At 45.4% G+C, this 57,671-nt stretch carries 49 protein-coding genes and 2 tRNA genes; 33 read left to right on the top strand and 18 right to left on the bottom strand.

Annotated features, from left to right (window positions below; all coding sequences use genetic code 11):
- The first annotated feature begins 37 nt into the window (after positions 1–37).
- The 5 genes from trmD to AC5ZC7_RS26425 all read left to right on the top strand — a co-directional run bounded on the left by trmD (position 38) and on the right by AC5ZC7_RS26425 (position 4,425).
- Positions 38–709, top strand: coding sequence for a tRNA (guanosine(37)-N1)-methyltransferase TrmD (gene trmD, locus AC5ZC7_RS26445; RefSeq protein ID WP_291928698.1), 672 nt, complete (start codon positions 38–40; stop codon positions 707–709).
- 119 nt (positions 710–828) lie between these two features.
- Positions 829–1,176, top strand: coding sequence for a 50S ribosomal protein L19 (gene rplS / locus AC5ZC7_RS26440; RefSeq protein ID WP_079473603.1), 348 nt, complete (start codon positions 829–831; stop codon positions 1,174–1,176).
- Positions 1,177–1,367: 191 nt separating this feature from the next.
- Positions 1,368–1,634, top strand: a complete 267-nt coding sequence (locus AC5ZC7_RS26435; RefSeq protein WP_496162932.1) for a twin-arginine translocase TatA/TatE family subunit — start codon at positions 1,368–1,370, stop codon at positions 1,632–1,634.
- 57 nt (positions 1,635–1,691) lie between these two features.
- The gene (gene gatA, locus AC5ZC7_RS26430) at positions 1,692–3,137 is read left to right on the top strand and encodes an Asp-tRNA(Asn)/Glu-tRNA(Gln) amidotransferase subunit GatA (protein ID WP_496162933.1); all 1,446 of its coding nucleotides are present in this window, start codon (positions 1,692–1,694) and stop codon (positions 3,135–3,137) included.
- Between the two features lie 10 nt (positions 3,138–3,147).
- Positions 3,148–4,425: a transglycosylase SLT domain-containing protein gene (locus AC5ZC7_RS26425; protein WP_496162934.1), complete on the top strand. Its 1,278-nt coding sequence runs from the start codon at positions 3,148–3,150 to the stop codon at positions 4,423–4,425.
- Positions 4,426–4,518: 93 nt separating this feature from the next.
- On the opposite strand, the gene AC5ZC7_RS26420 is transcribed toward AC5ZC7_RS26425, so the two are convergent.
- From AC5ZC7_RS26420 to gap, 3 genes are all read right to left on the bottom strand, one after another.
- Positions 4,519–5,928, bottom strand: a complete 1,410-nt coding sequence (locus AC5ZC7_RS26420) for a cation:proton antiporter domain-containing protein (protein WP_496162935.1) — start codon at positions 5,926–5,928, stop codon at positions 4,519–4,521.
- 162 nt (positions 5,929–6,090) lie between these two features.
- Positions 6,091–7,284 carry a phosphoglycerate kinase gene (locus tag AC5ZC7_RS26415; protein WP_496162936.1) on the bottom strand — a complete coding sequence of 398 codons (1,194 nt, stop codon included), beginning with the start codon at positions 7,282–7,284 and terminating at the stop codon, positions 6,091–6,093.
- A 166-nt stretch (positions 7,285–7,450) separates the two neighbouring features.
- The gene (gene gap / locus AC5ZC7_RS26410; RefSeq protein WP_496162937.1) at positions 7,451–8,467 is read right to left on the bottom strand and encodes a type I glyceraldehyde-3-phosphate dehydrogenase; all 1,017 of its coding nucleotides are present in this window, start codon (positions 8,465–8,467) and stop codon (positions 7,451–7,453) included.
- A 143-nt stretch (positions 8,468–8,610) separates the two neighbouring features.
- On the opposite strand from gap, the gene AC5ZC7_RS26405 reads away from it, so the two are divergent.
- The 6 genes from AC5ZC7_RS26405 (at position 8,611) to AC5ZC7_RS26380 (ending at position 11,937) form a co-directional block, all read left to right on the top strand.
- A tRNA-Glu gene (locus AC5ZC7_RS26405) sits at positions 8,611–8,682 on the top strand.
- Positions 8,683–8,763: 81 nt separating this feature from the next.
- Positions 8,764–9,084, top strand: a complete 321-nt coding sequence (locus AC5ZC7_RS26400; protein WP_496162938.1) for a hypothetical protein — start codon at positions 8,764–8,766, stop codon at positions 9,082–9,084.
- 2 nt (positions 9,085–9,086) lie between these two features.
- Positions 9,087–9,818 (top strand): WYL domain-containing protein, encoded by a 732-nt coding sequence (locus AC5ZC7_RS26395; RefSeq protein ID WP_496162939.1) that lies wholly within the window; start codon positions 9,087–9,089, stop codon positions 9,816–9,818.
- 50 nt (positions 9,819–9,868) lie between these two features.
- The gene (locus AC5ZC7_RS26390; protein WP_496162940.1) at positions 9,869–10,282 is read left to right on the top strand and encodes a VOC family protein; all 414 of its coding nucleotides are present in this window, start codon (positions 9,869–9,871) and stop codon (positions 10,280–10,282) included.
- A 77-nt stretch (positions 10,283–10,359) separates the two neighbouring features.
- On the top strand, positions 10,360–10,902 hold the full coding sequence (locus AC5ZC7_RS26385; protein ID WP_496162942.1) for a hypothetical protein: 543 nt from the start codon (positions 10,360–10,362) through the stop codon (positions 10,900–10,902).
- 45 nt (positions 10,903–10,947) lie between these two features.
- A complete protein-coding gene (locus AC5ZC7_RS26380) occupies positions 10,948–11,937 on the top strand; it encodes a hypothetical protein (RefSeq protein ID WP_496162944.1) in 990 nt (329 codons plus the stop codon).
- A 62-nt stretch (positions 11,938–11,999) separates the two neighbouring features.
- On the opposite strand, the gene AC5ZC7_RS26375 is transcribed toward AC5ZC7_RS26380, so the two are convergent.
- Positions 12,000–13,130: an FAD-dependent monooxygenase gene (locus AC5ZC7_RS26375; protein WP_496162946.1), complete on the bottom strand. Its 1,131-nt coding sequence runs from the start codon at positions 13,128–13,130 to the stop codon at positions 12,000–12,002.
- 66 nt (positions 13,131–13,196) lie between these two features.
- Positions 13,197–13,766 carry a cyclic nucleotide-binding domain-containing protein gene (locus AC5ZC7_RS26370; RefSeq protein WP_496162947.1) on the bottom strand — a complete coding sequence of 190 codons (570 nt, stop codon included), beginning with the start codon at positions 13,764–13,766 and terminating at the stop codon, positions 13,197–13,199.
- A gap of 139 nt (positions 13,767–13,905) precedes the next feature.
- On the opposite strand from AC5ZC7_RS26370, the gene AC5ZC7_RS26365 reads away from it, so the two are divergent.
- The 5 genes from AC5ZC7_RS26365 to AC5ZC7_RS26345 are packed head-to-tail and all read left to right on the top strand — an operon-like array spanning position 13,906 to position 17,658.
- On the top strand, positions 13,906–14,514 hold the full coding sequence (locus AC5ZC7_RS26365) for a helix-turn-helix domain-containing protein (RefSeq protein ID WP_496162948.1): 609 nt from the start codon (positions 13,906–13,908) through the stop codon (positions 14,512–14,514).
- A gap of 57 nt (positions 14,515–14,571) precedes the next feature.
- Positions 14,572–15,363 carry a TSUP family transporter gene (locus tag AC5ZC7_RS26360; RefSeq protein WP_496162949.1) on the top strand — a complete coding sequence of 264 codons (792 nt, stop codon included), beginning with the start codon at positions 14,572–14,574 and terminating at the stop codon, positions 15,361–15,363.
- A 2-nt stretch (positions 15,364–15,365) separates the two neighbouring features.
- A complete protein-coding gene (locus tag AC5ZC7_RS26355; protein WP_496162950.1) occupies positions 15,366–15,926 on the top strand; it encodes a YeeE/YedE thiosulfate transporter family protein in 561 nt (186 codons plus the stop codon).
- Positions 15,923–16,333 (top strand): DUF6691 family protein, encoded by a 411-nt coding sequence (locus tag AC5ZC7_RS26350; protein ID WP_496162952.1) that lies wholly within the window; start codon positions 15,923–15,925, stop codon positions 16,331–16,333. Before AC5ZC7_RS26355 ends, AC5ZC7_RS26350 begins: the two co-directional genes overlap by 4 nt.
- Positions 16,334–16,344: 11 nt before the next feature.
- Positions 16,345–17,658, top strand: coding sequence for an MBL fold metallo-hydrolase (locus AC5ZC7_RS26345; RefSeq protein ID WP_496162953.1), 1,314 nt, complete (start codon positions 16,345–16,347; stop codon positions 17,656–17,658).
- Positions 17,659–17,703: 45 nt separating this feature from the next.
- Here AC5ZC7_RS26345 and AC5ZC7_RS26340 read toward each other — a convergent pair whose 3' ends face one another.
- A complete protein-coding gene (locus tag AC5ZC7_RS26340) occupies positions 17,704–18,261 on the bottom strand; it encodes a hypothetical protein (RefSeq protein WP_496162954.1) in 558 nt (185 codons plus the stop codon).
- Positions 18,262–18,780: 519 nt separating this feature from the next.
- Between AC5ZC7_RS26340 and AC5ZC7_RS26335 the strand changes: the two genes are divergently transcribed.
- The 5 genes from AC5ZC7_RS26335 (at position 18,781) to AC5ZC7_RS26315 (ending at position 23,647) form a co-directional block, all read left to right on the top strand.
- Positions 18,781–20,088 carry an immunoglobulin domain-containing protein gene (locus AC5ZC7_RS26335; RefSeq protein ID WP_511911279.1) on the top strand — a complete coding sequence of 436 codons (1,308 nt, stop codon included), beginning with the start codon at positions 18,781–18,783 and terminating at the stop codon, positions 20,086–20,088.
- 12 nt (positions 20,089–20,100) lie between these two features.
- Positions 20,101–20,973 (top strand): hypothetical protein, encoded by an 873-nt coding sequence (locus AC5ZC7_RS26330; RefSeq protein WP_496162956.1) that lies wholly within the window; start codon positions 20,101–20,103, stop codon positions 20,971–20,973.
- A gap of 9 nt (positions 20,974–20,982) precedes the next feature.
- Positions 20,983–21,918, top strand: coding sequence for a T9SS type B sorting domain-containing protein (locus AC5ZC7_RS26325; protein ID WP_496162957.1), 936 nt, complete (start codon positions 20,983–20,985; stop codon positions 21,916–21,918).
- Positions 21,919–21,923: 5 nt separating this feature from the next.
- Positions 21,924–22,922 carry a PorP/SprF family type IX secretion system membrane protein gene (locus AC5ZC7_RS26320; protein ID WP_496162958.1) on the top strand — a complete coding sequence of 333 codons (999 nt, stop codon included), beginning with the start codon at positions 21,924–21,926 and terminating at the stop codon, positions 22,920–22,922.
- Between the two features lie 68 nt (positions 22,923–22,990).
- The gene (locus tag AC5ZC7_RS26315) at positions 22,991–23,647 is read left to right on the top strand and encodes a hypothetical protein (RefSeq protein WP_496162959.1); all 657 of its coding nucleotides are present in this window, start codon (positions 22,991–22,993) and stop codon (positions 23,645–23,647) included.
- Positions 23,648–23,690: 43 nt separating this feature from the next.
- Here the strand turns inward: AC5ZC7_RS26315 and AC5ZC7_RS26310 are convergent, their stop codons facing one another.
- Entirely contained in the window at positions 23,691–26,468 is a 2,778-nt protein-coding gene (locus tag AC5ZC7_RS26310) for a TonB-dependent receptor domain-containing protein (protein WP_496162961.1), read from the bottom strand.
- 295 nt (positions 26,469–26,763) lie between these two features.
- On the opposite strand from AC5ZC7_RS26310, the gene AC5ZC7_RS26305 reads away from it, so the two are divergent.
- The 3 genes from AC5ZC7_RS26305 (at position 26,764) to AC5ZC7_RS26295 (ending at position 31,137) form a co-directional block, all read left to right on the top strand.
- Entirely contained in the window at positions 26,764–27,447 is a 684-nt protein-coding gene (locus tag AC5ZC7_RS26305; protein ID WP_496162962.1) for a DUF1345 domain-containing protein, read from the top strand.
- Positions 27,448–27,702: 255 nt separating this feature from the next.
- Positions 27,703–27,774: transfer RNA gene (locus tag AC5ZC7_RS26300), tRNA-Glu, on the top strand.
- Positions 27,775–28,005: 231 nt separating this feature from the next.
- Positions 28,006–31,137: a two-component regulator propeller domain-containing protein gene (locus tag AC5ZC7_RS26295; RefSeq protein WP_511911278.1), complete on the top strand. Its 3,132-nt coding sequence runs from the start codon at positions 28,006–28,008 to the stop codon at positions 31,135–31,137.
- 98 nt (positions 31,138–31,235) lie between these two features.
- Here AC5ZC7_RS26295 and AC5ZC7_RS26290 read toward each other — a convergent pair whose 3' ends face one another.
- Genes AC5ZC7_RS26290 through AC5ZC7_RS26270 form a run of 5 tightly spaced genes read right to left on the bottom strand, consistent with a single transcriptional unit; the run spans position 31,236 to position 36,972 of the window.
- Positions 31,236–32,639, bottom strand: coding sequence for an MBL fold metallo-hydrolase RNA specificity domain-containing protein (locus AC5ZC7_RS26290; RefSeq protein ID WP_496162964.1), 1,404 nt, complete (start codon positions 32,637–32,639; stop codon positions 31,236–31,238).
- Positions 32,640–32,671: 32 nt separating this feature from the next.
- Positions 32,672–33,181, bottom strand: coding sequence for a DUF4442 domain-containing protein (locus AC5ZC7_RS26285; protein ID WP_496162965.1), 510 nt, complete (start codon positions 33,179–33,181; stop codon positions 32,672–32,674).
- Between the two features lie 7 nt (positions 33,182–33,188).
- Entirely contained in the window at positions 33,189–33,692 is a 504-nt protein-coding gene (locus tag AC5ZC7_RS26280) for a thioredoxin fold domain-containing protein (RefSeq protein ID WP_496162966.1), read from the bottom strand.
- Between the two features lie 28 nt (positions 33,693–33,720).
- Complete coding sequence (gene ppk1 / locus AC5ZC7_RS26275; protein WP_496162967.1) at positions 33,721–35,715, bottom strand: polyphosphate kinase 1; 1,995 nt, start codon at positions 35,713–35,715, stop codon at positions 33,721–33,723.
- Between the two features lie 6 nt (positions 35,716–35,721).
- Positions 35,722–36,972, bottom strand: a complete 1,251-nt coding sequence (locus tag AC5ZC7_RS26270; RefSeq protein ID WP_496162968.1) for a Pycsar system effector family protein — start codon at positions 36,970–36,972, stop codon at positions 35,722–35,724.
- A 160-nt stretch (positions 36,973–37,132) separates the two neighbouring features.
- Between AC5ZC7_RS26270 and AC5ZC7_RS26265 the strand changes: the two genes are divergently transcribed.
- The gene (locus tag AC5ZC7_RS26265; protein ID WP_496162970.1) at positions 37,133–37,984 is read left to right on the top strand and encodes a hypothetical protein; all 852 of its coding nucleotides are present in this window, start codon (positions 37,133–37,135) and stop codon (positions 37,982–37,984) included.
- Entirely contained in the window at positions 37,981–41,631 is a 3,651-nt protein-coding gene (locus AC5ZC7_RS26260; protein WP_496162971.1) for a BamA/TamA family outer membrane protein, read from the top strand. The genes AC5ZC7_RS26265 and AC5ZC7_RS26260 overlap by 4 nt, the downstream gene beginning before the upstream one ends.
- A gap of 167 nt (positions 41,632–41,798) precedes the next feature.
- Here AC5ZC7_RS26260 and AC5ZC7_RS26255 read toward each other — a convergent pair whose 3' ends face one another.
- The 5 genes from AC5ZC7_RS26255 to AC5ZC7_RS26235 all read right to left on the bottom strand — a co-directional run bounded on the left by AC5ZC7_RS26255 (position 41,799) and on the right by AC5ZC7_RS26235 (position 48,257).
- The gene (locus AC5ZC7_RS26255) at positions 41,799–44,129 is read right to left on the bottom strand and encodes a GAF domain-containing protein (RefSeq protein ID WP_496162972.1); all 2,331 of its coding nucleotides are present in this window, start codon (positions 44,127–44,129) and stop codon (positions 41,799–41,801) included.
- Positions 44,130–44,361: 232 nt separating this feature from the next.
- The gene (gene lysA / locus AC5ZC7_RS26250) at positions 44,362–45,585 is read right to left on the bottom strand and encodes a diaminopimelate decarboxylase (protein ID WP_441576573.1); all 1,224 of its coding nucleotides are present in this window, start codon (positions 45,583–45,585) and stop codon (positions 44,362–44,364) included.
- A 188-nt stretch (positions 45,586–45,773) separates the two neighbouring features.
- Positions 45,774–46,169 (bottom strand): Hsp15 family ribosome-associated heat shock protein, encoded by a 396-nt coding sequence (locus AC5ZC7_RS26245; protein ID WP_496162973.1) that lies wholly within the window; start codon positions 46,167–46,169, stop codon positions 45,774–45,776.
- A gap of 85 nt (positions 46,170–46,254) precedes the next feature.
- A complete protein-coding gene (locus tag AC5ZC7_RS26240) occupies positions 46,255–47,625 on the bottom strand; it encodes a dipeptidase (RefSeq protein WP_496162974.1) in 1,371 nt (456 codons plus the stop codon).
- Positions 47,626–47,792: 167 nt separating this feature from the next.
- Positions 47,793–48,257, bottom strand: coding sequence for a response regulator (locus AC5ZC7_RS26235; protein WP_496162975.1), 465 nt, complete (start codon positions 48,255–48,257; stop codon positions 47,793–47,795).
- A gap of 389 nt (positions 48,258–48,646) precedes the next feature.
- Between AC5ZC7_RS26235 and AC5ZC7_RS26230 the strand changes: the two genes are divergently transcribed.
- From AC5ZC7_RS26230 to AC5ZC7_RS26215, 4 genes are all read left to right on the top strand, one after another.
- On the top strand, positions 48,647–49,225 hold the full coding sequence (locus AC5ZC7_RS26230) for a LemA family protein (protein ID WP_496162976.1): 579 nt from the start codon (positions 48,647–48,649) through the stop codon (positions 49,223–49,225).
- A 122-nt stretch (positions 49,226–49,347) separates the two neighbouring features.
- Positions 49,348–49,803, top strand: a complete 456-nt coding sequence (locus AC5ZC7_RS26225) for a TPM domain-containing protein (protein ID WP_496162977.1) — start codon at positions 49,348–49,350, stop codon at positions 49,801–49,803.
- A gap of 36 nt (positions 49,804–49,839) precedes the next feature.
- Complete coding sequence (locus AC5ZC7_RS26220; RefSeq protein WP_496162979.1) at positions 49,840–50,619, top strand: TPM domain-containing protein; 780 nt, start codon at positions 49,840–49,842, stop codon at positions 50,617–50,619.
- A gap of 17 nt (positions 50,620–50,636) precedes the next feature.
- The gene (locus AC5ZC7_RS26215; protein WP_496162980.1) at positions 50,637–51,551 is read left to right on the top strand and encodes a hypothetical protein; all 915 of its coding nucleotides are present in this window, start codon (positions 50,637–50,639) and stop codon (positions 51,549–51,551) included.
- Positions 51,552–51,737: 186 nt separating this feature from the next.
- On the opposite strand, the gene AC5ZC7_RS26210 is transcribed toward AC5ZC7_RS26215, so the two are convergent.
- The gene (locus tag AC5ZC7_RS26210; protein ID WP_496162981.1) at positions 51,738–54,287 is read right to left on the bottom strand and encodes a M1 family aminopeptidase; all 2,550 of its coding nucleotides are present in this window, start codon (positions 54,285–54,287) and stop codon (positions 51,738–51,740) included.
- 134 nt (positions 54,288–54,421) lie between these two features.
- On the opposite strand from AC5ZC7_RS26210, the gene AC5ZC7_RS26205 reads away from it, so the two are divergent.
- From AC5ZC7_RS26205 to truA, 3 genes are all read left to right on the top strand, one after another.
- Positions 54,422–54,919, top strand: a complete 498-nt coding sequence (locus AC5ZC7_RS26205; RefSeq protein WP_496162982.1) for a biotin/lipoyl-containing protein — start codon at positions 54,422–54,424, stop codon at positions 54,917–54,919.
- A 37-nt stretch (positions 54,920–54,956) separates the two neighbouring features.
- Positions 54,957–56,489 carry a DUF4476 domain-containing protein gene (locus AC5ZC7_RS26200; RefSeq protein ID WP_496162983.1) on the top strand — a complete coding sequence of 511 codons (1,533 nt, stop codon included), beginning with the start codon at positions 54,957–54,959 and terminating at the stop codon, positions 56,487–56,489.
- A 112-nt stretch (positions 56,490–56,601) separates the two neighbouring features.
- The gene (gene truA, locus AC5ZC7_RS26195; RefSeq protein ID WP_496162984.1) at positions 56,602–57,366 is read left to right on the top strand and encodes a tRNA pseudouridine(38-40) synthase TruA; all 765 of its coding nucleotides are present in this window, start codon (positions 56,602–56,604) and stop codon (positions 57,364–57,366) included.
- Positions 57,367–57,671 lie beyond the last annotated feature (305 nt).

Genomic DNA, 57,671 nt, shown 5'->3' with positions numbered 1-57,671 from the left:
GCTAACTGCTAAAAGCCAATAGCTAAAAGCTAGTACGATGCGAATTGATATAATTACCGTATTGCCGGAACTGCTGGAAAGCCCGCTGTCTCATTCTATCATGAAAAGAGCGCAGGCCAAAGGCTTACTGGAAATACATGTACATCCGCTCAGGCAGTATTCCAGCCTGAAACACGGCCAGGTAGACGACTACCAGTTTGGTGGTGGCGCCGGGATGGTGATGATGCTGGAGCCCATTGTAAATGCAATTGAGTCGCTACAGGCGAAGGTGCAATACGATGAGGTCATCTACCTGACGCCGGATGGAGAAACACTGAATCAGAAAATGGCCAATCAGCTGTCGCTGAAAGGAAATTTGCTGATGCTGTGTGGCCACTATAAAGGAATAGACCAGCGTATCCGGGATCATTTCATCACCAAAGAGATCTCTATCGGCGACTATGTGCTGAGTGGGGGAGAGCTGGGTGCTGCAGTACTCGTGGATGCTATTGGCCGCCTGTTACCAGGGGTGCTCAACAATGAAACCAGTGCTTTAACCGATTCTTTCCAGGATAATTTGCTGGCGCCACCCGTTTATACCCGTCCGGAAGAATTCCGTGGCTGGAAAGTGCCGGAGATCCTTTTGAGCGGAGATCACAAAAAAATCGATGAATGGAGACACCAGGAATCGATAGAAAGAACAAAACAACGCAGGCCCGACCTGTTATAACTTAATGATACATAGGTCATATAGATTGGTTTACCATTTGAGGATGATAATTTCTTGATTTTTAATTTGGTAAATGCTATTTCTTGACTTACTTTTGCACTCCCATAAATATTTGAAAGATGAACGCAATTTCGTTTGTTCACGAACAACTGACAGCTAACAAACAGTACCCGAAGTTTAAAGCAGGCGACAACGTCACTGTCAACTATAAAATCGTGGAAGGTAATAAAGAAAGGATTCAGTCCTTTAAAGGTGATGTGTTGAAAATCCAGGGTACAGGATCAACAATGTCTTTCACTGTTAGAAAAATTTCTGATGGCATTGGTGTGGAAAGACTGTTTCCGCTTTACTCTCCTCATATCGATGGTATCGTGTTGAACAAGGTGGGTAAGGTAAGAAGAGCTAAGCTTTACTACCTGCGCGAGCGTGCTGGTAAGAAAGCCCGTATCAAAGAAAAAAGGGTTTAGTATAAATACAGGGAAATTTGTTAAAAGCGGGACCTTACCGGTGCCGCTTTTTTCGTGTTCTTAAAATGCTATTAAAACTCAGGCCGGATCAGATAAAGAGGGTGAAAAACCCGATTTTATGATCTATCTTTGTTGCCTGAACAATATAAACATTTGAGAAGATGACTGCTGTTTTTGTTAAATCATCATTTTTGATTCTTCAGGATATCGGGGGCTCTGAGCTGCTGTTGATTTTAGTGGTGGTATTGCTCCTTTTCGGAGGCAAGAAAATCCCTGAGTTAATGCGTGGCCTGGGTAAAGGTATCCGTGAATTCAATGACGCCAAAAACAATGTGCGCCAGGAAATTGAAGAAGGCATGAGAGAAAAACCTGTTGCTCCTGCTGCACCGGCTACTACAGACGCTCCACACACGAGCTCTACAGTTATTCCGGAAAATCCGAACCATAACGCACAGTAATCGCCAACATACACCAAGCGTAATTCCTGATTAGTTTATTTTTTAACTGGTTTAGCCTTGTCTGAATACAGCAGTATAATTACTTTCCATAAAGCATTATACGCCGGCAGCACAAGCTGTACGGAAAGGGTACGTTATTACCTGGACCGTATAGCCCAGCTAAAACATTTGAATGCCTACCTGGAAGTGTATGAGGAGGAGGCCCTGGAAAAGGCACGCGAGCTGGATACCCGCCTTAAAAACGGGGAAAAGCTGGGTGCTCTGGCAGGAGTGGTGATAGGTATTAAGGATGTAATCTGCTATAAAGGCCATAATGTAAGTGCCGCTTCCCATATCCTGGAAGGGTTCACGTCGTTATTTTCTGCCACTGCCATAGAAAGACTATTGGCAGAGGACGCTATTATCATTGGTAATCTTAATTGCGATGAATTCGCGATGGGGTCTACCAATGAAAATTCTGCTTTTGGCCCTACCTTGAATGCCCTGGATAATACCCGTGTACCGGGTGGTTCCTCTGGAGGTTCCGCAGTAGCTGTGCAGGCAGATTTATGCCAGGTAAGCCTGGGTAGTGATACCGGAGGTTCTGTTCGCCAACCGGCGGATTTTTGCGGTATAGTAGGCCTGAAGCCTACCTATGGCCGCATTTCCCGTTACGGCCTTATTGCATATGCGTCTTCATTTGACCAGATCGGTATTTTTGGCAAGGATATTGCCGATGTGGCAGCAATTCTACAGGTGATCGCAGGACCAGATGAGTTCGATAGTACAGCATCTCAAAAGGAAGTGCCTGATTATAAGGAACATCTGGAAGACAATAAATCTTTCAAATTCGCGTATTTAAGAGATGCCCAGTACCACGATGGTCTGGACACGGAAATGAAAGAAGGCTATATTGATTTCTTTGAAAGTTTACAGTCGCTTGGTCATACCGTATCAGGAAAAAGTTTTGAATACCTTGACCATGTAGTTCCAGCCTATTATGTGCTCACTACAGCAGAAGCGTCTTCCAATTTGTCCCGTTACGATGGGGTAAAATATGGACACAGAACCGACCAGAAAAACCTGGATCTGACAGAATTTTACAAAAAAAGTAGATCAGAAGGGTTTGGTAAAGAGGTAAAACGTCGTATATTACTGGGGACTTTTGTGCTGAGTGCGGGCTATTACGACGCATATTATACTAAGGCACAACAGGTTAGGCGTCTGGTAACAGACAAGCTCAATGAAATTTTAGAAGAGTACGACGCCATTTTAATGCCAACTGTGCCATCCACAGCTTTTAAATTAGGGGAAAAAACAGATGACCCCATAGCCATGTACCTGGCGGATATTTATACGGTACTGGCAAATCTGGCAGGGGTTCCGGCTATATCAGTTCCCTTGTACCGGCATTCAAACGGAATGCCATATGGTGTGCAGATCATCACAAAGAAGTTTAGCGAAGCAAACTTGTTACACATAGCCAATCAAATTATGGCTAAGGAACAGGTTACTGTTGTTTAAAATAAATTGTATGAGAAAAATCTTTTTACTACTGCTGTTGCCAGCAACAAGTTTAGTGAGTGTGAGTGCGATGGGAGGCAATAGCAATCCTAAAGAGACGGTGTATCCGATTGGGGCGCCTGATACTTCTGTGCTGAAAGTGAATCACAGGGTACATTTGCCCAAAGATACCGCTATACAGGCATCTCCCACCTCCGTGGCCGTAAAAAAAGCCGCTCAAAGTCTGCCTAATTCTATTCGTAGCCCGAAAGTCTATGAGCAGATCAACAATAACCTGGTGGCCGGTTACGTAAGTAACTATGCTACCCGGTATAGTCAGCATTTACAAATCATGATTGATAAAGGCCAGCCTTATTTCAACATGATTGAGAAAGTGTTCCGTGATAATGGTATCCCCGAGGAAATGAAATACCTCGCGGTAATTGAATCCAGCTTTAACACCAATGCCCGTTCCAGGGTAGGTGCAGTAGGCGCCTGGCAATTTATGGCCGGTACAGCCCGCATCTTTGGTTTAAGCGTGGGTAAAAAAGTAGATGAAAGAAAAGATTTCTATAAATCTACTTTGGCCGCCGCGCAGTTCCTGAATCAACTGTATGCACAGTTCGACGACTGGTTACTGGTGGTAGCAGCTTATAATTGTGGTGCAGGTGGCGTACAACGCGCTATCAACGCCAGCGGACGTAAAGACTTCTGGGGCATGCAATATTTCCTGCCTGCAGAATCCCGTAACCACGTATACAAATTCATCGCTACCGGTTATATCCTCGATCGATTCAATAACTTCTTCGGTGTAAGCGATGATGTAAATCCTACTATTACGGTAAATATGCCGGCTGCAGATAATATTGCACCCATCGCAAGAGGTCCGTTAACAGAAGAAGAAATTTACAATACAGTTGAAATCAATGTAACCGGCAAATATCGCCTGGAAGCAATTGCGAAGAAACTGGATATGCAGGTGGCTGAATTAGACCGCTTCAATCCTGGCTTCTCCAAAGCAATGGCCAGCGCGGAAAATAACTATGACCTGCGCATCCCGAAAGACAAGATGAAGCAGTTCATGGCGGAAAAAGATGAAATGCTGAAAGAATCCGTTCAGCTTACCCTGGACGATAAGGCAGTAGGTGTGGATAAATCTAAATTCCCACCACCTGTGAAAATGGGCGAAAAACCTGCTCCTGTAGCAAAGAAAGCCACTTCTTCCAGGAAACATCATACAGCAGCCAGAAAACACCATGGTGCAAAAAAGCATACGGCCGCTAAGAAGAAACATACTAAGAAGAAATAATCACCGCTAAGGTGTAAGGATAAAAAAAGAGCGCGTATCAGTATGATATGCGCTCTTTTTTTATGTTATTCACATCGTAACAGGAGAAGATGCTTATGCCGTCATTAAACCTTTGCGCTTTTCACTGAAAGCTACCAGGTCCAGTAGTGGTCCGGTCATAAAGGTAGTAGCCAGGGCCATCAGCACCAGCATCGCAAATATTTCAGGAGAAAGGATGCCGAGATCAAAACCGATGTTGAGCACCACCAGCTCCATCAACCCACGGGTATTCATCAGGGCACCAATAGATACAGATTGCCGCCAGGTTTGGCCCATGAGCCTTGCAGTGACGGTGCTACCGCCAAACTTGCCTGCTACCGCCACCAGCATGATCATTCCGAATACGGCCCACAAATCACCCTGGTTCAACAACCCAATATGAGTTCTCAACCCGGTAAAAACGAAGAAGATAGGTAATAAGATCATGACACTTACATCTTCCAGCTTATCTGTCAATACTTTTTTGATAGGGGTGGCAGGCATGATAACGCCGGATAAAAAAGCGCCAAATAATGCGTGTATACCAATTACTTCCGCAAACCAGGCAGATATCAGCAGTACAAAAAGAATCAGGGAAACCGCGGCCTTGTCTTTGCCTTTCGCCAGTTGCTTTTCAGTTACTTTGCCCAACCAGGGACGTACTACCAGCAACATTACCGCCACAAATACAATGGCCAACGCAATCGTTACTACTGCACTCAGCAAGCCGCCTGCGTTTACAATTGCCACTACTACGGCCAGTATACACCAGGCGGTGATATCATCGGCAGCAGCACAGGTAATTGCCATAATACCCAGTGGGGTATGGGTTAATTTTCTTTCCTGGACAATACGCGCCAATACCGGAAATGCGGTAATACTCATTGCGATGCCCATAAACAGCGCAAAAGATAAAAAGCTAACATTAGCAGGAGCGAAGCGGGTAAAAAGGAAATAGGCCAGCCAAACGCCCAGGAAAAAGGGCACTATAATGCTGGCATGACTAATCATCACCGCATCATGGGCTTTATGCCTGATTTTATGGAGGTCCAGTTCCATGCCCACAATGAACATAAAGAAGGCTAATCCTATCTGGCTGAGGAACTGTAAGTTTTTTAATGACTCCACCGGAAACAGGAATGCAGAAAAGCCTGGCATGGCCCAGCCCAGTAAAGAAGGGCCTAACAATACGCCGGCAATAATTTCACCTACTACCGCTGGTTGCTTCAACTTATTGGCAAGGATACCGAACAACCTGGCAGTGAGCATAATAACGATGATTTGCAGCAACAGCAGCCCCAGTGGATGTTTGAGGTTGTCGAGGTAACGCAGCCAGCTATGTACTTCCGGCGCCGCTGCTATTGGTGCTTTGGGCGTAACGGGGAGTGCGTGCACAGGAAGCGATTGCCCTTTTTGAAGGATCACCCAGATCAACGCAGCGAAAACCCCGATGATGACAGGATACCAGAGAAAGCGTTTGTTCATGACAAGAATGTGTTAATGGTTCTATGCAAGAAACAAAAAAAGTCGCTGAAAGCATAAAGCCGAAAGCAAAAAGCTATTATAGCGAATGATCATAGCGGGTGATTATCCTCACTGGTCATTCGCTATAATAGCTTTTTGCTTTCGGCTTTATGCTTTCAGCGACTAAGAGATTGCCGCAATACCTGGCAGTTCTTTTCCTTCGAAGAACTCCAGCAGTGCGCCACCACCGGTAGATACGTAACTTACTTTGTCGGCAATACCGAATTGGTTTACGGCCGCTACAGAGTCGCCACCACCTACGAGGGAGAAAGCGCCACCGGCAGTAGCTGTAACAATCGCATCCGCTACGCCTTTCGTGCCTGCCTGGAATTTAGCCATTTCAAATACGCCCATAGGGCCATTCCATAAAATAGTTTTGGAAGCGGCAATGGTTTCGCCAAACAGTGCCACTGACTTAGGACCTATGTCCAGGCCCATCCATCCAGCAGGAATGTTATCATTAGAAACTTCCTGGGTGTTAGCATCTGCTGCAAATTTATCTGCTGCAATAGAATCTACTGGCAGGATCAGTTTTACCCCTTTTTCCTTTGCTTTTGCTACCAGGTCATTGGCCAGATCCAGCTTATCATTTTCGCAGAGGGAGCTACCAATTTCTTTGCCCTGTGCTTTCAGGAAGGTATAAGCCATACCACCACCAATAATGAGGTTGTTAGCACGATCCATCAGGGTTTCGATGATCAGGATTTTATCACTCACTTTGGCACCACCGAGGATAGCGGTGAAAGGAGCGGCTGCATCGTTCAGTACTTTGGTAGCACTGTTTACTTCTGCTTCCATCAATAAACCAAACATGCGGTTTTCTGGTGCAAAGTATTGTGCAATTACAGCGGTGGAAGCGTGTGCACGGTGAGCGGTACCAAATGCGTCATTTACATAAACATTGCCGAGTTTAGCCAGTTGTTCAGCAAAGGAAGCATCTCCTTTTTCTTCTGCTTTGTGGAAACGCAGGTTTTCCAGCAGCAGTACTTCGCCCATTTGCAGGTCGGCAGCCGCTTTTTCAGCTACTGGACCTACACAGTCTTCCGCAAATTTCACGGTAACACCATCCAGTAAAGAAATGAGGTGGTATACCAGGTGTCTTAAAGAGTATTTATCGGTAGGGCCATCTTTCGGACGACCGAGGTGCGACATGAGGATAACGGCGCCGCCATCTTTCAGGATTTTCTTGATGGTAGGTACGGCAGCACGCATGCGGGTGTCGTCGGTGATGTCGAAATTATCGTTCAGGGGAACGTTGAAATCAACGCGAACAAGGGCTTTGCGGCCATTGAAGTTATAGTCGGAGAATTTACTCATAATGTATCGATTTAAGATAACGAGAAAGGTATATCATTAAAAAACCGCGGTGCCAACAGCGCAAAGCGAGTATACAACCAAAAAAAATCTGGCCAATTGCTGCTATGGTGTAGTCCCGCGGAGATTTAAAGACTCCCCCGCAACAGCGGGAGAGTACTTCATATAATTATTTGCTGATCAGACCGGCGAAGTACTTCACAGTACGCACCAGTTGTGATACATAGCTCATTTCGTTATCGTACCAGGATACGGTTTTAACCATTTGGTGCTCACCAACAGTGATTACTTTGGTTTGAGTAGCATCAAACAGGGAACCGAAGTGGATACCAATTACATCAGAGCTAACAATTTCATCTTCAGTATAACCGAAAGACTCATTAGATGCGGCTTTCATCGCAGCGTTGATTTCTTCAGCAGTTACTTTTTTATTGAGGATGGTAGTCAGTTCAGTTAAGGAACCGGTGATGGTTGGTACGCGTTGTGCGCTACCGTCCAGTTTACCTTTCAGTTCAGGCAGTACCAGTCCGATGGCTTTAGCAGCACCGGTGCTGTTAGGAACGATGTTAGCTGCAGCAGCACGTGCACGGCGCAGGTCACCTTTTGGATGTGGAGCATCCAGGGTGTTCTGGTCGTTAGTGTAAGCGTGTACAGTAGTCATCAAACCAGACGCAATGCCGTATTTGTCTTGCAGCACTTTCGCCATAGGAGCCAGGCAGTTGGTGGTGCAGGAAGCGCAGGAGATAACGGTTTCGCTACCATCCAGCAGTTCGTGGTTAACGTTGAAAACGATCGTTTTCAGATCACCTGTAGCAGGAGCGGAGATAACAACACGTTTAGCACCAGCAGTAATGTGAGCAGCAGCTTTATCCCTGTCAGCAAAGAAACCGGTACATTCGATTACTACATCGATGTCGTGCTCTTTCCATGGAATTTGAGACGGATCTCTCTGTGCATATATTTTCACATCTTCACCGTTCACATTAATTGCGTTTTCAGAATGCTTAACGTCTGCATCGAATCTACCCTGAGCTGAATCATATTTCAGCAAATGCGCCAGCACATTAGGGCTGGTGAGGTCATTGATAGCTACCACATCAATGCCGGGCATTTTGTAAATCTGGCGGTATACCAAGCGGCCGATACGACCGAAACCATTAATACCAATTTTGAGAGTAGTTCCCATTTTACATCGTGATTTGAGTATGAAAAAATCGAGAGCGAATTTACAACCAATACCCTTATTAATCAATAGAAATTTAGGTTATCAAAAATTTTTTTTGGAAATATAAAATAACGTCCTACATTTGCAATCCCAAAACGATACATGCCGCGTTGGTCAAGGGGTTAAGACGCCTCCCTTTCACGGAGGAGTCACGGGTTCGATTCCCGTACGTGGTACAACTAAAAGGTCGCTGATTACAGCGGCCTTTTTTTATTCCCATCAATCCCCCATCTTTATAAGTACAATTACTCCGGTATATGAAAAATATTCCCGTCACTATTGAGCAATTTACCAGTTCCGCCCAACCGGGATTTGTAGCATGTACATTTATTGACGCCTGGAACAAAACACATGTGTTTGAAGACAAGCTGCCCATCTTCACTACACAAGACCTTGATGAAAACAGCGCTTATCCACAAACAGGCGTTATTGCATGCGAAATACTCAGGGAATGGAGGGATGCAGATGGCCGGGATATTATTACGATTACTACTGAGCAGCCCTATGGCGTAGCGTCAACAGAAGAAGCATATGAATTTGACTTACTCAAAGAGCAGCTCATGAATGAAAGCTTTTGAAAATGGATCATTCAGATATAAAAAGAACTTCCAGACTAACCGCTATTCTTACGCAGCTGCAAACAAAGCGGCTGGTAACAGCTACGCAATTGTCTGAGAAATTCAAGGTAAGTATCAGAACCATTTATCGTGATATCAGGGCGCTGGAGCAGGCTGGAGTGCCTGTTTTGACGGAAGAGGGTAAAGGATATATGCTGATGGAAGGCTATAGGATACCTCCTGTGATGTTTACTGAAACAGAAGCCAATGCATTGATCACTGCAGAACAGCTGATGCTTAAAAGTAGTGATAACTCACTCCGCCAGGAATATGCGGCGGCGATCGATAAAATCAGGGCTGTTTTACGATATTCCACCAAAGAAAAAGCTGACTTCTTATCCCGGAGAATAGCCGTTAGCCCGGCCATTCCTGAAACTTCTGTCAGTAATTCACTGGCCCTCATTCAAAGCGCCCTGACGGCTTTTAATGTTTTAGAAATTACTTATCATTCGGCAGCGCAAAACGAAAGCACCACACGGCAGGTAGAACCGTTTGCCTTTTATTACAGTTTACAGGAAAGCTGGCTGCTCATCGCTTTCTGCAGATTGAGAAAAGATTTCAGGATGTTTCGCCTCGACAGAATTTCGAAAATTAAGCTGCTCGATTCCATTTTTGAACCCCATAAAATGACACTTTCGGAATACCTGGGTGAGAAGCAAAAAAATTTTACTACCCCTGACACACCCTTGTCATAGCCTCCGCTGACCTTTGCTTAAACAAATTTTAATTTCCTAAAGCAAAAGGTATGAATCTCGTTTCCATTCGAATTATTACTGCTGATGTGAAGCAGTTGGTGAACTTTTATGAGCAGATAACTGGTATATCGGCCATGCAGTATACCCCTGATTTTGCAGAACTGCAAAGTGAATCGGCGACTTTAGCCATTGGTAGTACAAAAACATTGCAATTTTTTGGCGGTGATGATGTAGCAAAAGCAGCACAAAATCACACGGCGATCATTGAATTTTTGGTGAAAGACGTGGAGGCTGTTTATCAACGAATCGCTGACTTTATTGGAACCTATGTTGTTCAAAAGCCCACCTTGATGCCATGGGGTAATAAATCGCTGCTATTTCGTGATCCCGATGGGAACCTGGTGAATTTCTTTACGCCGGTGGATGCAGCTGCAGTTAAGAAGTTTGAAGGGAAAATCAGGTGATTCCCGATGGCTGCATCTGCGCAGAATTTCTTATATTAGGATATCCCCTATCATTCTTTTAACACCATTTGAAGCAGATGACAACGAATCCTGATACCTTCCCGAATAAGTCAAAACCACCCTATTTATTGGGCTTGTTGTGTTTAATCCCATTGGTTGGCGCATTTGTAGGTTTGGGACTTTTGTTATACGGCCTTTTAAAGTATAAGGACAAATGGCTTTCAATAATAGGAGCAGCAGGTATTGCCTGGACAATCATTGTTTATTCAGCTTTATTTTATGCAACAACACATGCGTCTGTATTCAGGAACGGATTTGCAGATATATCACAAATGGAGCTAAATAGTTTAGTGAAAGATATTGAGTTTTATAAAATAATACATGGTCATTATCCTGATAATTTACAGCAGGTGGAGGACGATGATAAATTAGCACCCATTCATGATGCGGCACAAGGAATGAACGCGAAAGGAGTGATCTACTATAACTATAAAAGAAATGGCGACAAGTACCAGCTCTTTTCGTCGGGACGAGATGGTATACCCAATACCAAAGACGATTTATTTCCACAAATTACTATTGCAGATAGCAGCAAAATTGGTTTAGTAAGACATTTTTAGTTGGTGTTATATAAATCTATTCTTCCATCACCCAAAAAAAGAGGAATGAAAAAAGTAGCCATTATTATCAACAAAAACTGGGAAGCCGTACCGGTACTCAATGCATTTTTTCACACAGAACTAAGGGCCGCCGCGTATAATAAGTCGGCAAGGGATGCCCCGGCTTCCCGGGTTGTGGATATACAGGTAACTGATGTCCCTCCTGATAGAAATTATAGAGCAAAACACCCCAGAGCTGTTATAAAGTATTCCAGCCGGGATACAAATACTAAGCAGCTCAATGAAACCTTAAGGGTCAGTATCTGGTGTATCCAGGATATAATGTTTTTAGGCGTCCCTTCAGGAACAGCATTGGACACAAAGACGCAAAGTACTTCCAGTTCAAATGAAAAGTATCATGTGTTAGCGGACGTCATTCGCGAAGAAAATCCGGATTTGGTAATAGCTGTTGGAACCGCCGGCTATCCAGGGGATATAACGTTAAACGGTTCCGTTGTTATCGGCGCCAATTTTTTTATACATAGGGCGCACCCCAAGGCACCTACAAAGGATGATCTGCCAAATGAAAAAAATATTGGCAGCATGTTATATTCAAATGTAAATAAGGAGGTGTTAGGTTTGATAAACAAGGATTTTCGGAATATGGTAGAGCCTAAATTTATTAAAACCCCACGTAATCCGGCTGAACATGCGGTTTGTATCGCCTCGAAAGTATTTACCGCTGTTAGTTCTGTTGGGGTTATTGATTATGCGGAGTATAACTGGGTAGATCGTGAAGCATTGGAAGAATTTCATCAAAAACGAGCGCCCTATCCCGTCATGTCAGTGGAAACTACTCATGGTGTCATAAAGCTAAGTACTGATAAACCAATTATTTTTGTTTCAGCAATTAGCGATCAGCTGGGACATTTTGATACAGAAGTAACGGATACCCAAAATTATGTTGCTTCTTTTAATGCAGGTATTGTATTGGGACAACTCATGTTATCCTTAAATGATTTTGTTATTGGCGGAAATGATTTTATGCCAGAATAAGTGAGCCATTTCCAGTCACTTTGATTCGTCAAAGCGACTGGAAATACGCTGTGATACATTATTCACACCACCTTGTCTAACTCAAAAATCCGCCCCAGTTGCTTATTATTCACCGATGCCGGTGTTGATTTCATGAGCATATTACGCATTGCAACAGCTATAGGATTCCGCCAATGCGCCATTTTACCCACCTTCCAGCTTGTGTTTACAATGAACCGGGCCTTCTCCATGCGAATCTCCGGATATCGCCGGAATGCTTCCTGTATGGAGTAATTCTTTTTCAGCAGTGTGCCTAGTACATAGGCATCTTCAATAGCCTGGCAGGCGCCTTGCCCTAAATTAGGGGTAGTAGCATGTGCCGCATCGCCCACAAGACATACACCTTCCTGGTGCCACTGTGAAATAGGTGTAAGGTCAAACAGCCCGGCGGCAATCCATTTATCCCTGGGAGTGGCTTGTACAAGCTGCTTTGCCAGCGGATGGAAGTCATTTAAAAAAGAGAGCGGATCAGTGCCGGGATGCATCAGGTGGGTGTTTGCCAATAAGTACCAGTACACTTGTTTGGCGCTGAGCTTTACAAACCCAAATCGTGTGCCTTTGCCCCATAGTTCATTCAGCTCATGGTGATATTGTTGCGGTAAATCAAAATCTACAACTCCCCGCCAGCAGTATTGTCCGCTATCACGCATGGGGCTTTCGCCAAACAGTTGATTACGCACGGCAGACCGGATACCATCTGCACCTATCACATATTTAGTTGTTACCAATGAACCATCTTCAAATTCCAGGATAAACTGTTCCTGCCGGCGTATAATACTTTTTAGTTTTTTGCCTAAGGAAATGTTGGCAGCGCCAATTGCTTCGGCCAGGTAATGATGCAGATCCGCGCGGTGAATTGCAATATTGTGTAAATGAAATCGCTGTTCAAAAGGCTGAAGGGAAGACGATGAAAGTACCTGCAAATCTGGTTTGGTGATATTTAAAACGGAGATCCTGTTTCCCAGTTGGGCAATGCCCTCCTGTAGGCCCAGGTGCCGGTATACCTGCATGGCGTTGTTGGCAAGGATAATGCCGGCGCCCACTGCTTTTAATTCCGGGGCGGACTCGTAAATTTTAAAAGAGATATTCGCTGCTTTAAGCGCCAGGGCTGTTGTCAGTCCGCCAATGCCGGCGCCAATGATGGCTATTTCCATGGTCTGTTCAACTTTGATGATAGGACAAAGTTGACACTTCCCGACCCTGAAAAACGTTCACTAAAGTTAATTAATGATCCTTTTCCTAATCCGGCTGAGTGATGGCGGTGTAATGCCCAGGTAACTGGAAATATATTTCTGAGGAATTTTGCGCATGACCTCCGGAGATTTACGCAGCAGGTTTTGATAACGTTGCTCCGGATTAAAAAACAACAGATCGGTTATCCGGCGCTTCGCTTCGAGGAAAACAATATCAGCCATCTGTTTGCCGAATTTCAGCCAGAAAACATCGCTTTGCATCAATCGATCCAGCTCCTCTTTTTCAAAGACCAGCACTTCACAATCCAGCAGTGCTTCTATAATGAATTCGGCTTTGTGGCCGGTAATAAAGCTTTCATAGTCGCCAAAAAAATCACCATTCACCTGCAATAAGAAGCTGATATCCTCGCCACGGTCGTTGATGCAGTAAGTCCTGATGGCGCCATTGATGATATAGCCCAGCCAATTGCAGGCAGTGCGTCCGTCGAATATGGTCGTATTCTTTTTAAAGTTTTTTGTTGCTGTAATCGACAAAAATTCCTGTAAGTGAACTTTGTCTAATGATAGCTTTAAGGCAAGATCCTGTTCATCAAGCATCTTTTTTGACTTAAAGATAGCCGATTTAAATGTATACGCATGAACAGGATATGAAGCGCGGAGGCCAGCATTGGCCCCCTATCTCCCGAAAATATCACCAGTAGGAAAGCAGTTATGAAAATAGGGTTACTTTTATAGTATGAAATTCTTTGGACCCATTTTGGAAGAGGCTGTACAGGCTAACAGCCAATATAAAAAGCTGCCGGCAGATACAGTGCTGGTGCAATCCAATAGTTACATCCGTGCTATTCCACTGGTGCTTTCCGGTAGTATGCGCGTAATGCGGGAAGATGAAGACGGCAGGGAAATATTACTGTACTATATTAAGCCCGGTGAAAGCTGTATTATGTCGTTCCTGGCGGGTATTCATGATGATACCAGCAAAGTAAGATTGATCGTGGAAGAAGATGCGGAAGTACTGATGCTGCCCATAGAAAAGGCCAGCGAATGGATAAAAGAATACCCGGAATGGACGGATTTCATCTTTAAATTATACCACAAACGCTTTGAAGAATTACTGGATGTGGTGAATGCGGTGGCCTTTCAAAAATTAGATGACCGCATCGCAGAATTATTGAAGAAGAAGGCGAATATTTATCAATCTAAAGAATTTAATATCACCCATCAGCAATTGGCAGAAGAACTGGGTACCACGCGGGAAGTAGTGTCGCGATTGCTGAAGCAAATGGAAAAGCAGCAACTGATCAGCCTTTCAAGGAATAAGATTATTTTAAATTACCCTCTGTAACATAAGTCACCAAACTCCTCCCAGGTAGCTTTTACTTTTGTGCTATAAAACAGCAACGTGGAAGTAATTGGCTACATCGCATCGGTATTTATTGGTTTGTCGTTAGGACTGGTAGGAGGAGGGGGCTCTATTTTAACGGTTCCCATCCTGGTATATTTCTTTCGCATTGATCCTTTAATTGCTACTGCTTATTCTCTTTTTATTGTGGGGCTCACCAGTGCGGTAGGGGCGGGTAGTCATTTCCGGAAAGGAAATGTTGATGTCAAAATAGCACTGGTTTTTGGCATTCCTTCCCTGATCTCGGTATTTGCGATGCGTAAATGGGTAATGCCGGCCATACCGGAACATTTGCTGCAGGCAGGCGGGTTTACACTGACCAAACCTGTTTTACTGATGCTGGTGTTTGCTGTACTGATGGTGTTAGCTGCGGTAGCGATGATCCGTAAAGGTAAAAGCGTTACAGTGGGTAGTGCACCGGTCAGCTATTCCCGGCTGATGCTGCAAAGCGTGGCAGTAGGTATGATCACAGGCTTCGTAGGAGTAGGTGGTGGTTTTCTCATTATCCCTTCGCTTGTTTTATTTGGCGGATTGCCGATGAAAAAAGCAGTAGGTACCTCGCTGCTCGTGATGACTATCAGTTCCCTGTTGGGGATGCTCGGAGATATCAGCAGGCAGGTATCTTTCAACTACCTGTTTTTAATATACTTTTCCCTGTTTGCGATAGCCGGTATTATCGGGGGAAGTTATTTAACCAAATACACGAATGATGCAAAGCTGAAGCCGGTTTTCGGATGGTTTGTACTCGTGATGGGTGTTTTTATTTTAATCAGCACTTTATATAATCAATAGTAATGGATGTAATTACACAACCCTGGCCCTGGTATGTTGCAGGGCCACTCATTGGACTAACGGTACCAGCCTTGTTACTGCTGGGAAATAAGACATTCGGAATATCGTCGGTGCTCCGGCATACCTGCGCCGCTTGTATACCCGGCAATATTAAATTTTTCAGATACGATTGGAAGAAGGAAACCTGGAACTTGTTTTTTGCGCTGGGTATTATACTCGGTGGCTTCATCGCTACTTATGGCTTGTCAGTTCCGGGGCCGGTTGATATGAATCCGCAAACGATTCGCTTATTGCAACAATACGGTGTGAAAGATTTCAGTGGTGTGTTACCGGAAGATATATTCAGCTTCGGGCAACTCTTTACACTGCGGGGATTTATACTGATGATAGTGGGAGGTTTCCTTGTAGGATTCGGCACCCGTTATGCGGGCGGATGTACTTCTGGTCATGCTATCATGGGAATTTCTTCTTTACAGTGGCCTTCGCTGGTAGCCACGTGCTGCTTCATGACAGGCGGATTTATTACCAGCTGGTTTCTTTTACCTCTTTTATTACAACTATGAACAATATAAAATTTTTAGCAGCGGGATTGCTGTTTGGTATTATCCTCGTTAAATCCCAGGTAGTGTCCTGGTTCCGCATCCAGGAGATGTTTCATTTGCAGTCGTTTCATATGTATGGGGTGATCGGGAGTGCTATTATAGTGGGTATGATATCTATACAAGTGATCAAGCGCTTCCGGATAAAAACCATCAACAACGAAGCAATTACCATTCCGGATAAAAAATTCCATTGGGGAAATGTATATGGTGGATTGCTCTTTGGCGTGGGTTGGGCGATTACTGGTGCTTGTCCGGGCCCGCTGCTGGCGCAGATGGGAAGCGGTTTTTTTGTTATCGGGATTACGTTATTGAGCGCAATTGCTGGTACCTGGGTATATGGATGGATACGCGAAAAATTACCTCATTAAATGTATGATATATGGAAATTAAACAGTTTGAAGATATTGCATTAGCACAGTTTGGTTATGCGATCAGCAGTGAGCATAAAATGATATTGATAGATCCTGCGAGGGATATTGCACCTTATTTGGCGTATGCAGCGGCAGCACAGGCAACGATTGTAGGGGTGATAGAAACACATCCGCATGCGGATTTCGTGAGCGGACACCTGGCATTGCATCAGCTAACCGGGGCTACCATTTATTGTTCCCGGTTGGTAGGGGCTACTTATCCGCATCAGCCGTTTGATGACGGGGATGAAATGGTGTTGGGTAATATCAAACTCAAAGCATTGAATACACCGGGACATTCGCCGGATAGTATCAGCATTGTATTGGAAGAAGATGGCCGCAACAAAGCAGTATTCACCGGAGATACGTTGTTTGTGGGAGATTGCGGCCGGCCGGATCTGCGCGAAAACGTCGGCAATATTACGGCAAAGCGGGAGGAACTGGCAAAGCAAATGTATGATTCGCTGCATAACAAGCTGTTATTATTAGAAGACGATGTGTTGGTGTATCCGGCGCATGGAGCAGGAACCTTATGTGGTAAATCTCTTGGGAAAGAAAAATATAGTACGATAGGCAATGAAAAAGTGAATAACTGGTCGTTACAGGACATGAGTGTACCCGTGTTTGTTAGTGCATTAACTGCGGGACAACCATTTATTCCTGCTTACTTTCCCTATAATGTGGAACTCAATAAGCGGGGCGCTGGCAACGTAACCACTGTTCCGCGTGGCCCTCAGGGTGTGTTGGAAAAAAACATTATTGTGATAGATACCAGGCCGGAAGCGGCTTTTAAGCAACATCATTTACCTGGATCTTTCAATTTGCAGCACGGCGGTAAATTTGAAACCTGGCTGGGGAGCATTGTTGCGCCCGGGGAATCCTTCTATTTGGTAGCGGAGAATAAGGCGCTATTGGAAGAACTGATTTTCCGTTGTAGTAAAATCGGCTATGATGCTTTTATTGTAAGAGCTTTTGTTTTTGAAGACGGGCAGGGAAGTATGGCGCCCATAGCCGAAGATTTTGCCACCCATCTACCTGGTTATACGATAGTGGATGTCAGGAATAGTAGCGAGGTGAAAGAACATCGCTTTTTTGATCAGGCATTGCTTATTCCATTGCCTGAATTAAGACAGCGAGTATCCACCATTCCGCTGGATAAGCCAATAGTGGTGCATTGCGCAGGTGGTTACCGGAGCGCCGCCGCGAGTAGTATTATTCAGGCGTTTGCAGGAGATCAGGTAAAAGTGTTTGATCTGGGAGAAAGTATTCAACAATTTCAATAGCCGGAAAAAGGCCTTCTCTGGTAGAAAGAGAAGGCCTTTCTTTAATTATTCGCCGCCTACACGCAGCATTTTAAACTCACCTTTTACCTTCACACTGGCCTTTGATGTACAGTGGTTGACGTCGTATAATGTTGCGCTGAAAGTTCCTTCTACATAGTCGCCCGGCTTTCCGACCCTGGTTACCTTCACTTCCCCTTCTGTATAGATAAAGCCACCTTGCTGGCAGTTTTCTACGTATGTATTACCGTATTCTTTACCAGTAGCTGTATTCATAAAAGTAATGGTGGCTTTGCCCGCCTGGTTGCTGGCTCCCATCTTAAACACCCCTTCAGTTTTTCCATTAAATACCACGGATATATTGTATTTATCATCCTCATATTGAGAGGCCACACCGGTTCTGTTTACCGAGGGTGAATAAAGGGCGTTACCTCCGCAGGAATAACTGGCGCCATCAACGGTCCAGCTGATAACACTTTTGTCCTGATAAGAGCCGGGTGTAACACGTGGTTTCTCTGGTTTGTCTGCTGCGGATTTTCCACATGCGCTTATAAAAACGGTTAATAGTAATAACCAACCACAATGGATAAACGAAATTTTTTTCATGATACATTCATTTTGAACACGAAATAAATGCATCGTTAAGAGATAAAAATGAATGGTCGATAGTCGTCGGGCTTTATCGCTGTTTAACCGGTGACGTGGACAAATACCGTTTGTCGATACTCCATTTCAGGAGCGAAATCCGCTGCTTAATATCATGCCAGTTTTTTGCGAAGGAAGTGTTTAATTGATGAAAATTATTAAATAATATTTTATAATAATACATATAATATTTTATGTAAAATAATTGCTACGCACCCTGCATTCCTGTGCATTTTCTGTTCATCTTTTGGTTGTATTCATTTTGTTCATTACCCCCTGCAATCTGCCGTGGTGCTGATTATTCGGCTACATTAGTTGAACCGAACCGAATTTCCCAATTAGTGACCAAGTATCCTTATGCGATTCCCTGTGAATGCCTTGAATGCAATTATCATCGGAATATTACCTGTACGTAACAGGGATACATGGCATGTTACTTTATTCACTATACTTTTCTCTGTTTTTTTCTCGTCTACTGTTATGGCGCAAAGTAGTTGCCCGGTTCCTCAAATCAGGAAGTATGCATCCGGACAAAGAACAGAGGTAGTATTGGGAAGTACTTCTAACGATGCCAGTGCAGCAGATGGCAATCCGGCTACACAATCTACCTTAAATACACTGGCATTACTGGGACTCACTTATGCGAAACAATACCTCAATTTTGACGCGACTATTGCTGCCGGTACACCCGTGAGTGTCAAAATTGCTTACCCCACTAACCTGGTTGGCCTGGGATCCGCCGTAACGGTACAACCCTTTATTTATGATAGCCATCACGTAGAAAAACCAGCAGGTGTAGCCTATACATCAGGCGCACTTTTATCAGTGGCCAGTGGTTCCGGTGATATGGAAATAATGCTCACGCCTAAAGATGCCGCTGGTAATCCGGTAGCCTATGACGGCGTATGGGTAACGCTTACAGGGCTGTTATCTGCAGGGTTATCCATGGGTATTTATGATGCCTGGGTGATGCAGAATGCGCCCCCCAATACGGGCTGTTATCTGCCAATAGACGTACTGGCCGGCATTCGCGCCGGACAACTCGCCTTACTGAATGCCACTGGTAGTGTGGATAATAAATGGTTGGCCATTGACAATGACCCCACGCTTGCTACTTATGCACAACTCAATACGGGTGTAAAAGTATTGAGTGAGGTGTTCGAAACAGTGGTATTCAATACACCTGCCAAGCCGGGCGATTCCATTTACATCGTGCTGCAGGATGCGGGCGCTGCATTGTTGGACCTGAACCTGCTCACCGGGTTTGCGATACAACCAATGCTTGGCAATACGCCGGTTGGTAGCCCTATTACCAATACCGGCACTTTCCTTAACCTGCGCCTCTTAGGCGGCCCCGGACAAAAATATATACTGTCTGCCGCGATTCCTGCAGCCTTTGATCGGATCGATATCAAACTGGGAGGACTGGTAAGCGCACTCAGTGCATTGAGGATTTATGACGTAAGAATCGTAGCGCCCGCACCTACTTTATCGCTACAGTTAAACGGTATTCCCAATCCTGGTCCTATTTGCATCAATGATGTAGGCAAAATAAAATTTACAGTAACGAATCCAGATGCCTGCGCAGTGTACAACTGGTATAAATCAGATGGTACCCTGCTGCTGGGAAATAGTTTGACGTTTACGCCCACCATTACCACTGCCGGCACCTATACTTATTATGTAGAAGCCATCAGAAACGGTTGCGCCGGAAATGTGAGTAATCGTGTGCCCGTTACCGTTACTGTGGTACCTCGTCCCGGATCACCTTTATTAACAATACAATAAAACCCTTGACATATGAAAATTGCTACATTCGGAATGCGCCGCTTTTTACAAATCTCTATTACCTGCTTACTCATGGTATTATTGGCGATGAGCACCATACAAGTAAATGCACAAACCATCAAATTACCGGGAGATTTATCTGTTGGGGACGATCCTAAAAAAGGTACTTCTACCAGCACTGGCAGTACATTGTTCTGTGCTACTCCATCCAATTTTACACTGAAGTCTACTACCACTGATAACACCGTTACGCCTGCAGTGGCTTATACCAGTTGGACCTGGTCAGAACTGGACGGTTCGGGAGTTTCAGGTCCTTTGCTTACAGGAGCAACGCCAAACAGTGAAAAACTGGTAGTTACTGCTGCCACTCCCGGATGGCATACCTACCAGGTAGTTGCTTCCACCGGTACTGCCGGCTGTCCGGCCGATCCCGTGCTTTTTACGGTATTCGTATTGCCTGACCTGACGGTTGCTTCTACCATCGATGCATCTACTCCTTCGCTGACTTATTGCGCGGCTAGTGGTGCACCAACAGGCGCCAATGCTATTACCCTGAAAAGCCAGGTGTCATTCAATGGTACACTCAGAACAATTACAGGCCTCAGAGTATTGACCATAGCAGATTTTGAACTGACTTACGCCTGGACGAAAACAGATCTGGCCACAAGTACTACAACAAGTGTAGGTACTAACGCTGCCACCTATACGCTGGACGATGTGGCCACCAGTACCGGTGGGGCAGAGAAAAAATATAAATACAGTGTACAGGTAGCCTATAAGGTGAAAAGCTGTGGTACTTATGCTGCTACTTCTCAGTACAATGGCTCAGATGCTACTATCACTGTTACGCCTAAACCAGGAGCACCAACTATTACCATCGAGTAATAAGCACATATGCGGGGAAAAGTATCTGTCATTATCCTGGTCCTGAGCTGGTGGGCCGCTGTAGCGATGGCACAAGCGCCACCAGTCAGGTATATCATGCCCGGTCAGCAGGTGAAACTAACGGCTAACCCGGTGAATGCTCCCCGGTACCAATGGTACCGGGACGGCATTGCCATTACGGGTGCGTTTTTGCCGGAGTATACCACAGCTACGCCAGGCAGATATACCGTGGAGGTATATAACGGAGAAGGATGCGTTTCCGACCTGTCCAGGCCGGTCATCATTGCAGAAATCACCAGCAGGGGACCAGATGCAGATATGCAGATCAACAAAACCGCCGACATTGGCGCGTTTAAAATAAACAGCACCTTCAATTATTATCTCACCGTTGTTAACAACGGGCCTGCTGACGCTACAGGGATTATTGTTACGGACAAACTACCCCGGCAGGTAGGGTTGGACTTGTTATCTGTTCCCACTCTGGGCGTGGCCACCTATCAACAGCAGGATCATACGGTGTTGTGGAAAATGAATGGCTTAAAAGTAGGTCAAACGGCTTCACTGGCCATCCGCGTGAAGGTATTGGAATCCGGGCAAATTACGAATACCGCTACAGTGGCCGCTGTAGAGCAGGATAATGTAGTTCCCAATAACAGCAGCACACATCAGCTGTTGATATTGCCCCTGCATATTCCTAACGCCATTACACCCAATGGCGACGGGGTGAATGATGTTTTCGTCATTGGCGGATTGGAACAGTATCCCGAAAATGAGTTAACGATTCTGAATCGTTGGGGTAATCACGTATATGAGCAAAAAGGCTATACACAAAATTGGAGTGGTAAAGGGTTAAATGAAGGGACCTATTTCTACCTGCTACGTGTTAAAGATGGGAATGGCCGCTGGCAGGAGTTTAAAGGTTATATCACGTTGTTAAAACCATAACAACCATGCACATTAAAAAATATGTTGTTTTCCTGGTGACGCTATTAGCGAGTTGGCAAAATGTCTATGCACAGCAGGATGCACAATTCAGTCAATATATTTTTAACGGAATTTACATTAATCCGGCCTATGCTGGTTACCGGCAGGAGCTGAATGCACATGCCTTTTACCGCGATCAGTGGGTGGGGATACCAGGGGCGCCGCAAACGATGTCGCTGGCAGTAGATGGGAGTGTGAACAATGACCGGGTAGGACTGGCCCTGCAGGTGTCGCATGATAAAATTGGTGCACAAAGCCAGCTGGCAGCCTATGGAAACTACGCATACCGCATTCCGTTAGGAGGGGAAACCGGGCGGCTGGCGTTAGGTATTGGCGCCGGCATTGTACAACAGGGGATTAATACCAACGCGCTTGACTTCACCAATCCCAATGAACCAGGTATTAACGGTGCCGCACAAAACATGGTGCTCTTCGATACCAGGGCAGGGGTATACTATTCTACCGCTAACTGGTTTGTAGGTTTTTCGGCAGATAATATTACGGCGCAGTACCAGGCGAAAAATAAACCATTAGGTCATTTTATCCCGGTGCCTAAACCCCACTATTACTTAACCGGCGGCGCTTTATTGACACTGAATGACGACGTTTCTATAAAACCTATCTTTTTGCTGAAAGATGACCGGGCCGGCCCTACCAGTTTTGACCTGAATATGTTTGTATTGCTGAAAGACATAGTATGGCTAGGTGGAGGCTACCGCACGGCCGTGGATCTGTATAACAAACCTGCGCTGCAACCCGGGTTAACCAAATCCAGTGCTGTGGTAGCGATGGCTGAGGTATTTGTATTACCGGAACTAAGAATAGGCTATGCTTTTGATTATGCATTGAATAAATACCGCACCTATAACAATGGCACCCATGAAATATCGGTTGGATACTATTTTAAGAAAATGGATAACGCACGGCGTAATTCGTTAAGGCAGGTCCGTTGTTCATATTTCTGATTACAATTTTTTAGTAGTAGGTTTGTTGGGATTACAGAGAGAAACCTATTGTTTAAAAGTTGTAGCCCATGAAAATTATTTCAGCCATTCTTTATTTTCTCAGCCATCATCCGGGATGGTCGTTCCCTGTTTTGGTCCTTTTATTTCTGCTATTATGGACCTGGAGAAAGAAGTGGATATATGGTATCCTGGCATTTGTGGTGCCTATTTTCAATATCTTCCTGGCGCATATGTTTAATGCATGGTTCCTGAATGCATACGGTGTTAAAGGCACCGCCATCATTACCAAAGAAGAGCAAACCAATTCTACACTCAACGACCAGTACATTTATGACTATGATGTACTGGTGAAAACGGCAAATGGAAAAGATGTGCTGACTGGATTTTCTACGATGTCTGCCGCCATTTATCCCGTTCAGAATACCATTCTTATTCCCAATGTGAATGATCCTTTCCTGGTAAAATACATTCCCGGGTATGAAAAGAATATTGTGATTTTAAGTGACGAATCTAACTTCGGTATTGCGAGGAGGATGATGAAAAATCAACTGGAGGTGCAAAAGACGGAGATACAATACACCACCAGTCCGTATAATAAAGCATTTAAAGAAGAATATTTGCAGGCACTGAAGGCTTATATCGCAGATATTGATAACGCTTCAGATCAGGAGGTGATCAATCGTTATAAAGGAATTATCCAACAACTGGAATCAGGACAACCATAAAGTAATAACGGGGTAGCATACACGCTACCCCGTTTTTTTAATATTAAAAGTTCAGGTTCAATCTCGCAAACAGGAACCGGCCATTGAAGCCGAATTGCTGAGAGGCACGGGAGTAAAGGAAACGCCCCGAACTTTGGTTGCCAGCAGACAATTCATCCGGATATACATCCAGCAGGTTGTTGGCGCCAATAGTCAGTCCTAAAGCCGGGATGAATTTATAACTCACGCTGAGGTCTGTAATTACTTTTCCGCGATAGGTATCCTGGTTGGCTACAATGTTGGTAGCTTCTGTTACTTTCCCGAAGTATACATTGCGGAAAAAGATCCCCCATTTCTGAATGCTGTAGTTCAGCGATAAATTCGCCTTGGTCCGCGGTACGGCAGACTCCAGGTAGATGCGGCTGGCCGCATCGAAGTACGTACTTTCCTGGCCGGCTAACTGTTCAGAAGAATGGATAGGACCTACCAGCGATGTTTGGGCGAAAGTACCGGAGAGGTCCGCTCTTAAATTGCCTTTGCCCGGATGTGTAGTATAGGTAATCACTACGTCAATTCCTTTCGTTTCTGTATTGATGGCGTTGGCAAAGAAACGCGCTGTTTGTGCATTGGCAGAGCGGAGAATATTATAAATCTCCTGTTCCTTGGGAGTACCATTTTGTTTACCTGCAAATTGACCGGTATACACAATGCGGTCGTCAATACGGATGTAATATCCATCCACCGTAATTTTCAATGGTCCGAGGTTGCTGGTTAAGCCGGCACTGTAGTTATGGGAAGTTTCCTGTTTTAGTTTAGGTATTCCCAGCAAAGCAGCCACCCGGCTATCATTGGTGAAGGTGCCTGATTCTACGAAGGCGCCATCCACGAATACACTGGAGGTGGCGTTGAAGTAGCGCTGGTGCAGGGAAGGGGCCCGGAACCCGGTGCTGGCAGCAGCTCTGAGTAATAATTTAGGGCTGAACTGATAACGGCCGGCCAGTTTCCAGTTGAGGGTAGACCCAAAGTCGGAATAGTTTTCAAAACGGAGTGCACCATCTACCAGCAGTTTCTCTGTAAAATTTACTTCCACATCACCATAGCCGGCAATGGATGTGCGGGAGGCGTTGGTGGCATTGTCCGGACTGAATCCGGGAAAGCTTTGTGCTGCGCCGGCAAAGGCGCTACCATTCGCAGCAAAGCGGGTAGGAACGTTTCCTTTTGGATCGGGCATCAATATGGGTTTGCCACTGGCATCAGTACCAAGTTTCAGGGCATTGCCATAGTTGGTATAAGACGCTGCTTCACCAGGCAATATGCGATAATTCTCATAGCGGTGTTCCGCACCAAATGCCACGTTGATACCTTTTAAAGGATCCGCAAAGAAGCGGCTGAAATCGAGGTTGGTAGTGTTTTGCCGGAAGCGATAGCCACCTGCTTCAAATGAAGTAGGGGAGGCTTTTAATAGGGAGGCATTCAACGTGTTATCTACGGTGAAGTCCACGCCATTTTCCCCAAAGGTATTGCTGAAATCAACTTTCCATTCATGCAAGGTGCCCCTGATACCGGCGGCCAGTGACTTATCACGGTTATCGGTAACGATCAGCGGCAGGAAGCCATTCGGATAAATGGTATCATTGTTTTGGGTGAGCTGAGAAGGTGTCCTGTAAAATGCAGCGGCTTCCGCATGACGATAATTTAATCCGCCAAAAGCATATACTTCCGCATGCTCGCTCACCGGCAGGGAAGCATTCAGGAACAGGCTGCCACCGCGGTTGGCCGACTGGCCTATCCTGGAATTAAAATCGTTGCGTGTGAGTCCTCTTTTAGCCAGTTCGGCGTCGGTAATATCTTTGCCGGTGGGGGTACCGGGTACAGTAGCCAGCGCAGGATCATTATAGTCGTTGAAGATGGTACCGGCGAAGGTCCCCGTACGATTGGTATAATTGCGGTAATCGTAAGAACCAGCCAGGTTAACGAAACCGCCTTTATCACCTAAAGGCAGTCCGTAGTTGATATTGGTTTGAACGGTCTGCCCGTCGAGATTGTTTTCTGCGTGTTTGGATACATATCCGCCGGTAGTAACGTTTACATCTACTTTATTGACGGCATCATTTAAAACGATGTTGATAACGCCAGCAATGGCATCGGAGCCGTATTGGGCGGCAGCGCCATCGCGCAGTATTTCAATTCGCTTGATAGCGGCAGTGGGAATGGCGTTCAAGTCCGTGCCTACCGATCCTTTCCCGAAGCTGCTGTTGATGTTAACGAGTGAAGTGGTGTGCCTTCTTTTTCCATTGATTAATACGAGCACCTGGTCCGGGCCGAGACCGCGGAGGGCGGCAGGATCAATGTGATCGGTACCATCAGAAAGGGTTTGTGTATTCGAGGAAAAAGAAGGAGCCACATAATTCAATATCTGGTTGATACTGACCTGTGGCGAGTATTGGGCAATCTGTTTTACATCTACCACATCTACCGGTACTACCGTAGTAAGTTGGCTGCGGGGAGCACTCCTGGATCCCAGCACTACTACTTCGTTCAGGTCGTCGGTAGTGTTGAGGAGGAAGTCCAGTGTAACATGTTGGCCGGCCGCCAGGGTGACTTCTTTTACCGCTGTCTGATAGCCGATATAGCTCACACTTACTTTGTAAGTGCCGGGTTGCATGGCTATTTTGTAGTGACCTCCAAGGTCGGTGGCTGCACCGGTGTTCTGGCCGGTAATTTTAACGGAAGCACCTACCAGGGGTTGTTTCTTATCTGCCACGAGTCCTTCGATAGATTGTCCGTAGGCGGTATAAGAGAATAGGAAAAGAAGAAAAAGGGCATAGAACTTTGGTTTCATACACTTGTTTTTTTTATTGAGATGATGGCTAAAGGAATTGGATCACTTTAGAGAAATAGGGAACAATGTTTATGATGTATGGGTTTGCCCGAAGGCAGGTTGATGATGATGGGCAACATTTGGGTTGCTGTAATGGACTGTTTGTTGGCAGTCTTAGATGTTGATTAGTGTAATGCTAAAATAGCTAAATTGGTTGATCTGGCCAATAGTCTACTTATTTTGTAGGATAATAATTTAAGAAGGGGATGGATATGCTTTGAAAAACAGGGTTATCTTTAAGTATTAAGTATGTTCTATGGGAAAGAAGAAAGCTGTCAAGTTATTAGTTGCCATGCACCCATTGCAGCGGGTGTTGGTGAGTCTGGCGTTAACCCTGATTGTATTTGCGGGCCTGTTTTTCAGTGGGGCAAATGTACATCCCCTGATTACCTATGTGATGCTCTGGGATGTATTTGCCCTGTCTTATATCACCACGGGCTGGATTGTTTTTTATAACCGGTCGGTCAATGAAATCCGTACCTGGGCGAGGGTAGACGATGGTAGCCGGATCTTTGTTTCCTTTTCGGTGGTGATAGCGGCGTTCGCCAGTTTGGTGATTGTATTGTTGCTGATGTTGTCTAAAGATATTACCGGCGGCTCCAGGCTTTATTTACCGGTGGCTATTACCGGGATGCTGGCCTCCTGGACGATGGTACATACTACGCTGACGTTTCATTATGCCAATTTATACTATGATGATGACACGAAAGATGTGACCAAACATGCTGGCGGACTGGAATTTCCGGCAGAGAAATGCCCGGATTATCTCGACTTCGCCTATTTTTCTTTTGTGATAGGCATGACGTTCCAGGTGTCAGATGTGGAAATCTCCGCAAGGGTAATCCGGCGTACCGCACTGGCCCATGGATTATTATCTTTTGCATTAAATACGTTTGTAGTGGCATTGACCATTAACCTGATCGCCGGGTTGAAACAATAGGTCGTATAGCCTTCAGGGTTAGTCCCGGGTATCTGTCTCCCCAAAAAAATTATAACAGATAAATAATTTTTAATGGGAAATGGATGTTTTTTACGTAAATCCCCACTGGTGGCTAAAAAGGGTGGGATGTCCTGAGCAGGAAAAGGAAGAAAAAAAGTTGTTTTACGCCCGATTATTCTTACTTTTACAAAAGAGTCGAAAAAAAGTTTTGGATTGTAAAACATTTTCCTATCTTTGCAATCCCAAACGAAAAATGCCGCGTTGGTCAAGGGGTTAAGACGCCTCCCTTTCACGGAGGAATCACGGGTTCGAATCCCGTACGTGGTACAAGAAAAAGGACTTCTGCAAAGAGGTCCTTTTTTATTTTCCCGATTTATTTCCTGCACCGGTTGTTCAGTTTGTCGGCATTCCGTCGACATGCTGCATATTCACAACAACATTTAGTACATTTATTTGAAGTACTGCTTTCCAAATTAAGGAATGAATCTACGGTGTATTAAGGCTACTGCCCCGCGATGGCAATATGCAGTCAGGTATCTTTGCTACCTGCTGTGGATAATGCTATATATACCCGCTTCTTTTGCCCAACAGCCGGGGAGCCTGACCTACGAATTTTCACACCTGGATATCAGCAACGGGCTGGCCAGCAACCATGTTTCTGCCATTATGCAGGACCGGAAAGGGTTTATCTGGATTGCCAGCACCGCCCTGCAGCGATATGATGGTACCAACCTCGTCACCGTTGCCAGCTTTGATCGTGTACCCGGCTCCATCTACTACGATGATATCTGCCTGTGTGAAGACCGGAAAGGGCGCATCTGGATGGGTACCCCCGATAATATTCGTGTATACGACCCTGTTACTGACCAGGTAAGGGCTTTAAAGATATCCGATAAAGATATCCGCCCAGAAGGCTTACAATGCAGCCAGATTGTGCAGGATCACGATGGCGTAATATGGGCCACCACCCATGATGGCCTCCTGCGATTCAACGAAAAAGCATTTAACTTCCAGAAAGCAACCGTTATTCCCGAAACCGACCGCATACAAATGATGGATGCCATCATGGAAGATGAAACCGGTAACCTCTGGATCAGCGGCAAAAAAGGAGTGTATATACTCGATCGGCAACGGAAAACCCTATACAGCCGGGCCAATAACCCGGAACACCTGCCCATACTGGATATTAATAATTCTTTCAAAAAAATATACACAGACGCCTTCCACCAGATATGGCTGGCAGGTAGAAGCGCCCAGCTATATCTTTACAACCCCGAAACCCGCCAGCTGAAAAACTATGTTTTCGATAAGCCTGCCGGGAAACAACCATCCGACAAACCCGTATACGGCGATGCCATCTTCAATATCATTTCCGACAAGGAAAAGCATACGTGGATGGCCACTGAAAAAGGAGGAGTTTTCCGTTATAACAACCTCCTGAAAACATTCGACCTGAAAATTGTTGCCAATAACAACGATGAAAAAGGCTTCCATTTCACCTACGAAGCCAATTGCTTCTTAAACGACCGGGATGGACACCTCTGGATTGGCACCGATAGAGGTGTGAACATTCTCAGCCTGCACAATAAAACATTCCGGCTGCTGGATGAACACACTATTTTCCCCGCCCCCACCCAGGAACGACTCCCGGCCGGCGAGGTAACCGGTATCTACCAGGCAAATAACGGCAATGTTTATGTAGGCTATTGGGGCCAGGGTTTCGCCCGCCTGACATCTGACCTGAACCTCATTAAAAACTATGTTCACGACGACGGCCCCCCGGCGGTTACCATCCCCGAAGAACGCGGACTGGTATGGAGTTTCGCTGAGTTAAAAGACGGCACCATCCTGGTAGGACAGGAGAACGGTAACCTCTCGCTCTTCAATCCCGCTACCGGAAAGTTTATTAAACATGTGTCGTCGCCTGCGTTATATGAACAAACCTTGCTCGACCTGAAAGTATATAACGATACCACCGTATGGATTGGCTTGTACAAAAGAGGACTGGCCAGCTGGAACCCTGAACGCAACACCTTCCAGGCATTTAATGAATTAACCGATGCGCTGAAACGCCCGGTGTCTGTTATGGAAATCATACCAGAAGGAGATACCATCCTGTGGCTCGGTACCAGCAGCGCTGGCCTTATAAGATTCAATACCCAACACAGAAAGATTTCTGTACGCGAAACCTTTACCTGGAATACACATGTATACAGCAACGTCACCAGCCTGCTGCGCTACAACGATAGCACCCTGTTGGCCGGAACAGACCATGGTCTATGGACGTTTAACACGCGGAAACATACCAAAACCCCACTCCTGATTAACAACAAACTGTTCGATCAATGGGTGTTGAGTATGGAAGAAGGTGACAAAGGCGAAATCTGGTTGACCACACAATATGGCTTCTATCGCTACTTCCCCGAGCAAAATAAAGTAGAAACATTTATCCAGGGAGATGATATCATTGACAATGCCCGCAAAGTACGGCGACGTATTGTGAAGCTAAAGAATGGAGAACTGGTAGTAGGCGCTTCCGATCACTTCGTTGTTTTTGATCCTCAAAGCCTGCGCGTAGCACCTCCTCCGCCGGATGTTACCATCATCAACCTGAAAGCACTCGACAGCGTAGTACTCATCCAGGCAGCATTGCGCGACAGCACGCCTATTACCCTTAATTACAGGCAAAACTTTATCAGCATAGAATTCAAAAGCCTGCAATACCACCAGGAAAGAATCCGCTACTACTACCAGCTGGAAGGAGTAGACGAAAACTGGGTGCTGAATGATAATATCCTGGTAGCTAAATATACCAATCTGCCCCCGGGCAACTATGTATTTAAAGTACGCGCCGTAAATACGGCCGGAACATTTTCTGAAAATGTCAGCCGGCTGAAAATCTATATTAAACCCGCATTCTGGCAAACTACCTGGTTCCGGTTGTTATGCCTGCTGCTGGCGGCTTCACTAATATATCTCTATTTCAGGCTACGTATTTCCGGTATCCGCAGAGAAGCTAAACAACGGGAAGCGATACAACAACAAATCGCACAGCTGGAAATGAAAGCCCTGCGTGCACAGATGAATCCACACTTCATCTTCAATGCGCTGAATTCTATCCAAACATTTATGATGAAGAGTGAAACAGAACAGGCATTGTCTTACCTGAGCCGTTTTGCTAAATTGATTCGTAATGTACTGGATAATTCACAGCTGAATAATATCACTGTTGCACAGGAGGTAAGTGTGTTGGAAAACTACATGGAGTTGGAGAAGCTGCGTTTCTCCGATGAATTTGAATATGAGATCATCGTGGATCCATCTTTGGATCCTCATATGGTGGAAGTGCCCACCATGATTATTCAACCCTTTGTCGAAAATGCCATCTGGCATGGATTGCTGCATGAAAAAGGTAAGGGCAAGGTCACCATTATTTTCAACAAAGTAGATAACCGCATTCGTTGTACCATAGAAGATAACGGTATTGGCCGGGAAAAATCTGCCGCCATGAAGCGGGTAAATAAACCAGGGCATCAGTCGCGCGGACTACAAATCACCAGGGATCGTTTGTCCCTGTATAACAGCCGTTTTAATGTAGATGCCAGCTTTGATATTGAAGACCTTATTGATGAGGAGGGAAAGGCAACAGGAACGCGGGTTAACTTGTGGTTGCCGTTAATAGAGGAGTAAGCGAATATTGTCTTTGAACAGGATTAAACTGATTATATTTTTATCAGATAAAAAAATCAGCCTAATCAGTTTAATCCTGTTCAAAGACAAAAAATCGCTTAACTCAATCCCAGTTCATAATGACGTTCCGGAATTTGGATATCGAGGAATCCTTTTTTGAATAACCATTTTTGGAAAATCTGTTGTACATCGTACTCACCGTGTACCAAAAACAGTTTCTTCACTTCTTTCGGATCCTGGCAGGCGAGCCACTGGCTTAAATCTTCATAGTCGCCGTGTGCACTCATGGAGCGGATTACGCCTACTTCTGCATTCACCTGGAAGCGGGTACCATAAATAGATACTTCTTTAGCGCCGCGCATGAGGCGTCCACCGAGTGATTGTGGTTCACAATAGCCTACAATCAGGATGGTATTTTGTGGGTCATCGATGTTGTTGGCAATATGGTGTTTTACACGGCCGGCTTCCGCCATGCCGGAGGCAGAGATGATTACGCAAGGTGTCTTCCGGAAGTTCAGCGATTTAGATTCATCTACTGATTTGATATAATGCAGACCGGGGAAATCAAACGGATCATCGTCTTTCCTCAACAGGTCTGACACTTCTTTATTAAATACTTCCGGGTGTGCTTTGGTAACAGCGGTAGCCTCTGTGGAAAGAGGGCTGTCTACAAAGATATCCACTTTGGGAAGGGTACCTTTCAGTTGGGCATTATTCAGGGCGTATAACAGTTCCTGGGTGCGTCCTACGCTAAAAGCAGGGATGATGAGTTTACCTCTTTTCTGTACGCAGGTTTCGCGGATGTAGCGGAGCAGCTCATCGTCGGCAGGCGCGGCATCAGCGTGCAGGGTACTGCCGTAGGTAGATTCTATCAGGATATAATCTGCCTGCGGGAAGGTAGCCGGCGACTTCAGGATAGCATCGTTATACCGGCCAATGTCGCCACTGAATGTAATTTGTTCTGTTTTGCCGTTTTCGGTAATGCGTAGGTGTACAGAGGCCGCGCCTACAATGTGGCCGGCATCAGTAAACATGAGTTGCACATCCGGATCGATATTGGTCCAGGTGTTGTATCCTGTGGGCTTTAAGGAGTGAATGGCAATTTTGGCGTCTTCCACGCTGTACAGCGGCTGGATATAAGGAAGGCCTTCTTTTGCCATTTTCTTATTCGTGAATTTTACATCGTCTTCCTGTATTTCGGCAGAATCCATGAGCAATATTTCTGTCATGTCGCGGGTGGCGGGGGTACAGAAAATATCGCCTTTGTAGCCCATTTTCACGAGGCGGGGAATCAGGCCTGAGTGGTCGATATGTGCATGCGATAACACCATGTAAGTAACGTCCTGTGGATCGAAGCCGAAGTCCCTGTTGAGTGCATCGGTTTCCTGCCCCATACCCTGGAACATGCCGCAATCCAATAAAATCTTTTTGCCATTCTTGAGTGTGATCAGGTGTTTTGATCCGGTAACGGTGCGCGCAGCGCCATGAAATGCAATTTTCATATCAGTGTTTTAGGGTGAACGGATTCACCATTTTACGATTTGCTTTTAAATGACCAGGTGATGGCGAAAGTGGCAATTAGTATGCCGTCTTTATCTCTCCCTTCACTATGGAGGGTAACTGTTTCGGGTGCATCATTGTTCAGCGCTCTTTCTATGGCAGCTCTCAGCAGTGGCAATTCTGAACAGGTAAACCGGGTAACACCGGTCGCTTTTTTTATGAAGGTAGATTCCATGCCAGTAACGAGCATGGATACACGTCGTGGTGCACTTTGTATGTACATCATGGCGGGCAGGCCAGTGCTCAGTTCTGCGGCCATCGACAAACACGCAAAGTAGGTAGACCGGAAAGGATTCTGCGATAACCAGCGGAAAGGTACGGAAGTAACACAGGTGTTGGTTTCGAGTGATCGCAGCCGTACACCCGATAACCAGGCTGCCGGAAGTTTCCAGAAAAGGTAGGCCGAAAACTTAAACGGATGCAGTGCAAACTTTTGAAAAGCTTGTACCGCATCCGCGTTAAAAGTGGTAGCGCCGTTATCCATGACGATGTTATTCGTTAATATAGTGGGAAGGCTGTAGTGCTGATGGTGACCATTGCTTCAGGAACTCCTCCACCTTTTTCTTATCGTACGTATCAGCAGACTCCAGTAAGCCAGAGTTTTGGGTATGTAAACGGTTGCCGTTGGCATCCAGTATTACCAGTACCGGGAACCCAAACCGTTGTGGAAATCCCAGCTCTTTCAGTATTGGTAAGTTCTTATTTTCCTTGCTGTAGTTCAGGTGATATACCACGTAATTATTGTTCATGGCAGCTTTCAGTTCGGCATCATCTTCAATAAACTTATACAGTCTTTTGCACCAGATACACCAGTTGCCACCTATTTGCAACAGCACATGTTTGTTTTCTTTGGCAGCTTGTTTTTGTGCAGCGGCAATATCTGCTTTGGCATCGGCTGTTGGATTATAAATGTGTTCCAGGTCGTGGGTTTGTGCCTGGGAGGCAGGAATCGCAAAGGCGATACTCAATAACATCAACAAAACATACTTCTTCATAAAAATCGATTATATCAGGATATCTAATTTACATTATATTTTGCACATATGCCTGAATGCCTTGCTGAGCGGTATGCGGGTCCTGTATTTGCAGTTGCATAATGTCTTTCAGCTGTTGTTGCAGGGCAGGTGCGTATACCGGTACACATACTTCTATACGGCGGTGCAGATTACGGTTCATCCAATCGGCAGAGCCCATGTATACTTCTTCCTGGTTATTGTTATGGAAGATAAATACGCGGGCATGTTCGAGGTAACGGTCTACGATACGGATGATGCGGATATGCCGGCTCTCCGGGATATCGGGTACCAGGCAATTAATGCTGCGTACCAGCAGATCTACCTGTACACCAGCTTCACTGGCTTCATACAGCTTGTTGATCATCCCTCTTTCCTGCAGGTTATTTATCTTGATGATAATATGCGCGGGTTTCCCTTCCCGGGCATGTTTGATTTCCCGGTCTATCAATGTGGTAAAACGGGCGGTCATATTAAACTGCGCCACCAGCAGGTGTTTGAATTGCAAAAATTGATAGGCCACCGGCTGTTCCCTGCTTTGCAGGTAGAGAAACAGCAATTCCATCTCCCGGGTAATACCTGTATGGCTGGTAAACAACACATGGTCGGTGTAAAAACGGGCGGTACTTTCGTTAAAGTTACCGGTAGCAATTAATCCGCAATAATCCCATTGATAGCCGCGGTTACGCTTTACCAGGGCTGTTTTGGCATGTACTTTCATACCGGGGATGCTATAGATCAGCTTTACGCCGGCATCTTTCATCCGCTTTGCCCAGCGGATGTTATTGGCTTCGTCAAAGCGGGCTTTCAGCTCCACAAATACCGTGACCCTTTTCCCGTTTTTAGCAGCGCTAATCAGCGCCTGTGCTATCTGTGAGCCGGAGGCAATCCGGTACAGGGTTACGTAAATTTCTGCCACATCCGGATCAGTGGCGGCTTCACTGAAAAAGCGCAGTATATAATCATAGCGCTGGTAGGGAAGATGTACCAGCAGGTCTTGTTGTAATACGAGGTCCAGCAGCCGGTCAGTAGCGGCGGCTGTTTTATTTTCTGCGGGTGTCACTTTGGGATAGTCCGCATTTGTTAGCCCCGGTGGCTCAGGCAACCCGGATAAGTCTTTCAGGTTGTGATACCGTCCGCCCTGCACCAGTTCATCGTCCTGCACCTCAAATTGTTGGGCGAGGAAATGGAGTAATGGGAGGGGGGTACGGGCGTCGTAGAGGAAACGGGTAGGTACGCCTAACTCACGTTTACGGATCAACGTTTCTACTTCTTCCAGGATATCCCCTTTCACTTCATCCATATCAATGTCGGCATTACGCGTGAGTTTCACGCTATAGCAGGCTTCCACGGTATAGTCCGGGAAAAGGTAATCCAGGTGTGTGCGGATCACATCATCCAGGAAAGCGATATAGTGCCGGCCTTCCAGTGAAGGGAGTTGTAAAAATCTGGGCAGAGAGCCGGGAATATTTACCACTACATATTCCTGTATGCTTTGATTGCTTTTAGGCACCAGCGTTACGGCCAGGTACAGCGCATTATTTTCCAGGAATAGTTGCTTCTTTGGTTTGCCGGTAAGCCATACGGGCTGTAAATAAGCCAGTATGGCGGTCAGGAAATAATTTTTGGTAAACGAGTGATGTGCTTCCAGCAAAGACTGGTTATAGTAAAGTTGTACCCCCTGAGATAATAATGCCGGTAGTATGCTACCGGTAAATATTTGACCATATTCCTGCTGTTGCCGGTTTATTTCTCCCAGTACTTCCGCCAGGGTATTGGTACTGATAGATTCATTTTCTCCTGCTGCCGGATCATTTTCCAATACTTTGTTGATGGCTAATATCGCCGGCATTCTCACCCGGAAAAATTCATCCAGGTTGGAGGAGAAGATAGACAGAAATTTAATTCGTTCGTATAGTGGTACCTGTTGGTTTGCAGCCATCAGTAATACCCGGTAGTTAAAAGATAACCAACTAAGGTCGCGGTTATAAAAAGGAACGCCCATGAATTATTATGCTTTTACCGGGAAGAAAATGGCTGCAATCAAAAAGGAGAGTACAGAAATGATCAGACCAAACATGAAAATATTATAAGAGATACGCAGCAATTTGTATTTATGACCCAATACCACTCCCAGGAAGTAAATGTCGCGGGTCATACTGCTGTAAAGGAAATCACTGTCATTCATCATCTGTTTCATACCCCATTGATATTCTTCCAGGTGCATTTTATAGAAGTTTCCAAAGAATAACAGGTTGGCATCTTTCTTCTCAATATCTGTTTTTGTAAATACCCCGCTGGTAACATTGGGGCGGGTGGCCAGTACCGAAAATATCACCGTTAATACGGCGGTGGTAAGAAAGATGATAGATGGAATGAGCATGTTAGGATAGTCTTCCAGTCTTCTTACCAATACGCTCAATATCACAGAAATGATAATGGAGTTTACCGAAATCATGATATGCGCCTTACTGTCGGCCATGGAACTAAGTCGGATGTGATTGGTAGAAGTTGTCCTGAACATGGTTTCCACGCCGCGCTCCGGTTTTTGATCTTTTGCTTTCTTTTTCTTGACTTTTTCCTTTTCCTTACCGGTGGTGGTGGCAGCAGCTGCCGTGGCATCCGGGGTGTTATCGGTGGCTTCTTCCTCTATTTCAGCGGACTTCTTATCCAGCTTCTTTTGCAGCTTGGCCAGGTTCTCGTCTTTTTGTTGCTTGAACAATGTCTGGGCGTAGTCTGTCCAATAGTGATGGGCGGTTAAGAAGGCGATATTATTGGTCAGCCATTTAATGGCAGGTATTTCCATTTGATAGGTGAGCTCCAGTTCCTGCCGGAGTAATTTGTTGCGGTCTGAAAATTCTTTGGACCCGAGGTGCGAGAGGTCGGCGTCACAAACGATTTGTTCTATCAGGGTATGTGGCGACTGTGGCATTTTGGTAGCCATAATAGCTCCCTGTACCATGGTCTGAACATTTTCCGGTACCTGTTGTTGCTGTAAGAATTGGAGCGCTTCTTTGGCGCCGTTTTCTTCATGTACTTTTCCCTCTCCCAACAAATAACCGGCATCATGGAACCAGGCAGCTACGTATACAGCCAGCAGTTCATCGTCCTGCAAGCGGTAATGGGCGGCAATCTGGGCGGCCATCAGCACTACGTGTTGTGTATGAACGAGATTGTGATATACCAGGTTCGGATGTGGATGTTGCTGATACTGGGCTAGTACATAATCCCTGGCTGCATCTATGATAACATTGTTTTGCATATGGAAGATGAAAATTAAGATAAGGAACAGTGAAAAGCGTTTTATGTTTCCTGCTTTTAGTGTGCATATAACGACCAGTTCACTATTTCGCGTATACAAATCGCAATTGTAACCTAAGTTACTGCATTTTTGAGTTAAATTTATGCTATAAAGTTACACTATGGATGTCCGGATCGGGTTAATCTTTCTTCTCTTCCTCCTGTCATGTAATGGTTCCAGCGACAGGGAACAAAAAGTATATGCGTCGCCGGCTGGCTATGATTTAAAGGAGCCTGTACGTTACCGTTTGCGGCAATCCATGCAGGAAATTTCCGGGATCGCACTATTTCCCGATGAACATAAAATCATGGCCATTAACGATGAGGAAGGCCGGGTTTATGAAGTAGACGTAGCCGCCACCAAGCCTTATCCGTATTATAAATTCGCTAAAAACGGTGACTATGAAGATATTTGCCATACAGATAGTGGATGGTTTGTGCTGAAAAGCAGCGGTTCCCTGTTTCACGTACATGGCCTGTTTACCGATAGCGTGTACTCAGACCACTATAAAATGGAAAAAACAGGCAAAAAAGAATTTGAAACCACGTATTACGACAGCGCCCAAAACAGTATCATTATGGTTTGTAAGAACTGTGAAGACGATAAAAAAGTAGGATTTACCAGCGCTTATCGTTTCGACCTGGCTACCAAAACATTTGATACCACTGCTATTTATCGTTTCGACAACCGGGAAATCGCCAAATTGGTGGGTTCGGATATGCGGTTCTTTAAACCATCCGCCGCCGCTATTCACCCGATTGAAAAAAGATTATATCTCGTGGCATCTGTTAATGGTCTGTTGATTATTGCCGACCTCCAGGGACATGTTCAGGAAGTATATAATCTGAAACACCGGTTATTTTTGCAGCCGGAAGGCATTGCTTTTGCCCCTAATGGCGATATGTTTATTTCTAACGAAGGCGGGTACGACGGCGCTGCCAATATTCTTAAATTTACTTACAAGCACAAATGATCAGATCAGCCATCATCTTTATAGCCTTACTCATTTTCGGCAGCTACACCGGCTATGCCCAAACCCCGGATGTGGTAAAACGCATTATCCTCATCGGCGATGCCGGGGAACTACACAGTAACGGGCAGAACCCGGTAATAGATGCTGTCCGCAAAGCTTTTAACTTACAGGAAGATAAAAACACCATCCTGTTCCTGGGAGATAACGTATATCCCAGGGGGTTACCTGACTCCAGCAGCCCCCAGTTTTCCATTGCCAAAGAAATCCTGGACTACCAGATTAACCTGGTAAGAGGCACCAAAGCGCAGGGCTACATCATTCCCGGCAACCACGATTGGGATAAAAGTAAGCCCGATGGCTGGAATATCATCCGCAACCAGCAACAGTACGTGGATTCCCAGAACCTGGATAACGTGCAGTTTGAACCTAAAGAAGGTTGCCCAGGTCCAATAGAAGTAAAAATCTCCGATCAGATTACACTCATCATCATGGATAGTGAATGGTGGGTGTTCCCTTATCAGAAACCGGGCGTTGAGTCATCCTGCGATTGTAAAGACAAAGATGAAATACTGACTAAGCTGTCGGAGATAGTGGCACTGAACCGCAATAAACTAATCATTTTTGCTACACATCATCCATTCCGCAGCTACGGTATTCATGGTGGGTATTATACCATCAAGCAACATATTTTCCCTCTAACAGACCTGAAACCTTCCCTGTACGTGCCTTTGCCGGTAATTGGGTCTATCTATCCGCTTGCCCGTGGCGTTTTTGGTACAGCAGAAGACTTGCCTAACCCCAAGTATAAGGAAATGGTGAAAGGGGTAGAAGAGGCACTCAAACCACATGGCCCGGTAGTTTTCGTATCCGGCCATGATCATACACTACAACTGATAAAAGATCAATCCAATGCCTATATCGTAAGTGGCAGCGGTGCTAAAAATAACCGGGTAAAACAAGGCTCAAAGTCTTTGTTTGCTTCTACTGCCAATGGTTTCAGTACTATAGAACTGCTATCGGATGGTACTGTGCGAACACAGTATTATTTTGCAGACAGTGGTGCAGCACCCGTTTTCAGCGACAACCTTTTCCGCCTGCAAGACATTCAGCAGCAGGCCATGACGTATACTACACCGGCCCAACTGCCCCCTTTTATACAAGTGGCTGCTGATACACAATATAACCGGGTAGGCAGCTTTCACCGGTTTTTATTGGGAGAGAATTACCGTAAAGTATGGGCTACCCCTTTAAACATCCCGGTATTAAATCTTCAAACCGCTAAAGGGGGACTGAAAATATTGCAACGTGGCGGTGGTAAACAAACACACTCCCTTCGTCTGCAAGACAGCACCGGCACAGAATGGGCGATGCGGTCGCTGAAGAAGTTCCCGCTGGCCGCCATTCCTGAGCTGCTAAGAGAAACCATTGCCAGAGACGTAGTGCAGGACCAGATCTCTGCCGCTAACCCTTATGCCCCACTGGCAGTAAGCGTGCTGGCAGAAGCCGCCGGAGTGCCACATACCAACCCTTCCTTTGTATACCTCCCCGCAGATACGGCTTTGGGCGTATTCGTGAAGGACTTCGGCAATGAAGTATATCTCTTTGAAGAAAGAGAACCAATGATTGGCAAGAACGGCAAAACCTATAACACCCCGAAAGTACTCGCAAAAGTATTGGGCGATAATGATGTGCACATAGATCAGAAATCAGTGCTCCGGGCACGTTTATTCGATATGTACATCATGGACTTTGACCGCCACGACGACCAATGGCGCTGGTACAAAGAATCGCATAAGGGGCAGGACTACTATTACCCTGTTCCCCGTGATCGCGATCAGGCTTTCTTTGTCAATGAAGGTGTTATTCCCCGTGCGGCTTCCCGCCCCTGGCTGATGCCCGGTGTACAAGGCTTCCGGGATTACATTCCCGATATCAATGGCTTCAACTTCAGCACCCGCTATTTCGACCGCTCCTTCCTGAATGAAATGGACGAAAAAGACTGGAAGAAACAAACGGATCGCTTACTGAAAAGAATGACCGATAGCGTTATAGAAGCCGCTGTCAACGCCTTCCCGGATACCATCCGCTCATTGGTAGGCCCTATGATGCTGCATCGCCTGAAAGTGCGCCGGGATATCCTGGAGAAAAATACGATGAAGTACTACCGCTTCCTCGCCAAAGGGGTAGATGTTCCTGCCACAGAAAAAAATGAACTGATCACCGTCGAAAAGCTGAAAGGCGGGGAGGTAGCGCTAAATATGTATAAAATCAGCAAGAAGGGCGCCATCCAGCAAAATTTCTACTCACGTACCTTCGATCCCGCTGTTACCAAAGAACTGAATGTATACGGTATGGGCGGCAATGACCGCTTTGAAATAAAAGGCGATCACGCTACCCCTATACGGATACGCCTCATTGGTGGTAAGGATGAAGATACTTATATCGATAGCACCTCCGTAAAGGCTGGCAAACGGATACGCATATACGATCAACGTACCGGTAAAAATAGCTTTGCGCTTTCCCGTAATGAACAGCGCCGTCTGTCTGATGATCCGCAAAATATTAAGTACAACCGTAGTGCGTTTCAATATGAAAAAACAATGCCCTTGCTGGCTGGCGGATACAACCGGGATGATGGTTTGCTATTGGGGTTAGGCTTATCTGTTACCCGTCATGCTTTCAGAAAGGAACCATTTTCTGCCAAGCACTTATTCACCGCTACGCATGCGCTGGCTACACGTGCCTGGAATTTCCGCTATGAAGGGGAACTGACTGACGTTGTCGGAAAATCAGACCTGTTGCTGTTTGCCAGGGCCAAAGCTCCGAACAATACCATCAACTTTTTCGGATTTGGCAATGAAACGGTGTTCGATAAATCCACTAAGAACATAACCTATTATCGCGCGAGATATAATTTTTATACTGCGGAAGCCTTGCTGAAAACATCTTTCAGCAATCACCTCAGCGTTGCCTATGGTCCAACGTTTAATAATTATGCGATCAATAAAGAGGAGAATGGCAACCGCTTTATTACGGACTTTAAAAACAACGGACTTGATTCTGCCAGTATCTATAGTAACAAATCGTATGCGGGCGGTAAGATTGTAGCTACCATAGATACCCGCAATAACAAGATCATTCCTACCAGGGGGATTTTATGGACCACTACTTACTCCGGAAATTTTGGATTGAATAATGCCAGTTACAACACCACGCAACTGCAATCCGATCTGAGTGTATACATGAGTTTCCGTATCCCTGCCAACTTCGTTATTGTAAGCCGCTTCGGTGGGGGTAAGTTATGGGGCAATTATGAATACTTCCAGGCGCTTACCGTAGGTGGGGTACAGAGTCTGCGTGGGTACCGCAACTTCCGTTTTGCCGGCGATGCCAGTGTATATAACAACACGGAAATCCGGGTGAAATTATTTGATCTGAAAACATATATATTGCCTGCTGGTGTTGGTTTAATTGCCTTTAATGATGTAGGTCGTGTGTGGAGAGAAAATGAAACATCGCATGTTTGGCATGACGGCTACGGCGGTGGTGTATTTATAGCGCCTATTAATGCGCTTATCATTACTGCAGTGGTAGGGCATTCCAGGGAAGAAACCGTACCGTATGTAACGTTTGGATTTAAATTCTAGCGAATTTTGTCTTGGAACAAGATTAGACTGATTATTCTGATTGTTATTGAAAAGAGTTCGGGAAGATGTAAGCAGATAAATTTGCTTACATCTTCCCGAACTCTTTTTTAATCCTATAAAATATAATCAGAATAATCAGTCTAATCTTGTTCCAAGACAAAATTCGCTTATTCCTCCTCCAGGTTTACCTTCACCCGAAGGGCCTTTAACCCACTCACCCCTTGTAATTCTTCCAGGTCGAGCATTTCAATTTCAGGCAGCAATATCTTTTTGCTTTGCAGGAAGGTGATATATTTTTTCAATTCTTCCATTTCTCTTACGTAAGAGTATACCATGGCAATGGTACCAGGCTGTGTTAATCTTTCACCAGTATCTTTGATGTGTACTTTGTCGATACGCTTTTTGATGATCTCATAACGTACGTTATACGCGCCTTCCACATCAAACCGGCGCTCATCGCTACGGAAGCTGATGGTGATAGGTGCGCTGTGCATCAGGATCATTTGCGTGGTTTGCAGTGGCACTTTAAGCTTAGGCCCCATTTTGTGGGTGAGCTTTGCAATATGTGCCATAGAGGAAAGCTGCCACAGGCGAAGGTTACGCAGGTATAACTGGTCAAATTTCTTTTCCTGCGCAATAGACTGTCCAATGTAGATGGTATATTCTACGCCGTCAGTACGGTATTTTTCAAAGTAGCAGGGGAAAGAGTGTTGGATGTATTGACGCTCTTTTTCCAGGTATTGGCTAATAGCGGTATTGATTTTAGACAAGCTTTCTTCGTACTCTCTGCGGTGATGATATACATGTCCTTCTGACTTGTCTATTTTGGCGAAATAGTTGGTCAGCAATGGTTTCAGCGTATCATTGTCATCACAGAGATGTTCCAGTACCGGCTGTATTTCCTGCTCCATGAATTCGTTTACCTTCAGGTCTTCGCCAGCTTGCAGGCTATTACTGAGGTTGTTCAGGAGGTCTTCTGTTTTGAACAACAGCTCTTCCAGCAAAGGAAGATGTATAGTGTTGCCGATAGTTTCCAGGGTATCGCGGATCAGTTCCAGTTGTTCCTGCAAATCTTCCCGGATGGCGTTGCCTTGTTGTACGGAAGAATTACGGATATCTACCGCGCCGTAAAGTGGATATACTTCATCGAAGCTGATGTTCTCGATATCTTTTCTTTCTTCCACGGGTGTTAGCAGGTAGTCCCACGCTGCGTCCACAAACTTCCATTCTACGGAAGGTTGCAGGGCGGTGAACTGGTCTTTGATCACTTCATTCAACCGGCTTTCCAGTATGTTCATGCTTCGGTTGAGCATCAGCACCAGCAGGGGGTAGGTGTTTTGCAGCTTCCACAAAGGATCTGCAGACAACCTGTTGGAGGTAGAAGAGGCCAGTTCCAGTACACCCAATATTTCTTTTTTATGGGTGATAGGAAATACCAGGAAGCTTTTAATGTTCTTAAGTGGCAGGTACTTGAGGAAACTATGTGGTGCAATAGTAGCATCATTTACATCCGGAATAATCAATGGTATCGGATGCTGTTGCAGATGCTCCAGCATGGCACTAAAGAAAACCTGCTGTGTTTTTTTGTTACCTACACCCAGGATAGGATCAGTATTGGAGAATTGTTCTTCCAGTACATTCTTCCCATTCACTTTGGGGAAAGGCACCAGGTGAGCCGTTACGTCCGGAATGCCCAATATGGTAGGGATCATTTTTTCCAGGGTACGATAGCTGTCTACCTCGTTGCTGGTGCGCATATTCATCACCAGGCTTTTAATATTGTTGAGGGTTTCGGATTGGGTAACGTCTTTCACCGTCCATATTACGAAGCCTTCCAGGGAAAACATATTGGTGGGTAGCAGCTTTTGAAGCGACTCTTCGGTAATTTGTTTAGAACAAAACTGGCCATAGTCCAGTGGTGGCAGTTGCCCGTTTACTTTTACATCTACAAATCGTGGGTCTATATTCACCTTCACATAACGCTTTCCTCCATCAGGTGTTTCTACCGTGTGGATGATTTCGTTTTTGTAGGTCATGGGAAAATGGTACACTTTCTCCAGGATCAGTTTATAGAGCCACGTGAGTTTATCTTTCTTCACCTGCGCCAGGGAAATACCATGTGGGATGGCGGTTAGCTCTTGTCCATTCTCTGTAAAGAGCTGTTTGAAGAGATCGGAATAGTAGAAGATAGCGAATTTAAAAGGTACGCCAACGCCATAAATATCTTTCTCGGAATCTGTGGTAACCGGGAAAATTGCCGATATCAACAGGTCCAGGTATTCTTTATATTGAGAGAGGTCGCTATCCGGGCGGATAGGCTTCAGCGTTTCCGGGTTGCTTTCAAACTTATCTATGATCAGTTTATAAAAAGAAGCGCGAACTTCTTCGGCATTCTTCACCTTTTCCTTTAAATAATTCAGGAAGGGGACGAATGATATATTGGACTCAATTACCTTATCATCGTTAAATATACCGGGGTGTGCAGTTAATACTTTCATATCTACGTATAATTATATCCAAAGGCCATCAGTTTTTTGTGGTGTGCCAGCAATAAATGTCTTGTTACAAATTACAGTAAAATCAGTGTGCAGGAATAACAGAGGAAGAAGTATACTTATGTAGACGCAAAGGTAGGGGAAATATTGTATCATTAATAGCAGTGGGAATGCAGGTATTCCATATCGGGATCTATCTCCCTGAAAATCAAATACCTGCATCCCAGTCTATCACTTATTGCAATTCGATCTGGTTTCTGAGCAGATCGTCTATCGTATCGCGTTTACGGATCAGGTGCGGTTTGCCATCTTTTACCAATACTTCCGCGGGTTTCAGACGGGAGTTAAAGTTAGAAGACATTTCAAAACCATAGGCGCCGGCGTTATAAAACACCAGGTAGTCGCCTTCTCTTACCTCATTTATTTTTCTATCCCATCCGAAGGTGTCAGTTTCGCAGATATTACCTACTACGGTATAGATGCGCTCGGTGCCTTTAGGGTTGGAAATATTGCGTATCAGGTGGAATGCCTCGTAGAACATAGGTCTGATCAGGTGATTGAAGCCTGAATTCACGCCTACGAATACATTCGCGGTGGTTTGCTTAATCACATTCGCTTTTACCACAAAGTAACCGCTTTGGCTTACCAGGAACTTTCCTGGTTCAAACCACAGCTGCAGCGGACGTACATATGATTTGGCAAAGTTGTTAAACGCTTCGCTCAATTTTTTGCCCAGCAGGTCAATATCTGTTTCCGGATCGCCTTGTTGGTAAGCTACTTTAAAGCCGCTACCAAGGTCAATAGATTCCAGGTCAGGGAAATGCTGCACCATCTCGAACATCACTTCCACGCCACGCAGGAACACATCTACGTCTTTGATTTCAGAGCCGGTATGCATGTGCAGGCCGGTTACTTTCAGTTTGGTAGAATTAATGATGCGTTCAATATGGCGCATCTGGTGAATGGAAATACCAAATTTGCTATCGATATGCCCGGTGGAGATTTTGAAGTTACCACCCGCCATGATATGCGGATTCAAACGGATACAGATGGGATAGCTGCCGCCAAACTTATTACCAAACTGCTCCAGGATGGAGAGGTTGTCGATATTGATGATTACGCCCAGGTCTTTGGCTGCAATGATTTCCTGCAGGTCCACACAGTTAGGGGTAAAGATGATGTTCTTGGGATCAAATCCGGCTTTTAGGCCCAGCTGTACTTCCTGGATGGATACCGTGTCCAGTCCGCAACCAATAGAATTGATGTACTTCAGGATGTTGATATTGGTCAATGCCTTACAGGCGTAGAAAAAGCGGGTGTCCGACTTATGAAAGGCTTTCTGAAGCTTTTCATATTGAGTTTTAATCTTTTCTGCATGGTATATATATACCGGGGTACCAAATTCTTCTGCTACTTTCACGAGGAAATCCGCAGTAAGTACATCGCTTTGTTTAGGCATTGATAATCCTTAGTTTAAGATTGAGGTGGCAAAATTACTACGCAAAACTGAGAAATTGTAGAAAAAACGGGGAATATGGGTTGAAAGGGATAAATCCTGCAGTCAGTCAGCTAACGAGGTACTAAAAAAACAAAAGGTACCTCTGAAGTACAAGAGGAACCTTTTCTAAGCAGTTATCTGTCTAAATACTACTCTTCTTCTCCCTCCATAAATCCTTCAATACTCCTCCTGTCTTTCTTCGTCGGACGGCCAATTTTACTCTGGCGCTTACCAGTCTGGAACACAGACGGTACAAATGCCGGCGCCAATTTATCTTCATCCGGTGTATTATCAATGTAGTATTTAATGGCTTCGCTATAGGCCACCCTGTTGGATATCAGGCCCACTACTTCAATTACCCACTTCCGGGCTTCGCTTCTGATTTCAAATTTATCGCCTATAGACACGGGTTTGGCGGCTTTTACAGAAGAGCCGTTCATTTTTACTTTGCCGCCATCGCAGGCGTCTGAAGCCTGGCTACGGGTTTTGAACACCCGGATAGACCAGAGATATTTATCTACGCGTACTTTTTCAGTAGTGCTCATAAGAAAGCTTTTAGTCATTAGCTTTTAGCCATTAGCTCAAGCCGGCAGGGCTAAAAGCTAATGACTAAAGGCTAACAGCTGTTTTTTACTTGCTCATTTCCGCAAAGAACTTGTGGAAATAAGGAATGGTTTCAATGCCTTTGTAATAGTTCGCTAAACCATATTTCTCGTTAGGAGAGTGCAGGTTATCGCTATCCAGACCAAAGCCCATCAGTACTGTTTTCAGTCCCAGTTCCTTTTCGAACAGCGCTACAATAGGAATGCTACCACCACCGCGAACAGGAATAGGTGCTTTGCCGAAAGTAGTGTTGATGGCGTCATGTGCTGCCTTGAATGCAACGGAGTCGGTAGGTGTTACATATGGGCTGCCACCATGGTGCTTGGTTACCTTCACTTTCACGCTCTTAGGCGCAATGGCTTCAAAGTGTTTGGTGAACAGGTCGGATATTTCGTGCCAGTCCTGGTTGGGAACGAGGCGCATGGATATTTTAGCGAATGCTTTGGATGGCAGAACGGTTTTAGAGCCTTCGCCCGTGTAGCCGCCCCAGATACCGTTTACTTCCAGGGTTGGACGGATACCGGTTCTTTCGATGGTGCTATAGCCTTTTTCGCCCCAAACGTCTGCGATGCCCAGGTCTGCTTTATATTCTTCTTCGTCAAAAGGAGCGGCGTTTAACGCTTCTCTTTCATCTGCGCTCAGTTCCTGTACTTTATCGTAGAAGCCGGGAATGGTGATGTGGTTATTTTCATCGTGCAGGGAAGCAATCATCTTAGCGAGGATGGTAGCCGGGTTCGCAACGGCGCCACCGTATACACCACTGTGCAGGTCGCGGTTAGGGCCGGTTACTTCTACTTCCATGTAAGCCAGGCCACGTAAGCCGGTGTCGATAGATGGGTTTTCGAGGCTGATCATAGAAGTATCTGAAATCAGTACTACGTCTGCTTTCAGGCGTTCTTTATTATCTTTCAGGAAGATGCCCAGGTTAGCGGAACCAACTTCTTCTTCTCCTTCAATCATAAATTTGATGTTGCAGGGAATGGTGTTGGTTTTGTTCATCGTTTCAAATGCTTTTACGTGCATATAAAACTGGCCTTTGTCGTCTGCGGAGCCGCGGGCATATATGTTACCATCTTTGATGACTGGTTCAAACGGACCGCTATGCCACAGTTCCAGTGGATCTGCGGGTTGTACATCGTAGTGGCCGTATACCAGTACGGTAGGTAAAGAAGGGTCTATGATTTTTTCGCCGTAAACAATCGGGTGACCTGCTGTCTGACACACTTCTACATTATCGGCGCCAGCTTCCTGCAGGCGCAGTTTTACAGCTTCTGCACAGCGTTGTGTATCTCCATTAAAACGGGAGTCGGCACTCACGGATGGAATGCGCAACAGTTCTAATAATTCCTCCAGGAAACGATCTTTATTCTCTGCCTGGTAATCTTTCCAAACTTGCATGTTTCAGGTATGATTAAGTGTACAATGTGGTGCAAGTTAAAGGAAAATCAACATTTAGAAATTGCAGATACCGGGATTTTGATGAGTGGCTGAACGCTAAATCAGGCGCATAAAGGATAGAACGCATGGCTGGTGCCTGCGATATTCCATTGTTCACGGGTAAGTTATCAGGAAATCAGTTTCTGCCGGACCAGGAACTCCAGCTTCTGGTTTACATCCAACAGTTTGGCGGTCAGTTCTTTATTTTCCTTGCGAAGGGCATACACCTCATATGCTTTATCGATGTTATGCTTTAGCTCCTCCTCATTCCAGGGTTTGGAGAAATACTTGTATACCTGTCCTTTGTTGATGGCATCTACTACTGCGTTGATATCGGCATAACCGGTGAGTAGCATACGGATTGGTTCGGGGTACCTTTCCAGTATGGATTCAAAAAACTCTATCCCGGTAGTTTTGGGCATACGCTGATCCGAGATAATGATGTGAAATTCCTGTTCTGCCAGAAGCTTTTCTGCTTCTTCCGCTGAACTGGCTGTAACTACGTTGTACAGCCTTCTGAAAGAAGCTTTAAAGGCATTCAGGTTGTGTATTTCATCATCAATATAGAGAATATGGATGTGTTGTGCACTCATTTAGCAGACTTAGTTCCAAGTTATTGATAATAAATGAGTTAGAAACAATGAGACTTTCTACGTCGATGTTGTTATCCATTCCGCCCCATTCACCTTAAAATCATATAGTAAAACGTTCAACGTTTTATTCACTGCAAAGGTACATATAAACATACTGTTTTATGACGAATATTTCAAGGATGAATGAACTTTTTTAAAAAATAGCCGTTTCCTTATCCAATAAGCTATTTAGTGCCTTAGTTTGCATATTTTCGTGTAGTTATGAAAAGCGTGCGTTTACCGCTTTTTTTATAGCATTCACCGGTAAAAACAATACGTATACCGGCAAGTCACAAAACAGGAATACGTTTTGCATCATTGCCGGCACCTAAAACTTAAATTTAATTCAGATGAAAACAGGAATTATTGTAATTGTAGTAGTCGCTTTGTTAGCCATGTTAGGTTGTGGAAAGTACAACGGCCTCGTGACTAAAGATGAAGCTGTGAAGAATAAATGGGGTGTAGTACAGAGTAGCTATCAACGTCGCGCTGACCTGATTCCTAACCTGGTAGCTACCGTGAAAGGTGCCGCTAACTTCGAAACTGAAACACTCGAAAAAGTAATCCAGGCACGTGCCAGCGCTACCCAGATTAAAGTAGACGTGAATGACCTGAGCCCTGAAAAAATTCAACAATACCAGGCTGCACAAGGTCAGCTGAGCCAGGCATTGGGCCGTTTGCTCGCAGTATCCGAAAACTACCCGGACCTGAAAGCAAATGCTAATTTCCAAAACCTGCAGGCACAGCTGGAAGGTACGGAGAACCGCATCAACGTGGCCAGAAACGACTTCAACGACGCCGTAAATGTTTATAACAGTTCCGTACGTACGTTCCCGAATAATATCGTAGCTGGTATCACAGGCTTCAAGGCGAAAGGCTACTTCGAAGCAGCTGCCGGCTCAGAGAATGCACCGCAGGTAAAATTCTAATATAACCCACCTTTGTATTTTCCGGTTTTTTGTTGCGGGAGATAGAAAAGCAGCGTAAGTCTACGGCAGCTGCAAATTTATCCCGGCGTCAGAAAACCGGAATTTTAAAAAAGAATATACGCATGCGCATTTTCCCATTTAAAAGAAAAGAGATTTTTTCAGAAACGGAGAAGAACAGGCTGGTGCAGGCTATCCGGGTAGCAGAACGATTAACATCCGGAGAAATCAGGTTATTTGTTGAAAGTCATTGCGCCTACGTAAACCCCATGGACAGAGCCAGAGAAGCCTTTGATTCCCTGGAAATGGGCAAAACAAAGCTGCGTAACGGTGTGTTGGTATATGTGGCCATCAAAGACCGTCAGTTCGCCATCCTGGGCGATCAGGGCATTCATGAAAAAGTAGGCGACGACTTCTGGGTGAAAGAAGCAGGATTGCTGATAGATCACTTCCAGAACAATCGTATCATCGAAGGTATAGAAGCATGCATTGAGGAAATAGGCACTTCTCTACGCACTTTCTTTCCACACGAAGCCAGCGATGTAAATGAACTGCCGGATGATATTGTGTTCGGTAAATAGCGGCCACTCTTTTTAAACGATTTTAGCTTAGAAACAATGAGGATATTACGCTGGATTTTACCGGGATTGTTAATGATGGCGGGGCTGCTGGCGAAAGCACAGAATATTCCCCCCCGGCCTAATCCTCCAACTTTAGTAAATGACTTTGCCGGCGTATTGTTGAAAAACGAAGACGACGCCCTGGAGCATAAAGTAGTGGCTTATTTCGACAGCACCTCCACACAAATCGCCGTCGTTACGCTGAAATCAATCGGCGACAACGATATCAGCGAGGTGTCGTTAAAAATATTACGCGATTGGGGAATTGGTACCAAAGGCAAGAACAATGGAATACTCATTCTTGTTTCTGTTGAAGACAGGAAGATAAGAATAGAAACGGGCTATGGTATGGAGGGCGTTGTGCCCGATGCTATTGCCAATGATATTATCAACAATATTATCAAGCCCAATTTTCGTGAAGGTCGCTATTACGAAGGACTGGACGGCGCCGTGGATGCTATCACAAAAGCAGCAGCAGGCGAATACCGGGCAGACCCCAAACAAAGCAAGCCTGGTATAAGCCCTGGAGCCATCTTCCTGATCATTATGGTGATTGTAATTATCGCTTCCCTGATTAGTCGCGGTGGCGGCGGTGGAGGAGGTGGTGGCACCACTTACAACAGACGTGGAGGTTGGATATGGCCGGTAATAGGTGGTATGAGTGGCTTCGGTGGCGGCAGCAGTGGCGGTGGCGGCTGGTCCGGAGGAGGAGGAGGAGGCTTCGGCGGTTTCGGTGGCGGTTCCGGCGGTGGCGGCGGCGCCAGCGGTAGCTGGTAACAGTTGAAAACTATTTTATGTCATATTTGCATGTGTTAAACGGAGATGCTACCCTTACCTTGTTCCGGCAAAGTGAGGTGCCTGGAGAAGTTGTAATATGTAGAGAAATGATGTGCGAAGGAAAAGCCAAGTATACCAAAGACCTGGCAGAATTCTTTGCAAGCCGCGCCAAACACCTGGAATACCATTACGGAATTGACAAACAAACTTATTATACCAATGTAGTACAGGAGCTGGGGAAGTTAGATCTCTCCGGCTCCTCTGCTGATGAAATCGTCCTCTGGTTTGAGTATGACCTGTTTTGCCAGATAAATATGTTGTTTATACTGCACTACATCTCCAGCCAGGTCCCCCATCATCCTCCCATCAGTATTGCTAATCTGCCCCATCACGCATTGCCACAGGAACTTCCCCAAGTATTTGAACAGCGGGTGCGCCTGCAACCAATCGACCTGACCTGGGCTGCCGACGTTTGGGACGCCTGGTGCCTCCGTACGCCGCAGGTGCTGGAAACTATCAGTAAACTATCTCCCGGAAATCTAACCTCCCTGCCAGCGGCCATTGTTGCTCATCTCCAGCGATTTCCCCATGTAAATACCGGGCTGAGTGTCATTGAAAATTATTTTCTGCTGCGACTGGTATTAGGCAGCTATCGCTGGTATGACCTTTATATGCTGTTCTGGGATGAATTGGAAATATATGGCTTCAGCAACTTCCAGCTGGATATCCTGGTACACAGAATGGTGCGCGCAGGCGTGATTGAAGAGCATGATCAAATGCTGAAGATTACCAGCTTAGGGAGAGAAATACTGGAAGAAGAAGAAAATTACCTCGACTATATCTCCCTGGCACATCGGTGGCTGGGTGGCGTAAGGCTGGAAGGCACGCCCTGGCGTTGGGATCCCGCTATCAAGGCATTGGTAGAAGTGTAGCGGATTTTGTCTTGTCCAGGATTAGACTGATTATACTGATTTTATATTTTTGATTTTAAAAGATTAGGGGAGATATAAGCATTCGCTTATATCTCCCCTAATCTTTTAAAATATTCGTCTTGCTAAATCATAAAAAATTAAATCAGTATAATCAGTCTAATCCTGGACAAGACAAAATCCGCTACACTATTCTTTAATAGATTTTTTGATTTCTTCTGATGCTTTACGCATATAGTCAGCCTGTTTCAGTAATTCATCCCGGTTGGTACCTGTAACAGCGGTAGCTTCCTGGGATTTGCTTTTGCTGATTTCCTGCATCCAGTTGCTGATGTAAGTGCTTACCTGTGAGTTGTTAAACTGCGCTGTCATGGCTTTCACCTGGTCTACACCTTTGGTAACTGCAGGAGTACTGTTTATTTTAGACAGGAAGCCCAGGTAATCAAAAGCAGCATTTAACTTGTCCTGGCCGCTGGTTTCATCAAACTTGGTAGCTACAAAATTCACGTCGGCAGCATTGCCTTTACGGGCATATACGCCGGCAATAGCATTCACCAGTTTGCCTTTGGTATCGCCTTCCAGTTGTTTGGCAATAGTATAGGCTTTGTCCAGATCCAGTGCAGCTAAGCCTTCCAGGCCAGCGGCTTCTACACCATAGGATTTATCTTTGGTAGCCGCTTCAAACAACGCTGTGTATTGTGCATCTTTCAGCTCTCCCAGTTGTTGTAAAGCCGCAGCACGTACCAGCGAGCTCGGATCTCCTTTCGCCAGTTCCTGCAAAACGGGAAGGGCAACGGCTTTCACCGCGCTGTTCGCCATATTCAGTTTACCGATGGCGTAAGTTCTTAAACCATGGTATTTGTCTTTCAGTGCCAGTTGCAGCAGTTTCACAGCTTCCGGGTTGGTAGCCTGTGCATCTGCAGCTTCATCAATGGCAACACGACGGTCCATGTAGTTAGGAGCGTGGGCGTATTGATAAGCATATGTGCTGAATGCACGGTGGTCATCCATCTTGGCTAATACTACTTTATCTGCATCTACATTCACGAGATCCGGACGGGTGGTATAAGCGTAGGTGAAGGAATCCACCCTGTTTTCCATGAAAATGTTATGCCGCGTAGCTTTGCCACCTTCGTAAATATCAATGGCCATAGGGATTTGCCATACTTTGGCTTCTTTCTGGATCTGTTGTAATACAACGGTCACTGTTTTGGCAGTTTCGTTATACTTATAACTGATGTCCAACTGAGGGAAGCCTTTACCGAAATACCACTCGTTAAAGAACCAGTTCATATCACGACCAGTTACTTCTTCAAATGCCAGGCGCAGCTGATGCGCTTCAGTAGCCTTGAATGCGTTGGTTTTCAGGTAAAGATTCAGGGATTTGAAGAAGGCAGAATCGCCTACCGCGTTGCGTAACATGTTCAATATCCGGCCGCCTTTCTGATAGGTAATCTGGTCAAACATATCTTCTCTGTCGTGGTAGTGAAAGCGCACGAGGTCTTTATCGCCGGCGTATTGCACCATTGACATGTAAGACTGCATTGCTTCAAAGCTATGTTCATCTGCAGCATCTTTACCATATTTATGCTCCAGCCACAGGTATTCGCTGTAGTCCGCAAAAGATTCATTTACGGTCAGATTGCTCCAGGACTCGGCAGTAGCGAGGTCGCCAAACCAGTGGTGGAACAGCTCATGGGCAATTACGCTTTCGTTGTAATTGTTGTTATCCAGCAGCTCACGGTCTGTTTTCTGCATGAATTCACCATGAAGGGTAGCCGTGGTGTTTTCCATAGCGCCGGATACATAGTCACGGCCAGTGATCTGTGAATACTTCACCCATGGATAATCAACACCCAGTATTTTAGAGTAGAAGGTGAGCATTTCCGGGGTGTTACCGAAAATATTCTTTGCATATTTTTCGTAGGCTTTTTCTACATAGTAGTTTACCTCTTTACCACGCCAGGTATCTTTTACAATGGCATAGTCACCTACGGCCATCATGAAAAGGTAAGGGGAGTGGGGGAGATCCATCTTCCAGGTATCGGTACGGGTGCCGTCAGCATTGTTCTTCTGGCTTACCAGCTTACCATTGGAGAGGGTTACATATTTCTTTTCCACCGTCATGCTGATTTCCTCTGTGCATTTCTGGTTGGTTTTATCGATAGTAGGGAACCAGGCAGAGGAGCCTTCCGTTTCGCCCTGTGTCCAGATCTGGATAGGCTTATTGGGATCTTTGCCGTCGGGATTAATGAAATATAGGCCTTTGGCATCGGAGATAGCTGCGCTGCCCTTTACTTTCAGTTCATCAGGTTTGGCCGTATAGCTGATATAAATGATATAAGATTCGGTAGCTTTATATTCTTTGTCGAGTGCAATATGCAGCTGCATACCATCATAGCTGTATTTCAGCGGGGAATTTTTGCCACCTTTTACAAGGGCAATTTCTTTAATGTCCATCCCTTTGGCGTCGAGCGTAAGGGAGTCTGTAGCATAGAAATGGGGTTTCAGGGTAATCCAGGCCTTCCCGTACAGGTATCGTTTGGCATAGTCAAAACGTACGTCCAGCTTGGTGTGTACTAAATCATTTACTTTAGTGGCAGCGGCACGGTAAATTTTTAAGGTGGGGTCTTCCTGGGCAGCTTTGTCGGATTGGGCCATCAGGGAAGTAGTCATTCCCAGACCGGCAATTCCTCCGATTAGCATCCCCATCAGGGATTGCTTCAGATGTAGATTCATGTATAAATCGGTTTTAAACAAATGTATCGGCTTGCGATATTAAAAAGAGCCAAATTTAAACAAATGGGCCAAATATGAGGTAAGTGGTTAAAAATGCTATTTTTGTTACCGTTATAGCCTTGTAAAACAGTATTATGATCAAAGCAATCGTGAATGGTAAATCTACATTTGCCGTGAATAAAGACACAAAGCTTACCTGCGATAACCAGGAAGTAGATTGGTCCGCAGCTACACTGCCTACCGGCGATTACAGTATCATAATGGATGGCAATAGCTACCAGGCACAGGTGTTGCGGATTGACCGGGACACTAAAACAGTGGTCCTGCAGGTAAATCAGCAGCAATTTGAAGTAGTTATAGAAGAACCGATCGACCAATTATTGGCGTCTATGGGCATTAAAGATGCCATGGCCCGCAAGGTAAACGACATCAAGGCTCCAATGCCGGGACTGGTACTGAAAGTATTGGTAACCCCCGGACAGGCCATCCATAAAGGCGATCCGGTACTGATCCTGGAGGCAATGAAGATGGAGAATGTATTTAAAGCCGCTTCAGATGCTATCGTGAAGGAAATTAAAGTGGCAGAGCGCACCGCTGTTGAAAAAGGCGAAGTGCTGATCGTGCTGGAATAATATTTGCACAGGAACAGTTTTTATACCAATCTATAGTATGCATCTCAAATACAGGACAGTAATATTCGTTTGGGCATGCTTGTTATTATGCGGCCGTCTTTGGGCGCAGGAACAGCGCCATTACGTATATATTCAGAGCGAGAAAGGGCAACCATTTTATGTAAAACATAATGGGAAAGTATTGAGTTCTACGGAGCGGGGATATATCATCCTGCCCCAGCTGGACAACGGTACGGTACCTATTACCGTTGGTTTTCCGAAGAATGAAGCCAACGAAGCACAGTTTTATCTGAAGATTGCCAAAAACGATCAGGGCTTCTTGTTAAAGCAGTCCGGCGAAAATGGGTATTCTCTTTATAACCTCCAGACCTTCCGCGAACTCAAGTCTGAGGCAGGTACACCTGCAGCTGCAGTAACTGAAACATTGGTGCCGGCAGATACATTGGTACCCGTGTTAGATACGGCCAAGAAGGAAATGATGACCAATCTGCAGAAAGACCTGGAAACAACATTTGCTGATAAAGCAGTAGTAACAGGGCCTAACAAGCCATCTACCCCCGCTAAATCTTCCAATCCATTTTCTTCCGCATTAGATAAAGTAGTAGTAACCGGAGACGACAGGAATGAGCCGGAAGCAGTAGCAAAACCAGTGGCAGTACCCGCTGATCAGCCGGCAGTAGTGGATGGGGAAGTAAAGAAACCCAAAGGCAAAAAGCATAAAGGCGAAAGAGAGCCGCTTACCGATGAAGAAAAGGCTATTCTCAGCGATGTGCTGGCAGAGGAAGGTAAAACAGCCGCCAGTGAAGCCGCCACAGAAGAAGTAGCCAAAGCAGCTCCTGCAGAAGAACCCGTAAAGAAAGTAAAGAAACATAAGGCTAAAGAGGGCGATCCTGATTTTATAGAATTCCAGGATGATAAATCTCAGCCTGCTGCTACTGGCGCCGCTGTAGCACCCGCTGCTACGCCAGTGGTGGTGGAAGTGCCGGTAACCACACCTGAAGAAGCGCCTGTCCGCAAAAAGAAAAAACGTAGCAAAATCTTTGACGATACGGAGAATCCACCCAATATCATCACAGACTCCAGTGGGTATGGTGTGGCGGCTACTCGTCCGGTAACAGAAGAGGCACCTGTAAAAAGCAAAAAGAAGAAGAAACATAGTGATGAAGAGATAGGCGTAGATGCAGCAGGAGCGCCAGTAGGTGCGGCGGTTGCAGCTGATGTAACCCCTGATGTGCCGGTAGCGAAGAAGAAAGGAGATGCCCGTTTAATCAATTCAGATTGCTCCAATGTTATGGATGATGCCACCTTCCGCAAAGTATTGCGCAAGTTTGTTGCCGCCAGAACGGATAACAGCATGATAGATGTGTTTCAGCGCCAAACGCGTAACTACTGCCTGGAAACAGCCCAGATAAAAACGCTGGTACAGCTGCTTACGGCAGACGATACCCGCTATCGCTTACTGGATGCGGCTTATTCCAAAACATATGATACAGAAAAGTATGGTTCCCTGGAACCCCTGCTGATAGATGATTATTACAGGGGCCGATTCAGAGCCATGTTACATAAGTAATATTTATTACCTTATTAATTACGGAGTTATAGGCAGATGTACCACTGGGCACCTGTTTATAACTCCGTAATTCATTATCGGTAATGCGTAATTCTTTAATTTCGCCCCCATTATGAACAGGTATTTTATAGAAGTGGGATATAACGGAGCACAGTACAGCGGGTTCCAGGTACAGGAAAACTCGCATACCGTGCAGGCCGAGATAGACCGCGCATTGAGTGTATTACTGAGAGATACCATTGTTAGCACGGGCTCCAGCAGAACCGATGCTGGCGTTAATGCCCGGCAGAACTTCCTCCATTTTGATACCGCATTGCCATTACACCCACAGTTTATGTATAAGATAAATGCTATTCTGCCGGATGATGTGGTGTTAAGAGGAATTTACCAGGTACCGGAAGATGCTAACAGCCGTTTTGCGGCACTCAGTCGCTCTTATGAGTATACCTTATATACCCGTAAAGATCCCTTTATGCTGGATCGCGGATACTTCTTCCCTTATAAGATAGATATGGGGAAGCTGCAGGAAGCGGCAGCAGTGATTAAAGAGTATAGCGACTTTACTACGTTTTCAAAACGCAATACCCAGGTGAAGACATATATATGTAAGATCACCGAATCTATATGGCAGGCAGATGGGGAGCGTATAGTCTATAACGTTACAGGTAATCGTTTCCTGCGGGGAATGGTGCGCGGACTGGTGGGTACCATGCTGAGAGTGGGGCGTGGTAAGCTTTCCATGGATCAGTTCAGGGCAGCTATAGAGAGTAAGGATTGCACAAATGCCGACTTTGCCGTACCTCCGCAGGGACTGTTTTTGATGAAAGTAAACTACCCGGAAGGACTTTTACAGCCAGTTAGCTTTGATCGTCCATAAAATTTTTGTCTCTGTAATCCTTTGTGGTAAAGGGTTACAGAGAAAATTGTAAAATAGTTGTGCGAAAAAGTTGGAAGTGTTAAAAAACCGCCTACCTTTGCGCTCCGCTTTGATAGAAAGCACGCACACAAAAGCTCTTTTCGACACGATATTTCTACACACTTTTTCCGAAGGCTACATAGCCGCTAACCACTGATATCAGTGACGCTGCGATCAGCGATGACGGAAAAATAAATTTAAAAAAAATCTTTAAAAAGATTTGGTAGAAATGAAAAGTTTATTACCTTTGCAACCCCAACAACAAC

Source organism: Chitinophaga sp. 9-1-y, from assembly GCF_059511905.2.
This window is presented reverse-complemented; position numbering and strand designations above follow the sequence as displayed.

Bases quoted from the DNA above. Each gene is read 5' to 3' on its own strand.
- trmD (WP_291928698.1), top strand. From the start codon at position 38: ATGCGAATTGATATAATTACCGTATTGCCGGAACTGCTGGAAAGCCCG.
- rplS (WP_079473603.1), top strand. From the start codon at position 829: ATGAACGCAATTTCGTTTGTTCACGAACAACTGACAGCTAACAAACAG.
- AC5ZC7_RS26425 (WP_496162934.1), top strand. From the start codon at position 3,148: ATGAGAAAAATCTTTTTACTACTGCTGTTGCCAGCAACAAGTTTAGTG.
- AC5ZC7_RS26420 (WP_496162935.1), bottom strand. From the start codon at position 5,928: ATGAACAAACGCTTTCTCTGGTATCCTGTCATCATCGGGGTTTTCGCT.
- AC5ZC7_RS26415 (WP_496162936.1), bottom strand. From the start codon at position 7,284: ATGAGTAAATTCTCCGACTATAACTTCAATGGCCGCAAAGCCCTTGTT.
- gap (WP_496162937.1), bottom strand. From the start codon at position 8,467: ATGGGAACTACTCTCAAAATTGGTATTAATGGTTTCGGTCGTATCGGC.
- AC5ZC7_RS26400 (WP_496162938.1), top strand. From the start codon at position 8,764: ATGAAAAATATTCCCGTCACTATTGAGCAATTTACCAGTTCCGCCCAA.
- AC5ZC7_RS26395 (WP_496162939.1), top strand. From the start codon at position 9,087: ATGGATCATTCAGATATAAAAAGAACTTCCAGACTAACCGCTATTCTT.
- AC5ZC7_RS26390 (WP_496162940.1), top strand. From the start codon at position 9,869: ATGAATCTCGTTTCCATTCGAATTATTACTGCTGATGTGAAGCAGTTG.
- AC5ZC7_RS26385 (WP_496162942.1), top strand. From the start codon at position 10,360: ATGACAACGAATCCTGATACCTTCCCGAATAAGTCAAAACCACCCTAT.
- AC5ZC7_RS26380 (WP_496162944.1), top strand. From the start codon at position 10,948: ATGAAAAAAGTAGCCATTATTATCAACAAAAACTGGGAAGCCGTACCG.
- AC5ZC7_RS26375 (WP_496162946.1), bottom strand. From the start codon at position 13,130: ATGGAAATAGCCATCATTGGCGCCGGCATTGGCGGACTGACAACAGCC.
- AC5ZC7_RS26370 (WP_496162947.1), bottom strand. From the start codon at position 13,766: ATGCTTGATGAACAGGATCTTGCCTTAAAGCTATCATTAGACAAAGTT.
- AC5ZC7_RS26365 (WP_496162948.1), top strand. From the start codon at position 13,906: ATGAAATTCTTTGGACCCATTTTGGAAGAGGCTGTACAGGCTAACAGC.
- AC5ZC7_RS26355 (WP_496162950.1), top strand. From the start codon at position 15,366: ATGGATGTAATTACACAACCCTGGCCCTGGTATGTTGCAGGGCCACTC.
- AC5ZC7_RS26350 (WP_496162952.1), top strand. From the start codon at position 15,923: ATGAACAATATAAAATTTTTAGCAGCGGGATTGCTGTTTGGTATTATC.
- AC5ZC7_RS26345 (WP_496162953.1), top strand. From the start codon at position 16,345: ATGGAAATTAAACAGTTTGAAGATATTGCATTAGCACAGTTTGGTTAT.
- AC5ZC7_RS26340 (WP_496162954.1), bottom strand. From the start codon at position 18,261: ATGAAAAAAATTTCGTTTATCCATTGTGGTTGGTTATTACTATTAACC.
- AC5ZC7_RS26335 (WP_511911279.1), top strand. From the start codon at position 18,781: ATGGCGCAAAGTAGTTGCCCGGTTCCTCAAATCAGGAAGTATGCATCC.
- AC5ZC7_RS26330 (WP_496162956.1), top strand. From the start codon at position 20,101: ATGAAAATTGCTACATTCGGAATGCGCCGCTTTTTACAAATCTCTATT.
- AC5ZC7_RS26325 (WP_496162957.1), top strand. From the start codon at position 20,983: ATGCGGGGAAAAGTATCTGTCATTATCCTGGTCCTGAGCTGGTGGGCC.
- AC5ZC7_RS26320 (WP_496162958.1), top strand. From the start codon at position 21,924: ATGCACATTAAAAAATATGTTGTTTTCCTGGTGACGCTATTAGCGAGT.
- AC5ZC7_RS26315 (WP_496162959.1), top strand. From the start codon at position 22,991: ATGAAAATTATTTCAGCCATTCTTTATTTTCTCAGCCATCATCCGGGA.
- AC5ZC7_RS26310 (WP_496162961.1), bottom strand. From the start codon at position 26,468: ATGAAACCAAAGTTCTATGCCCTTTTTCTTCTTTTCCTATTCTCTTAT.
- AC5ZC7_RS26305 (WP_496162962.1), top strand. From the start codon at position 26,764: ATGGGAAAGAAGAAAGCTGTCAAGTTATTAGTTGCCATGCACCCATTG.
- AC5ZC7_RS26295 (WP_511911278.1), top strand. From the start codon at position 28,006: ATGCTATATATACCCGCTTCTTTTGCCCAACAGCCGGGGAGCCTGACC.
- AC5ZC7_RS26290 (WP_496162964.1), bottom strand. From the start codon at position 32,639: ATGAAAATTGCATTTCATGGCGCTGCGCGCACCGTTACCGGATCAAAA.
- AC5ZC7_RS26285 (WP_496162965.1), bottom strand. From the start codon at position 33,181: ATGGATAACGGCGCTACCACTTTTAACGCGGATGCGGTACAAGCTTTT.
- AC5ZC7_RS26280 (WP_496162966.1), bottom strand. From the start codon at position 33,692: ATGAAGAAGTATGTTTTGTTGATGTTATTGAGTATCGCCTTTGCGATT.
- ppk1 (WP_496162967.1), bottom strand. From the start codon at position 35,715: ATGGGCGTTCCTTTTTATAACCGCGACCTTAGTTGGTTATCTTTTAAC.
- AC5ZC7_RS26270 (WP_496162968.1), bottom strand. From the start codon at position 36,972: ATGCAAAACAATGTTATCATAGATGCAGCCAGGGATTATGTACTAGCC.
- AC5ZC7_RS26265 (WP_496162970.1), top strand. From the start codon at position 37,133: ATGGATGTCCGGATCGGGTTAATCTTTCTTCTCTTCCTCCTGTCATGT.
- AC5ZC7_RS26260 (WP_496162971.1), top strand. From the start codon at position 37,981: ATGATCAGATCAGCCATCATCTTTATAGCCTTACTCATTTTCGGCAGC.
- AC5ZC7_RS26255 (WP_496162972.1), bottom strand. From the start codon at position 44,129: ATGAAAGTATTAACTGCACACCCCGGTATATTTAACGATGATAAGGTA.
- lysA (WP_441576573.1), bottom strand. From the start codon at position 45,585: ATGCCTAAACAAAGCGATGTACTTACTGCGGATTTCCTCGTGAAAGTA.
- AC5ZC7_RS26245 (WP_496162973.1), bottom strand. From the start codon at position 46,169: ATGAGCACTACTGAAAAAGTACGCGTAGATAAATATCTCTGGTCTATC.
- AC5ZC7_RS26240 (WP_496162974.1), bottom strand. From the start codon at position 47,625: ATGCAAGTTTGGAAAGATTACCAGGCAGAGAATAAAGATCGTTTCCTG.
- AC5ZC7_RS26235 (WP_496162975.1), bottom strand. From the start codon at position 48,257: ATGAGTGCACAACACATCCATATTCTCTATATTGATGATGAAATACAC.
- AC5ZC7_RS26230 (WP_496162976.1), top strand. From the start codon at position 48,647: ATGAAAACAGGAATTATTGTAATTGTAGTAGTCGCTTTGTTAGCCATG.
- AC5ZC7_RS26225 (WP_496162977.1), top strand. From the start codon at position 49,348: ATGCGCATTTTCCCATTTAAAAGAAAAGAGATTTTTTCAGAAACGGAG.
- AC5ZC7_RS26220 (WP_496162979.1), top strand. From the start codon at position 49,840: ATGAGGATATTACGCTGGATTTTACCGGGATTGTTAATGATGGCGGGG.
- AC5ZC7_RS26215 (WP_496162980.1), top strand. From the start codon at position 50,637: ATGTCATATTTGCATGTGTTAAACGGAGATGCTACCCTTACCTTGTTC.
- AC5ZC7_RS26210 (WP_496162981.1), bottom strand. From the start codon at position 54,287: ATGAATCTACATCTGAAGCAATCCCTGATGGGGATGCTAATCGGAGGA.
- AC5ZC7_RS26205 (WP_496162982.1), top strand. From the start codon at position 54,422: ATGATCAAAGCAATCGTGAATGGTAAATCTACATTTGCCGTGAATAAA.
- AC5ZC7_RS26200 (WP_496162983.1), top strand. From the start codon at position 54,957: ATGCATCTCAAATACAGGACAGTAATATTCGTTTGGGCATGCTTGTTA.
- truA (WP_496162984.1), top strand. From the start codon at position 56,602: ATGAACAGGTATTTTATAGAAGTGGGATATAACGGAGCACAGTACAGC.